This window comes from Flavobacterium beibuense F44-8, assembly GCF_000769915.1.
In the GTDB taxonomy this organism is placed as follows: Bacteria; Bacteroidota; Bacteroidia; order Flavobacteriales; family Flavobacteriaceae; genus Flavobacterium; species Flavobacterium beibuense.
Genome location: NZ_JRLV01000025.1, coordinates 1 through 57583 on the forward strand (window position 1 = coordinate 1; position 57583 = coordinate 57583).

At 36.6% G+C, this 57583-nt stretch carries 53 protein-coding genes; 24 read left to right on the plus strand and 29 right to left on the minus strand.

Annotation, left to right across the window (positions count from 1 at the left end):
- A partial coding sequence (locus tag Q763_RS15865) for a T9SS type A sorting domain-containing protein (protein WP_035136021.1) occupies positions 1–1862 on the plus strand: 1862 nt, incomplete at its 5' end.
- Between the two features lie 167 nt (positions 1863–2029).
- On the opposite strand, the gene Q763_RS15870 is transcribed toward Q763_RS15865, so the two are convergent.
- Together Q763_RS15870 and Q763_RS15875 are read right to left on the minus strand one after the other, a co-directional pair.
- Complete coding sequence (locus Q763_RS15870; RefSeq protein ID WP_035136022.1) at positions 2030–2761, minus strand: YqjF family protein; 732 nt, start codon at positions 2759–2761, stop codon at positions 2030–2032.
- Positions 2762–2933: 172 nt separating this feature from the next.
- On the minus strand, positions 2934–4112 hold the full coding sequence (locus Q763_RS15875) for an AIR synthase related protein (RefSeq protein ID WP_035136023.1): 1179 nt from the start codon (positions 4110–4112) through the stop codon (positions 2934–2936).
- A gap of 141 nt (positions 4113–4253) precedes the next feature.
- Here Q763_RS15875 and Q763_RS17595 point away from each other — a divergent pair, with 141 nt between their 5' ends.
- The gene (locus Q763_RS17595; protein WP_052123478.1) at positions 4254–6182 is read left to right on the plus strand and encodes a TIR domain-containing protein; all 1929 of its coding nucleotides are present in this window, start codon (positions 4254–4256) and stop codon (positions 6180–6182) included.
- Between the two features lie 228 nt (positions 6183–6410).
- Here Q763_RS17595 and Q763_RS15885 read toward each other — a convergent pair whose 3' ends face one another.
- The 3 genes from Q763_RS15885 to Q763_RS15895 form a co-directional block, all read right to left on the minus strand.
- On the minus strand, positions 6411–7307 hold the full coding sequence (locus Q763_RS15885; protein ID WP_035136024.1) for an OmpA family protein: 897 nt from the start codon (positions 7305–7307) through the stop codon (positions 6411–6413).
- A gap of 54 nt (positions 7308–7361) precedes the next feature.
- Positions 7362–8144: an OmpA family protein gene (locus Q763_RS17600; protein ID WP_052123479.1), complete on the minus strand. Its 783-nt coding sequence runs from the start codon at positions 8142–8144 to the stop codon at positions 7362–7364.
- 92 nt (positions 8145–8236) lie between these two features.
- On the minus strand, positions 8237–10426 hold the full coding sequence (locus tag Q763_RS15895; RefSeq protein WP_035136025.1) for a glutamine synthetase III family protein: 2190 nt from the start codon (positions 10424–10426) through the stop codon (positions 8237–8239).
- Positions 10427–10782: 356 nt separating this feature from the next.
- Here Q763_RS15895 and Q763_RS15900 point away from each other — a divergent pair, with 356 nt between their 5' ends.
- The gene (locus Q763_RS15900; RefSeq protein WP_035136026.1) at positions 10783–11043 is read left to right on the plus strand and encodes a hypothetical protein; all 261 of its coding nucleotides are present in this window, start codon (positions 10783–10785) and stop codon (positions 11041–11043) included.
- Between the two features lie 114 nt (positions 11044–11157).
- Entirely contained in the window at positions 11158–13509 is a 2352-nt protein-coding gene (locus Q763_RS15905; RefSeq protein WP_035136027.1) for a glycosyltransferase, read from the plus strand.
- Between the two features lie 69 nt (positions 13510–13578).
- On the opposite strand, the gene Q763_RS15910 is transcribed toward Q763_RS15905, so the two are convergent.
- Positions 13579–14106, minus strand: a complete 528-nt coding sequence (locus Q763_RS15910) for a hypothetical protein (protein WP_157499484.1) — start codon at positions 14104–14106, stop codon at positions 13579–13581.
- 105 nt (positions 14107–14211) lie between these two features.
- Here Q763_RS15910 and Q763_RS15915 point away from each other — a divergent pair, with 105 nt between their 5' ends.
- Positions 14212–14763, plus strand: coding sequence for a DUF1543 domain-containing protein (locus Q763_RS15915; RefSeq protein WP_035136028.1), 552 nt, complete (start codon positions 14212–14214; stop codon positions 14761–14763).
- 1 nt (position 14764) lies between these two features.
- On the opposite strand, the gene Q763_RS15920 is transcribed toward Q763_RS15915, so the two are convergent.
- The 9 genes from Q763_RS15920 to Q763_RS15960 form a co-directional block, all read right to left on the minus strand.
- On the minus strand, positions 14765–16558 hold the full coding sequence (locus Q763_RS15920) for a tetratricopeptide repeat-containing sensor histidine kinase (protein ID WP_035136029.1): 1794 nt from the start codon (positions 16556–16558) through the stop codon (positions 14765–14767).
- 519 nt (positions 16559–17077) lie between these two features.
- Positions 17078–17500: a hypothetical protein gene (locus tag Q763_RS17975; protein WP_035136030.1), complete on the minus strand. Its 423-nt coding sequence runs from the start codon at positions 17498–17500 to the stop codon at positions 17078–17080.
- Between the two features lie 453 nt (positions 17501–17953).
- Positions 17954–18256, minus strand: a complete 303-nt coding sequence (locus Q763_RS15930; RefSeq protein WP_035136031.1) for a hypothetical protein — start codon at positions 18254–18256, stop codon at positions 17954–17956.
- A 31-nt stretch (positions 18257–18287) separates the two neighbouring features.
- The gene (locus Q763_RS15935) at positions 18288–18749 is read right to left on the minus strand and encodes a hypothetical protein (RefSeq protein WP_035136032.1); all 462 of its coding nucleotides are present in this window, start codon (positions 18747–18749) and stop codon (positions 18288–18290) included.
- Between the two features lie 255 nt (positions 18750–19004).
- Positions 19005–19499, minus strand: coding sequence for a hypothetical protein (locus Q763_RS15940; protein WP_157499486.1), 495 nt, complete (start codon positions 19497–19499; stop codon positions 19005–19007).
- Between the two features lie 16 nt (positions 19500–19515).
- Complete coding sequence (locus tag Q763_RS15945) at positions 19516–19974, minus strand: hypothetical protein (protein WP_157499488.1); 459 nt, start codon at positions 19972–19974, stop codon at positions 19516–19518.
- Positions 19975–19983: 9 nt separating this feature from the next.
- The gene (locus Q763_RS15950; RefSeq protein ID WP_035136035.1) at positions 19984–20916 is read right to left on the minus strand and encodes a hypothetical protein; all 933 of its coding nucleotides are present in this window, start codon (positions 20914–20916) and stop codon (positions 19984–19986) included.
- A 125-nt stretch (positions 20917–21041) separates the two neighbouring features.
- Complete coding sequence (locus Q763_RS15955; protein WP_035136036.1) at positions 21042–24470, minus strand: methylmalonyl-CoA mutase family protein; 3429 nt, start codon at positions 24468–24470, stop codon at positions 21042–21044.
- A gap of 100 nt (positions 24471–24570) precedes the next feature.
- Positions 24571–25221: a hypothetical protein gene (locus tag Q763_RS15960; RefSeq protein WP_052123481.1), complete on the minus strand. Its 651-nt coding sequence runs from the start codon at positions 25219–25221 to the stop codon at positions 24571–24573.
- 242 nt (positions 25222–25463) lie between these two features.
- Here Q763_RS15960 and Q763_RS15965 point away from each other — a divergent pair, with 242 nt between their 5' ends.
- The 3 genes from Q763_RS15965 to Q763_RS15975 all read left to right on the plus strand — a co-directional run bounded on the left by Q763_RS15965 (position 25464) and on the right by Q763_RS15975 (position 27604).
- Positions 25464–26189 carry a DUF4197 domain-containing protein gene (locus Q763_RS15965; RefSeq protein ID WP_035136037.1) on the plus strand — a complete coding sequence of 242 codons (726 nt, stop codon included), beginning with the start codon at positions 25464–25466 and terminating at the stop codon, positions 26187–26189.
- A 15-nt stretch (positions 26190–26204) separates the two neighbouring features.
- Positions 26205–26921, plus strand: coding sequence for a DUF4197 domain-containing protein (locus Q763_RS15970; protein WP_035136038.1), 717 nt, complete (start codon positions 26205–26207; stop codon positions 26919–26921).
- Between the two features lie 242 nt (positions 26922–27163).
- Complete coding sequence (locus Q763_RS15975; protein WP_035136039.1) at positions 27164–27604, plus strand: thioredoxin family protein; 441 nt, start codon at positions 27164–27166, stop codon at positions 27602–27604.
- 4 nt (positions 27605–27608) lie between these two features.
- Here Q763_RS15975 and Q763_RS15980 read toward each other — a convergent pair whose 3' ends face one another.
- The 3 genes from Q763_RS15980 to pyrF all read right to left on the minus strand — a co-directional run bounded on the left by Q763_RS15980 (position 27609) and on the right by pyrF (position 30094).
- The gene (locus Q763_RS15980; RefSeq protein ID WP_157499490.1) at positions 27609–28130 is read right to left on the minus strand and encodes a hypothetical protein; all 522 of its coding nucleotides are present in this window, start codon (positions 28128–28130) and stop codon (positions 27609–27611) included.
- A gap of 314 nt (positions 28131–28444) precedes the next feature.
- A complete protein-coding gene (locus tag Q763_RS15985) occupies positions 28445–29200 on the minus strand; it encodes an ABC transporter substrate-binding protein (RefSeq protein WP_052123484.1) in 756 nt (251 codons plus the stop codon).
- An 84-nt stretch (positions 29201–29284) separates the two neighbouring features.
- Positions 29285–30094 (minus strand): orotidine-5'-phosphate decarboxylase, encoded by an 810-nt coding sequence (gene pyrF, locus Q763_RS15990; protein ID WP_035136042.1) that lies wholly within the window; start codon positions 30092–30094, stop codon positions 29285–29287.
- A 176-nt stretch (positions 30095–30270) separates the two neighbouring features.
- Between pyrF and Q763_RS15995 the strand changes: the two genes are divergently transcribed.
- The 3 genes from Q763_RS15995 (at position 30271) to Q763_RS16005 (ending at position 33032) form a co-directional block, all read left to right on the plus strand.
- On the plus strand, positions 30271–30699 hold the full coding sequence (locus tag Q763_RS15995) for a response regulator (RefSeq protein WP_035136043.1): 429 nt from the start codon (positions 30271–30273) through the stop codon (positions 30697–30699).
- 210 nt (positions 30700–30909) lie between these two features.
- Positions 30910–32421 carry a hypothetical protein gene (locus tag Q763_RS16000; RefSeq protein WP_035136044.1) on the plus strand — a complete coding sequence of 504 codons (1512 nt, stop codon included), beginning with the start codon at positions 30910–30912 and terminating at the stop codon, positions 32419–32421.
- A gap of 11 nt (positions 32422–32432) precedes the next feature.
- A complete protein-coding gene (locus Q763_RS16005; protein ID WP_035136045.1) occupies positions 32433–33032 on the plus strand; it encodes a hypothetical protein in 600 nt (199 codons plus the stop codon).
- Between the two features lie 154 nt (positions 33033–33186).
- Here the strand turns inward: Q763_RS16005 and prfA are convergent, their stop codons facing one another.
- Positions 33187–34260: a peptide chain release factor 1 gene (prfA, locus tag Q763_RS16010; RefSeq protein ID WP_035136046.1), complete on the minus strand. Its 1074-nt coding sequence runs from the start codon at positions 34258–34260 to the stop codon at positions 33187–33189.
- Between the two features lie 237 nt (positions 34261–34497).
- On the opposite strand from prfA, the gene Q763_RS16015 reads away from it, so the two are divergent.
- Both Q763_RS16015 and Q763_RS16020 read left to right on the plus strand, forming a co-directional pair.
- Entirely contained in the window at positions 34498–34941 is a 444-nt protein-coding gene (locus Q763_RS16015) for a hypothetical protein (RefSeq protein ID WP_157499492.1), read from the plus strand.
- A 248-nt stretch (positions 34942–35189) separates the two neighbouring features.
- Entirely contained in the window at positions 35190–35666 is a 477-nt protein-coding gene (locus Q763_RS16020) for a hypothetical protein (protein WP_035136048.1), read from the plus strand.
- An 85-nt stretch (positions 35667–35751) separates the two neighbouring features.
- On the opposite strand, the gene Q763_RS16025 is transcribed toward Q763_RS16020, so the two are convergent.
- Complete coding sequence (locus Q763_RS16025; protein WP_035136049.1) at positions 35752–36132, minus strand: Fur family transcriptional regulator; 381 nt, start codon at positions 36130–36132, stop codon at positions 35752–35754.
- 113 nt (positions 36133–36245) lie between these two features.
- On the opposite strand from Q763_RS16025, the gene Q763_RS16030 reads away from it, so the two are divergent.
- The 4 genes from Q763_RS16030 (at position 36246) to Q763_RS16045 (ending at position 38898) form a co-directional block, all read left to right on the plus strand.
- Entirely contained in the window at positions 36246–37148 is a 903-nt protein-coding gene (locus tag Q763_RS16030) for an NAD(P)/FAD-dependent oxidoreductase (protein WP_035136050.1), read from the plus strand.
- A gap of 43 nt (positions 37149–37191) precedes the next feature.
- Positions 37192–37686, plus strand: a complete 495-nt coding sequence (locus Q763_RS16035) for a DUF6265 family protein (RefSeq protein ID WP_035136051.1) — start codon at positions 37192–37194, stop codon at positions 37684–37686.
- 203 nt (positions 37687–37889) lie between these two features.
- Entirely contained in the window at positions 37890–38435 is a 546-nt protein-coding gene (locus Q763_RS16040) for a pentapeptide repeat-containing protein (protein WP_035136052.1), read from the plus strand.
- A gap of 4 nt (positions 38436–38439) precedes the next feature.
- On the plus strand, positions 38440–38898 hold the full coding sequence (locus Q763_RS16045) for a hypothetical protein (protein WP_198133479.1): 459 nt from the start codon (positions 38440–38442) through the stop codon (positions 38896–38898).
- 40 nt (positions 38899–38938) lie between these two features.
- On the opposite strand, the gene Q763_RS16050 is transcribed toward Q763_RS16045, so the two are convergent.
- The 6 genes from Q763_RS16050 to Q763_RS16075 form a co-directional block, all read right to left on the minus strand.
- Positions 38939–41185, minus strand: a complete 2247-nt coding sequence (locus Q763_RS16050; RefSeq protein WP_035136054.1) for a hypothetical protein — start codon at positions 41183–41185, stop codon at positions 38939–38941.
- Positions 41145–42170 (minus strand): hypothetical protein, encoded by a 1026-nt coding sequence (locus Q763_RS16055; RefSeq protein ID WP_035136055.1) that lies wholly within the window; start codon positions 42168–42170, stop codon positions 41145–41147. The genes Q763_RS16050 and Q763_RS16055 overlap by 41 nt, the downstream gene beginning before the upstream one ends.
- A gap of 123 nt (positions 42171–42293) precedes the next feature.
- Entirely contained in the window at positions 42294–43763 is a 1470-nt protein-coding gene (locus Q763_RS16060; protein ID WP_035136056.1) for an aminoacyl-histidine dipeptidase, read from the minus strand.
- A gap of 107 nt (positions 43764–43870) precedes the next feature.
- Positions 43871–44800 (minus strand): YeiH family protein, encoded by a 930-nt coding sequence (locus Q763_RS16065; protein ID WP_035136057.1) that lies wholly within the window; start codon positions 44798–44800, stop codon positions 43871–43873.
- 74 nt (positions 44801–44874) lie between these two features.
- Entirely contained in the window at positions 44875–45768 is an 894-nt protein-coding gene (locus Q763_RS16070) for a LysR family transcriptional regulator (RefSeq protein WP_035136058.1), read from the minus strand.
- Positions 45768–46034, minus strand: coding sequence for a (2Fe-2S) ferredoxin domain-containing protein (locus Q763_RS16075; RefSeq protein WP_035136059.1), 267 nt, complete (start codon positions 46032–46034; stop codon positions 45768–45770). Before Q763_RS16075 ends, Q763_RS16070 begins: the two co-directional genes overlap by 1 nt.
- 72 nt (positions 46035–46106) lie before the next feature.
- On the opposite strand from Q763_RS16075, the gene Q763_RS16080 reads away from it, so the two are divergent.
- The 6 genes from Q763_RS16080 (at position 46107) to Q763_RS16105 (ending at position 52053) form a co-directional block, all read left to right on the plus strand.
- Positions 46107–47168: a DUF3810 domain-containing protein gene (locus tag Q763_RS16080; RefSeq protein WP_035136060.1), complete on the plus strand. Its 1062-nt coding sequence runs from the start codon at positions 46107–46109 to the stop codon at positions 47166–47168.
- A gap of 40 nt (positions 47169–47208) precedes the next feature.
- Positions 47209–47703 carry an RNA polymerase sigma factor gene (locus Q763_RS16085; protein ID WP_035136061.1) on the plus strand — a complete coding sequence of 165 codons (495 nt, stop codon included), beginning with the start codon at positions 47209–47211 and terminating at the stop codon, positions 47701–47703.
- 12 nt (positions 47704–47715) lie between these two features.
- Positions 47716–48357, plus strand: a complete 642-nt coding sequence (locus Q763_RS16090; protein WP_035136062.1) for a hypothetical protein — start codon at positions 47716–47718, stop codon at positions 48355–48357.
- A 7-nt stretch (positions 48358–48364) separates the two neighbouring features.
- Positions 48365–49219, plus strand: a complete 855-nt coding sequence (locus tag Q763_RS16095; RefSeq protein WP_035136063.1) for a TraB/GumN family protein — start codon at positions 48365–48367, stop codon at positions 49217–49219.
- Positions 49220–49404: 185 nt separating this feature from the next.
- Positions 49405–51513 carry an outer membrane beta-barrel family protein gene (locus Q763_RS16100; RefSeq protein WP_035136064.1) on the plus strand — a complete coding sequence of 703 codons (2109 nt, stop codon included), beginning with the start codon at positions 49405–49407 and terminating at the stop codon, positions 51511–51513.
- A gap of 12 nt (positions 51514–51525) precedes the next feature.
- A complete protein-coding gene (locus tag Q763_RS16105; RefSeq protein ID WP_035136065.1) occupies positions 51526–52053 on the plus strand; it encodes a hypothetical protein in 528 nt (175 codons plus the stop codon).
- A gap of 28 nt (positions 52054–52081) precedes the next feature.
- On the opposite strand, the gene Q763_RS16110 is transcribed toward Q763_RS16105, so the two are convergent.
- Positions 52082–52885 carry a lysophospholipid acyltransferase family protein gene (locus Q763_RS16110; protein ID WP_035136066.1) on the minus strand — a complete coding sequence of 268 codons (804 nt, stop codon included), beginning with the start codon at positions 52883–52885 and terminating at the stop codon, positions 52082–52084.
- Between the two features lie 46 nt (positions 52886–52931).
- The gene (locus tag Q763_RS16115; protein WP_035136067.1) at positions 52932–53570 is read right to left on the minus strand and encodes an NUDIX hydrolase; all 639 of its coding nucleotides are present in this window, start codon (positions 53568–53570) and stop codon (positions 52932–52934) included.
- Positions 53571–53636: 66 nt separating this feature from the next.
- Here Q763_RS16115 and Q763_RS16120 point away from each other — a divergent pair, with 66 nt between their 5' ends.
- Positions 53637–54080, plus strand: coding sequence for a DUF4268 domain-containing protein (locus Q763_RS16120; protein WP_035136068.1), 444 nt, complete (start codon positions 53637–53639; stop codon positions 54078–54080).
- 6 nt (positions 54081–54086) lie between these two features.
- Here Q763_RS16120 and Q763_RS17605 read toward each other — a convergent pair whose 3' ends face one another.
- Positions 54087–57329 (minus strand): T9SS type B sorting domain-containing protein, encoded by a 3243-nt coding sequence (locus tag Q763_RS17605; protein ID WP_198133480.1) that lies wholly within the window; start codon positions 57327–57329, stop codon positions 54087–54089.
- Positions 57330–57583 lie beyond the last annotated feature (254 nt).

A 57583-nucleotide genomic window follows, 5' to 3' on the forward strand; every position in this document is an offset into this window, starting at 1 on the left:
ACGGAACAGGAACAATGAACATTGACGGAACTGTTATTAGCGGAAATACTGCAAGTGGTGACGGTGCCGATCAAGGCGGTGGTGGTATTTACAACCTTAATGGTGGTACACTTGTTATTGCAAACGCTACAATTAGTGATAATACTGCCGATGGTACTCTTGGTAGTGGTGGTGGTATCCTTAACGATGTGGGTTCGCAGCTTAACGTTACCGATACCGAAATATCAGGCAATACAGCGGTAAGAGCCGGTGGTGGTATTGAAGACAATTCGGGTACAAGTACAATCGTACTTACAAATGTTATGCTAACCGGAAATTCGGTTTCAGGACCTCCGGGTAACGGTGGTGGTTTACACATTACAGGTTCGGGTAGCGCTACTATAACCGGTGGTATGGTAAGCGGTAACTATGCAGGACTACAAGGTGGCGGACTATGGAACGGAAGCGGTACCATGACCATTACCGATGTTACTATACAGAACAATGAAGCAGCAGGTAGCGCAGCTACCGATGGCGGAGGCGGTGTGTTTAACGTTAGCGGTATGGTAACCATATCTGGCAGTACCATTACAGGCAACACAGCTACAGGTACAAGCGGTAGCGGTGGGGGTATCTTTAGCTCAAACGGTACTGTGAACATTGATGACACTATGATTACCCTAAACAGTGCTAACCGCGCAGGTGGTGGTATTGAGATTGTTGACGGTACTTTAATGATAAGCGCATCTGCACTTAATGAAAACGATGTTAACGGTACAGCCGGGACTCCTAACCCCGGTAACGGAGGCGCACTACACATTAGCGGAGCTACTATGTTTGATATTAGCGAAAGTACTGTGAGTGCCAATATAGCAGCCCGTGAGGGTGGCGGACTTTGGAACCAAAACGGTAGTACCATGACGGTTACCAATGTAACAATTAGCGATAACATTGCTGCGGGAGTTGCTGCCGATGATGGTGGCGGGGGAATTTTTAACAATGGTGGTACGCTAAGCGTTAGTAACTCTACCATTTCGGGTAACAGTGCTACGGGGCTGCTTGGTCAGGGTGGTGGTATCCATATCAATGCAGGATCGGCTACAGTGGTTAAAACTACTATATCAGGAAACACAGCACTTACTAACGGTGGCGGTATTTATAACAATGCCGAACTTATGATAAACGCCAACACCATCACATTAAACGCAGCTACTATTAGCGGTGGTGGTATTTCAAACAATTCCATGATGTCACCTACTGTTACTAACACCATACTGGCAGGTAACCTTGCTGTTGTGGCAGGAGCCGATGTATATACCGAAGGCGAAATGATAAATTCTATGGGATATAACCTTATAGGTATTGCAGAAGCAGAAGCTTATGTAAGCGCCGAAACTGACATTACGGGATCAATAACTACTCCGCTTGAAGTAGAGCTACTGGCACTAGGAGATAATGGAGGAAGTACTTTTACCCACAAACTGGGGTGCCCAAGTGCAGCTGCCGATATGGGTGACCCTAACGATAACTCTCAGGATCAGGCGGGACAGGATGTATTTAACGGACGTCGTGATATAGGTGCATACGAATCTCAGGAGGCATGTTCTCTTGATACCGAAGATTTTGCAGCGAGTGCTGTAAGGAGTATAGTATACCCTAACCCTTCTAACAACGGAGTATTTAATATTGAACTGGCACAAAACCACGGTGATAATGCCGGTGTAGCAGTATACGATTTAGGAACGGGAAAACTTGTTATGGAAATGAAAGCCGATGCTATGGCAACTGCCCTGAATATGGAGGAGTTGGCATCGGGTACTTATGTGATGCAAATTGTAAGCGACTTTGCAACCGAAACACATAAAATTGTAATAAGGAGGTAATTTAGTGTAATATATCTTTATTGGATTGGCAGAAAAGGGCAGCTCATTAGCTGCCCTTTTCATTTATATGTTTTGACGTTAAGAAAAATCTCTTATTAAGTTCTTAGAGATTCCTCATTCTACTTCTTTACATTCAGAATGATAACTAACAGACGTTCCCTTTTTACTTATACTTCGGTAGTTTCTATTTTTAGCTTCTTTCCTTTTTTTACCACAATATCAGATCCCTCTGCAAGGTAAACCGATACCGGCTTCACATCCTTTAAAAAGGCAAACTGACTGCCGTATACTTTGGTAAAATCAACATCAATTTCATAATCCCTTACCGGATAAATCTGCCAGCGTGGGTGTGCCACCTCATATTCAGATGTTACCGTATCATTCACTTTGGTATAACCCCAAAAATGTTCGGTAATAAATTCCTCCTCACTATCAGGAACAATATCTACAGGCTGCTTATCGGCAGTAACACGTATACTGTTCCATTCGTCTTTTTTCCAGCCATACTCTACCATAAGCGAATCATCGCGTTCTATCCAGTTATGGCGTGTAGGCAGGGTTTCGTAGTTTTCCTTATACAGCATATTCGCTACAAGGGTAAGCGCAGGTCTCGGAACAATCTCCTTAATAAACACCACTCCCCTTTTATAGCCCTCGGTATCCTTATACTTCACATAAAAGCGAAGGTTGATTTCCTCAAAATTAATATGGAAAGGGATTTTAAGCTTCAGTACTTTAGTATCAACAAACATAAAACCAATAAGGCTTACATAGCAGGTGCCGTTCCACAGGTCGAGTTCGGTATTAAACGGCACATAAGGCTCCAGTACTTTTGGATCAACGGCATAGTTAATCATAACCAGTTTGCGCCATTGTGCATTAAGGAATGTTTTTTTCATAGGTTGGTAAGGTTTATTTACTTATAATACAGAGATTCCCTGATTCGCTATCGCTACACCCGGAATGGAATGCCATTTCGACCGAAACGAAGTGGGGTAGAAAAATCTCCAAAAATAATTAAGCCCTAATATAATAAATAAAAAAATCCGCCCAATGGGCGGATTCAGTATTTTAGTATTTAAACGTTCCGTATTCGCTGGTAATGGTAAGCTCTTTCTTATCAGAAGCCTCTACCCTTCCTACTATTTGCGCATCTACATTAAACGATTTTGAAATAGCAATGATATCTTCGGCAATTTCCTGCGGAACATAAAGCTCCATACGGTGACCGCAGTTAAACACCTGGTACATTTCTTTCCAGTCAGTACCGCTTTGCTCCTGTATCAGTTTGAATAACGGAGGTACAGGGAACAGGTTGTCTTTAATCACATGTACATTATCTACAAAGTGAAGCACTTTAGTTTGTGCACCACCACTACAGTGTACCATACCGTGAATATCCTGTGGAGTATATTTGTCTAATATGCTTTTAATGATTGGCGCATACGTACGTGTAGGCGACAGTACAAGCTTACCGGCATCTATAGGGCTGTTTTCAACCGCATCGGTAAGTTTTGTTTTTCCTGAGTAAACCAGTTCTGAAGGAACGGCAGCATCATAGCTTTCAGGGTATTTTTGAGCCAGGTAGTTATCAAACACATCATGACGTGCAGAGGTAAGTCCGTTACTACCCATACCGCCATTGTATTCTTTTTCGTAAGAAGCCTGACCGAAAGAAGCAAGCCCCACAATAACATCACCCGCCTGAATGTTTGCATTATCTACAACATCCTTACGTTTTATACGTGCAGTTACGGTAGAATCTACGATTATAGTACGCACAAGATCGCCCACATCGGCAGTTTCACCACCTGTAGAGTGGATGGTAACACCAAATTTTCCTAACTCCTCAATAAGTTCTTCGGTACCGTTTATGATAGCAGAGATTACCTCACCCGGAACAAGGTTTTTGTTACGGCCTATGGTTGATGACAGCATAATATTATCGGCAGCACCTACACAAAGCAGGTCGTCAATATTCATTATAAGAGCATCCTGAGCGATACCTTTCCATACCGAAATATCTCCCGTTTCTTTCCAGTACATATAAGCCAGTGACGATTTTGTACCGGCACCATCGGCATGCATTATAAGGCAGTAATCCTCATCGTTAGTAAGATAATCGGGTACGATTTTACAGAAAGCTTTTGGGAATAAGCCTTTATCTATGTTTTTAATAGCGTTATGAACATCTTCCTTAGAAGCCGAAACTCCCCTCAGGCTATAGCGTTTGCTGTTATCAGAACTCATGAAATAGGGTTTGTATTACTGTGTGCAAAGATAGTTTTAATGCGGGAATTATTCAATTAAATAATTAGTCAATTGATTTATAAAAGTTTTAATAGGATTTTTTGTTAAATTTACTTGTATAACCTTCCTTATCTGAAATTTATGAATTGGCTTAATGACTTTTATGAAATAACAAATAACTATATCAAGAGTTTACAATTTAAACAAAATAAAACAACAAGTAAATTCGAAAGAGATCAAAAAAAGTATAAAATTTTAATTTATTCATTTGGCCTTGAAGGAAAAATTTATGATAGAAATGAAATATCTATTTTATTAGGTATAACTGTAGAAAGAGTAAGACAAGTACTTAAAAAATGTATAAATGAAATTAATCAAAATATTTATCACCCTACTGACCTTGGTCTTTTTGGTAATACATATGAATCAATAATACAATTTAAGAACAATTTAGAGAAAGAAAAAGTCCTATCGTATTATAAACTTTCTCAAGAGTTTACAGAAATTAAAACGGGTTTTGCTAATTACGAAGCATACATTAACCTTCTTTTTGAAGTCTTAAATTTTAAATTGATAAAAATACACTTACATCATCTGAAAGACAATACTCTATTAATAACCTCTCAAAATTTTGACCATAAAAAATTTATAAACATATGCTATACAGTTTATTTAATAATTGAAAAAAATGTTATCCCTCTAGAAGAAAATGATTTAATAATTAAAGTAAGAAAAAGTATAAAGTCATCTCTATCTAAAGAAGAAATATTTCTAGCTTGTAACGTAATAAACTCAATCAGTAAAAGCAATAACTGTTACTTTATTTCTTTTGAAAAATTATCCACTTTAAGCGATATGGCTTTTCGAATTCTCTTTGAAAAAGGGGACCCCATGAAGGCTACTGAAATATTAAAAGAAATTAATCATAGACTTCTACCCTATAAAAAAAAGAGAGTTGATAGAGCAAGTCTGAATAGCCAAATGAATTCAGACAGTAGATTATCACCTATTGGTAAATCAGGATACTGGAGCTTAAAAGAATGGAATGAAACAAATAAAAGTATATATGAATTAATAACAGAAGGCTTAACTCTATTCAATACACCTTTAACAAAAAAAGAAATAACTAATTATATAGTTAAGGAGCGCCCTAATACTCCCACCAGATCAATTGACACAGTAATTTATGACAAGAGGTTTCTAAAAATAAAGGGAAATAAATTCATATTAGATGAATGGAAGGATATCTACAAAGATGATATAATAATTACACAAAGAAGAAATAAATTAATTAAAACAAATCCTATTTCTGAACAAATAAATGAACAAATAAAAAATCTTTTTATTGAGAGTAATTCTACAGAAATTCTTCTTTCAACTATTGTAAAAACACTCAATAAAAAATTCGATTACCCGAAAGCTTCAATTTATAAAATTATTAGTGAAAATTTAGAATATACAACAACACTTATAGGAAATACAAACACAAGAAAAATTGTAAAATTTAAAGCAAAAAAGAGTATTAAACCAGATAACAAAGCTATTAAACCTATCTCAGTATTTATCTCTTATAGCTGGGAAAATGAAGAACATAAAGCAAAAACTATTTCCTTTATTGATTTTTTGAGAAAAAAAGGATTTGAAGCTGATTTAGACATAAAACTAATGCAAGAAGAAACTTCAATTGACTTTAACAGATTAATGCATTCTGGCATATTAAAGTATGACAAAATCATAGTCATTTTATCTTCAGGTTACAAAAGAAAAGCAGAAAATTTTGAAGGCGGTGTAGGTAAAGAATATAAATATATACTAAGCAACATTGATAATCAACCAAAAAAATATATACTTGCCTCTTTTGAAACAATTAATATTGAGTTAATCAACAAAATAACACCAATCGGATTTAGCGGTAGAGAAATAGTTGATCTTGTCAAAGATGAAAAAAATAATTTCCAGACACTATTTTCCAAGCTAACTAATACTGGAGTATATAAATTTAGTGATGTTGCAAGTAACACTCCCTCAATAGAAACTAATAAAATAGAGCCTTTTACTTTAAAAAAATGAGTCTAATATAAGCATAATAAATACAAATAATTTATGCTAAGAAAAACTGATTCTTTATTTTTTCCATATCAGATAAAAACAAGATTCCTCACTACACTTCGTTACGTATCGGAATGACAACACGCTATGTCATTTCGACCAGAGGGAGAAATCTCAGAGATTGCTTCGTTCCTCGCAATGACAGTAAAAACCATTTAAAATTTAAAATTCATCATTTAAAATAGAGGTTTACTCGTTTTCCACAACCAAAATCTCCACACGGCGGTTAGCGGCGCGTTCTTCTTCGTTGTTTTCCGGTAACGGGTAAATAGGCTGTGAAGTACCAAGCCCTTCAAACGATAGTCGGCTTTTAGGTATACCATACTGTTGCAGGAACATAAATATCGCCTTTGCCCTTTTGGTACTCAAATCGCGCGGGTCGCCTTCCATACAGCAAATATGTCCCTGTAATTTGATTTTAAGTTTCGGGTGCAGTCGCATTACTTCCAGCAGTTCAAAAAGCCTTGGGCGCGACTCCTGTGTAATGGCAAAAGTATTTTCGTAAAAGTTAAGGTTCTTAATCGCCAGATGTTCGCCCGGTTTTGCCGTACCTACCTTTTTCATAAACACAGTATCGAGCACAATCTCATCCATAGTACCATTTGGATTGCGCAGTACGATTTTCTCGGTATATACAATTGGTTTTGGTTCGGGTTCTGGGGCAGGTTCTTCCTTTATACCCAGTATTTCGTTCTCTAAATGCAACTGGTCTTTACGGATGTAAAATATATCTACCCTACGGTTTTTAGACTTATCTGCCTCCTGCTTGTGAAGCTCTCCAAAACTGCGGGTTTTAAAATCGTCACGTATTTTTATATTCCCTTTTATCAGGTTGTACACATAGTCTACCCTGTTTTGTGCCAGTGTATCATTAAACTGGGTACTACCATCTTCATCGGTATAACCGTCTATCGCTACTACTTTAGACTCATTGTTTGCCGACATCCATGCCTTAAAGATTCGCATTTGGTCGGAAGCCGGGTCTATCTCATATTTATTAGAATCAAAATAAAGCGTGTATTGCTTTTGGGCAACAGCCGGTAAAGCAAGCAGTAAAAATATAATGAATAAAACGGGTCTTTTCATCCTTTTGTAATATGGTATTTTTACGAAAATAAGACTTTATTTATTATAAAATATTTAATTCTCAATAATCTCAATTTCCACACGCCTGTTGGCATTGCGTTCGTCTTCATTTTTTTCGGGTAACGGGTAAACCGGATTATTACTTGAAAAACCACGATACTTTAATCTCCCCGCGTCTATCCCATTGTAGAGTAAATATTCGTACACCGCTTTTGCCCTAAAGAATGAAATACGCCCCTCGTCTGTTGGCTGACAGCAAATATGCCCCTGTATCTCTATTTTCAGTTTAGGTCTTTTCTGCATAATAACAAGCAGTTCCCTTAATACCGGTTTTGACTTAGGCACTACAATATCGCTATTATTATAGAAGTAAAGATTAGGCAGTTTTAGCTTATCTCCTACTTTAGAGCGGTCTACTTTCTTGGCCAATTCGGTATCAAGAGGCTCTACGACTTCCTCAACCGTTTCGGGCAGTTCATAGTACACCTCTACCTTACGGTTTTTAGCCTGTTCGCTATCCTGCTCAAACTCCTCTCCAAAACCTTTAATCTCAAAACCTTCTGCTAAGGCTATATTATTTTGTTTTAATCGGCTTACAATTGCATTTGCCCTTCTAAGCGATAAATCCCTGTTGTAGGGCACGCTACCTACTTTATCGGTATAGCCGTAAACTTTAATTATAACTGCATTTTTATTTTGCTGTAACCACGTATCAAATTCATTTACAGATGAACTGTTTGGCTCATCAATATCTAAATCAAAATAAACGGTATGCCTTTGTTGGGCTTGTGTTAAGGTAAAAACTGTAAGTAATAAAAAGGTATAAAGGTGCTTCATTAGGTAAGGATTTATATTAAAAACGCAAACTCTTACTTTTTAGTACAAAAAAAGCCCCGCTATTGCGGGGCTTTAATCTATATAAGCTTGTATTATCTTGTAAATAATAACTCTCTGTATTTAGTAAGTGTCCAAAGCTCATCGTCAACAAGAAGCTCCAGTTTGTCACAGTGCTTTCTTATAACATCAAAAAATGGTTTTACTTTATTACAGTAAGCAGCAGCCTGCTCTTCAGCAGTTTCAAGTGCATTTGCTTTTTTACGCTCTTCAGTCATTTCTTCAACTTTAGAGTTGATGCCTGAAATGTGCTCAGAGATTTCTTTGATAAGGAAAATTTGCTCTTTACCTATTTCCTCAAACTTGCTACCGAATATCTCTTTAAGACCTTTTACGTTCTCAATAAGAATGTTTTGGTAACGGATAGCTGTTGGGATTACGTGGTTACGTGCAATATCTCCAAGTACGCGTCCTTCAATCTGGATTTTCTTAGCATACTCTTCAAGTTCAATTTCATAACGTGCTTCAACCTCAACATGGTTCATTACGTTAAGCTCTTCAAATAATGCAAGTGCCTCTTTAGATACTCTTGCTTTAAGCGCTTCCGGAGTAGTTTTGTTGTTACTTAGTCCGCGTTTTGCAGCTTCCACTTCCCACTCGTCGCTGTAACCGTCACCTTCAAAAAGAATGTTTTTAGTTTCTTTGATGTACTCTCTTAATACGTTAAAGATAGCATCATCTTTCTTCATTTTCTTAGAATCGATAAGCGCGTCAACTTCTTTTTTGAAGTCTTTAAGCTGCTTAGCAACGATTGCGTTAAGAACTGTCATTGAGTTAGCACAGTTAGAATTAGAACCTACTGCTCTAAACTCAAATTTATTACCTGTAAAGGCAAACGGAGAAGTTCTGTTTCTGTCAGTATTATCAAGTAATACATCCGGAATTTTACCTACTACGTTAAGTTTAAGATCTGTTTTCTCTTCAGGAGAAAGTTTACCGTTAGATACACCTTCAAGTTCCTCAAGAACTTTTGTAAGCTGCTGACCAATGAATACAGAGATAATTGCAGGAGGTGCCTCGTTAGCTCCAAGTCTGTGATCGTTTGACGCAGAAGCGATAGAAGCTCTTAGCAATTGCTCGTTTTGGTATACAGCCTTAATAGTATTGATGAAGAAAGTAAGGAACTGTAGGTTGCTCATTGGCGTTTTACCAGGACCTAAAAGGTTTATTCCTGTATCTGTAGCAAGCGACCAGTTGTTGTGCTTACCACTACCGTTAACTCCCTGGAACGGCTTTTCATGGAAAAGTACTTTAAAGTCATGGCGTTCTGCAACTTTCTGCATTACATCCATTAGTAATGAGTTGTGGTCTACAGCAAGGTTAGTTTCCTCAAATATAGGAGCAAGCTCAAACTGGTTTGGAGCTACCTCGTTGTGACGTGTTTTTACCGGTATACCTAAAAGCATACACTCGTTTTCAAGGTCTCTCATATAGTTAAGAACCCTTGTAGGGATAGAACCAAAATAGTGGTCTTCTAACTGCTGCCCTTTAGCAGAAGTATGTCCTAAAAGTGTACGTCCGGTAAGTGTAATATCCGGTCTTGATGCAGCAAGAGCTTTATCAATAAGGAAATATTCCTGCTCCCACCCTAGAGTTGGAGTTACTTTCTTTACGTTTTTATCAAAGTAACGGCACACATCTGTAGCAGCTTCGTCTACGGCGTTAAGTGCACGTAATAATGGTGCTTTGTAATCCAGCGCCTCACCTGTGTAAGATACAAACACAGTTGGGATACATAATGTAGTACCAAAAATGAATGCCGGAGATGTTGGGTCCCATGCAGTATAACCACGAGCCTCAAACGTGTTACGAATACCACCGTTAGGGAAACTTGATGCATCCGGCTCCTGTTGTACAAGCTGAGTACCTGCAAATTTTTCGATTGGGTCACTACCGTCAAAAGATGTTTCAAAGAAAGCATCGTGCTTCTCTGCAGTAGTACCTGTTAATGGCTGAAACCAGTGAGTATAGTGAGTTACACCTTTAGAAAGAGCCCACTCTTTCATACCCATAGCTACATAATCAGCCAGTTTTCTATCAATCTTTGTTCCATACTGTACAGCTCCTTTTACTGCCTGGTATGCTTCAGACGTTAAAAATTGACGCATTGCTTTGTCGTTAAACACATTGCTGCCGAAAATAGCAGACTTACGGTCCAGCTCTTCTACTTTAACCGGCTTTCTGCCCGCGGTTTCTTTTAAGGCCTGAAAACGAATTGTTGACATGAAACTAATTTTTTAAGTTATTAATGATATTAAAATCGATGCAAATATATGAATTTTTGAATTCAAATATTAAGGTACCCCTATTTTTTAGGGGGTATAATTCTTAAATTTTATCAACTACACAAAAATAACCCCTAAAATAAAAATACCAACTTCTAAATTTCGCATTTCCACAACATTTATTTAACTTTATATTGAATTTTTCTCAAAGAATTTCTTACATCCGTTAACTAAATTTTAAAATACTCAAAGTATTGTTAATTGTGTTAAATATTCTCTAAGCAAAACCCTACCTGAAACGAGAATGTGGTAATTTTAGGCTATTCAAGTTTTAATAACCTAAATATATAAAAAAAATGAACAGGAAAATTGTAGTAGGAGTTACAGCAGGTGCCGTAGCCTTAGCAGGAGCAGCTTTATATTTTGCAAAAAGAAGAAATGACAGGAAAAAATTTGAAGCAAACGCCGCAGAAGCTAAAGAACAGTTTAAAGGTAAACTAAACGAACTGCAGCGCAAAGCCGGTAAAGAACTTAAAAGTGCTGCAAACGATGCCAAAGAAGCTGTAAACAGCGCTAAAGAAAGAGCGAATGACTGGGTAAGCAATGCCCAGGCATAGAGTTAAGGAATCCCTTATAATTCATAAACACTCTAAAACCGGTTATAAATAATTTATAACCGGTTTTTAAATCTATTTAATTAATAAGCTAAACCCACATAAAAAGACCGTGTCATGAAAAACAGGAAAAATGCAGGAGATAAGTACAAACCCCTTATTGTAGAACAGTTGATAAAGGATAACGACATTAACCGTCCGTTACCCGAAATTACAGTAATTACCACTTACCCTCCAAGACAGTGCGGTATAGCAACCTATTCTGAAGATCTTATTAAAGCTCTTAACAACCAGTATGTAGATTCTTTTTCCATAAAGATATGTGCACTTGAAAACAAAAATGAAAAGCATACTTACACCAATCCGGATGTAAAATATACATTGGATACCTCCCAACCCGAATCGTACACCAAACTGGCAAAAACCCTTAATGAGGATGCCAATGTAAAAATAGTAATGATACAGCATGAGTTTGGGCTGTTTGCCGAAACCAGCGACACCTTCAACACATTTATAGATGAGCTTGAAAAACCGCTTACTGTTGTATTCCATACGGTATTACCAAATCCTGACGAGGCTTTTAAAGCCAACGTGCAGCATATACTTAACCGTGTGGATTCGCTTATTGTAATGACTAACAACGCTGCTGATATACTGGTGCGCGACTATATAATAGACCGTAACCTAATTACGGTTATCCCACACGGTACTCACCTGGTACCTCACAGGGAGAAAAACGAACTGAAAGAAAAATACGGCTTTAAAGGAAAAACCATACTTTCTACCTTCGGGCTGCTTAGCTCAGGGAAAAGTATAGAAACAACACTTGAAGCACTGCCCGAAGTGGTAGCTCAAAACCCTAATGTGCTTTTCCTTATTATAGGTAAAACCCACCCTACCGTATTTTTACACGAAGGCGAAAGCTACCGCAATAGTCTTATCAAAAAAATAAACGAACTGAACCTGCAGGATAACGTAACCTTTATTAATAAGTATGTTCCGTTAAACGAACTGCTAGAGTACCTGCAAATGACCGATGTGTACCTGTTTACTTCTAAAGACCCTAATCAGGCGGTAAGCGGTACTTTCTCTTATGCTTTAAGTTGCGGATGCGCCATTGTATCTACACCAATTCCACATGCACAGGAGGTGCTTGCCGGAGAAACAGGTATTACGTTTGACTTTGGAGATTCCGATCAGTTAGCCAAAGCGATTAACCGCTTACTGGGAGATGATACTCTTCGCCAAACTATGGTACTTAACGGACTGCATAAAATAATCCATACTGCCTGGGAAAACTCAGCTGAAGATCATGCCCGACTAATACAAAAAACAGTGGGAAACGGAATGAAACTCCAGTACAGGAATCCCCGGGTAAACCTGAATCATATTAAGAATATGACTACTGATTTCGGGATGCTACAGTTTTCCAAACTAAACAAACCCGATCCCGATTCGGGATATACGCTTGATGATAATGCTCGTGCCCTTATAGCCATGTGTCAGTATTACAAACAGTTTAAGGACGACAGTGTAATACCATATATTAATACATACCTTAATTTTATTGAGTATTGCCAAAGCAAGGACGGACGCTTTTTTAATTATGTAGACTTTAATAAAAATATTACCTCCCAAAATAACAATGAGAACCTGGAAGATTGTTCCGGCAGAGCCATGTGGGCTTTAGGCTACCTTATATCGATAGCCAACTTATTACCTGACGAATTAGGAGAACGTGCCGAAGCAGCTTTTCATCGTTCGTTATCGCTTACCAAAAACATTTATTCTACCAGAGCAATGGCTTTTGTAATTAAAGGTTTGTATTACTACAACAGGCGTGTAAAGGACGAAGACACCATTATATACATAAAACTGTTTGCCGACAGGTTGGTACAAATGTACAGGCATGAAAACGAAGAGAACTGGCAATGGTTTGAAAGCTACTTAACCTATGCCAACAGTGTACTCCCCGAAGCGCTGTTGCTTTGCTACACTATTACCGGCGACGAAACGTATCGTGATATAGCACGCGAAGCTTTTGACTTTTTACTGGATGTGATTTTTGACGAACATTCCATTAAAGTAATATCAAACGACGGCTGGCACTTTAAAGGCGAAGCAAAAAACCGCTACGGCGAACAACCTATCGATGTGGCTTATACCATACTTGCACTACGTAAGTTTCACGATATATTTAAAGACGAAAAATACCTATCCAAAATGGAAATGGCCTTTAACTGGTTTTTAGGTAACAACCATTTGCATCAAATTATTTACAACCCGTGTACGGGAGGGTGTTTTGACGGACTTGAACAACATAACGTAAACCTTAATCAGGGAGCAGAATCAAGCATTAGCTACCTCATGGCAAGGCTTACCATTACAAGATACTTTGGCAATCCTAACGAAGTGTATTTCAGAAGGAAACTAAAAAATATTATTACGCGCCATTTAGAGAAATTCTAATTCCGTTTTTTATAAACACTGAAGCAGGCCATTGGCCTGCTTCTTTTTTATATTGTTATGTACACCAAATTATTTTTTTGGCTGTAGGGTTTTAATATTACTTTCGTCAACATTAAACTCTTTAATTACGTTGTTATAATCTGTAAGGTCAATTCTTGCAGAGTTATCGTACCCCGGTATGATAACTACCCTGAAAACCTGATTTTGTAAAAAGTTTGGATCAGTACCTAAATCATAATTTGCTCCCATATAGAAAACAATATCGTTACGGGTAAAATCAAAGTCAAACTCTACATAATCACCATTATCATAGTAAAGTGTTTTAGGAATCATTTCCCATACATCGCTACCGTTAACTACATCTTTTAAACGGTATACCAAAATCATATCTGCAGGATATAAAGCAGGATTTAATTCGTAAAAAGAAGTATAGTAACCTGTATTGGCATCAAATGAGAATGTTGCCTGGTTTACTTCAAATACCTCAGCTTCAAAATAATTATCTGTATTGTTATATACCACATCCGGATCGTCATCAACACACGACGACAATGTAAAGAGGCTCACTACGCTTAAAAGTAAAAATATCTTTTTCATAATGTTAAAAGTTTTATTGTTTATAAAGATATTTCCAAAAACTGAACCAAAAAATATTTTCACAGGAAAATTCATGAAAAAAAAATTAAATACCTTTGTATCAGTATGGAACAAAAACTACGATTATTCAAGGTATTACTGGGCTGCACGCCTAACAGACGTTTAACAGAACAACATGATATTTTTTTTGGAATAGGCACTTCAATCGAGTCCCTTATTCCAGATATGTATACTTTTTGGCCCGATGGCGGAAGGCTTCATGTTGACTCTTGGAGAGAGGTTACACACGTAGGGGAATATGAGATTTCCATTACCAAAAAACAGAATAACAGCAATGCCAAAAAACTGTTTTTTATAAACCTTGGCGGATACAAACCGGGCGATTTTGAAGAGTATCATTACAAAACCCTAATAGTAGCACAAACTATGGGAGAAGCTGTAAAAGCAGTTAAACAAACTACCTTTTACAAACACTGTGGCTTTAAAGGAGCCGAATCGCACGTGGATGACAAATATGCTCTTGATATTGACGATGCTTATAACGTAGCCGATATACTTTTACCCAAGTATAAAGAGCAATACAGTTTTAACATTACAAAAACAGCCCATCCTGTAGAAGATGAGCTGCATATAGGGTATTTGAAGTTAAATGTATAACCTACACTTTCTTCATTGATTTCCTGATTTGTTTGTTGATTGGGATAATCATTTTCACCATAGTACCCCAACCCTGTTCGGCATCTACTTTCATAATGCCGCCAATGCTTACAATGTGGTTTTCCATTGTTTTCTTGCTAGCCTCGTTACGATCGGTACCGGCACCGTTATCTTTAATAGATACCATTAGCCTTGTACCCGAGAACGACATACCAAAAAATACTTTTGATGCCTGCGGATCTTCGGCAATAGCCTCAAGGCTTTCCTTAATTGCAGCAGTTAACTCACGCTGACTCTCCTTCACGATAGTATTTGTAGAAGGCTTATCGGGCATTGAGAACAATACCTCAACAGGACTATCCTTAAAGTAATCGGTTACATATTCCTGAGTATTTGTAATATAGTTAGAAAGCGTAGTAGACCTCGGAGTTAATAACCAAACAAGATCCCTAATATTCTCTTCCAGTTTTTTGGTAGTATCCTGCATGGCTTCTCCACTACTCTTAATAGTAGGCATACCATGAGTTTTCTCTACGATAGATTCACTAAGGTAATTGATTTTAGAAAGTTTAGAGTCAAGATCAGAGTGTATATCCTGAACCATACGAAGGCGCTCCTGCCTTTCGGTTTCATGATTCATTCTTTCCTCTCTCAGTTTCTCTTTAAGCTGTTGTTTTCTTTTCCAAAACCAGCCTATAACTAACAATACTATTATAGAGCATACACCTATAATTATAATACGTGTACGTTTTGTAGCTTCATATTCTGCTCGGCTAATACTATCACCCGAAGAAACACCTTCCTGCTCCCCGCCGTCAGTACCAAGCAGCCTTGACTCGTTTTCATCACGCTGTTTTTTGTACTTTGACTGTAGTGTTTGTAATGCTTGTGCATGTTTTGCGGTTACTAAACTATCTTTTTTCTGTTCGTACAATTTATGATAACGAATAGACTCAGGGTACTGCTTAAGCTTCTCGTAAGCAATTGCCATACCCAGGCATGATGAAATGATAACCTCATTATCTTTAATAGACGAAGCATCAAGGTATGCCTGTTCATAAAGGCGTAACGACTCACTGTAATCGTCATTGAGTGCATGTACCTTCCCTAAGTCACTTAGTGTAGCAGCCACATTTTTTCTGTCGTCAAGTCCGGCAAAATAGCCCAGTGCCTCCTTGTAGTTTAATATTGACTGTACATAATCGGTTTTCTTTCTGTAAGCATTACCCATTTTGCTAAGGGTATGCCCTGCCTCACTGTTTTTACCTCTTGCACGATAAATGGCAAGAGCCCTGCTGTAAGCATCAAGAGCCGGTTCCGGCTTATCCTGAAGCTCATATACTTCGCCAAGCTCCACAAGAACCTCGGCTTCAAGCACCTCATTATTTAATTGCTTTGCTTCCTTAATAGCATAGGTGTAGTACTGAACCGAAAGACCATAGTCTTCCTCACCGGCATACAGTTCTCCAAGTTCTTTTGATGCTTTTATAATAGCGTTTCCGTCCTTAAGTGTCTTTGCATGGCTTAAGGATAGTAAGTAGTTCTTTGTAGCCAGTTTGGGTTGATCGGCTTTATGATAAGCTTCTCCTAAACCTGCATATGCTTTAATAAGCGTTACTTTATCTTCAGATTCTGCTGCTAAAGAAACACTTTGTTTCAGAGACTCAACCGCCTCCACATATTGGTTTTGGGAATTTTGTTTCATTCCCTGATTTAGGAAATAGTCGGCATTCTCTTCCTGTGCGTGGCATAGGAGTCCGAACAATAGCACTAAAATCGGTAGGGTTTTCTTCATTAAAATTTTTGATTGGGCTTAGCAAAAATAGAAAATATCTTAGTGCAATATAAACAAAATGTTAATTTATAACGTATTCTTAAAATACTTTTATTTTGAAGGCAAATCATTTTTTTAAGAAATTTCTCCCAGATAATTATATTCAGGTAGAATTATTCCTACATTTATTTTACGGATTCCCGTAAAAACACTTACTATTCAACGATTTCCAATTTACAGGAAAATCAACTTATTTTTTTTTGTAGAATTATTCGTAAGAATAAAATCAAAATATTTGATTAGCTTAAATTGCAAATCCTCAAAAAACAGAATGATTTTAAATTAGGAAATAACAAATGCGATTGCTTATAAAATCTAAATACATGTTGAGATATTTGAAGTATTCACAGACAAAAAAGTAACAACACTATAGCAGTTATTAAGCTGTTACAATAATTCCATAGCCTATTAAGCTATTAATAGGTCATAAATCAAAATATCAATGCTGCGGGGAGACATTGTTAGATGCAACAAATTAAACTATGAAAACCAGTTACCCCAAAAAGGCGGTGGATTATTTAATTCACCTAATATTATCACAAAAATTAAAAATCCGAATATTGAAATAATTATATAAAGCAAAGAAAGGACTATCAACCTTTTCTTTTTGCTTCTATCATGATTTAAAGCATCCCCTATTTGGATAACATTAACAAATTTATTGTATCTAATAAAATTAATTAATAAGATGGGGATCAAAACAAACAATCCGTTCCATTTACTTTCAAAAATAGAAATCTTATAAATTTCCTGTATTGAAATTAAAATTACAATTATGTTACAGGAAACACACAATGATGTTAAAACCTGTGCCGAAAATTCGTTCAAATCTTTCTCATATCTATTATAGATTTTATAACAAGTATAGTAGACTATATCTATAAAATATACTTTCTTATCCATTTATTGCTTCTTGAATATTTGGTGCTATACTACAAATAATTATCGCTTTGATAAATTCGAATTTATAAACTATACAATCTACTTTTTTCTTATCATTATGAAAATCTCCATATTCAATATATCCCATTTTATACTGAGATTCTTTAAAAAAAGAAATTTCAAATTATCTCTTTCAATTCCAAGTTTTATATTTTTTTCTTCTAAATCAAATTCTTGATAATTTTTACTATCATGAAGATTACTCCGCTATTACAGCTAAACATTATAAATGCACATAAATATACTTTTAAAACCATACATACCTATTGGATTGTTGATTAAAATAATTTCAACATAACAAAAAAGCCTCCCTTATCGGGAGGCTTTTATCTAATTCATACTATCAATTATAAACTTATATACATCTTCGGTAAGTTGCTTAAATATCATCTTTATACAACTATTTAAGTATGATTATTCTTCTCCAACATTTAAGAATACTATACCAATAATTAGAAATAGAAAACATATATAAAACGCTACTACTTTCTTATTGTGCTTACGTATAATCTTATTCAATTTTTCATCTTTAGCCTCTTCAATAGTAAGAAATGGCTGAGAATAAAAAGTACTCCCATGAAATCCGCCTAAATATTCTTTTTTTTGAGATAGATTATTTAATTTTTCTCTATCAATAAAAATAAGAATGATTAATACCAAAGCCAAAAAAGCGAATATTGCAATCGATATTACACCCAATTGAAAATAAATATCCATGTTGTATTATAAAAATTATCTAACCCTATATTTAAATACCTTCATATAGCACATCTCCTTTTTCTGTGAAATCAATATGATAAGTAAACTCCCTTATTACATAAATACTTGTACGCTTATAAATAGCGGCTTTCTGATCCAACAAAAACTCTTTAGCCGTTTCTGTATTAGCAAAGTCCCTATCAAAATCAAATATCAAAGGATATAGTTTCCCGTTTACAGAAACATATCTATTAGTGTGATCAATCCATGTTTTTAAACTGCTTTCCGATGAAATTTTACTTAAATAAATTCTAAAGTCAGATGTATTTAATCTTTTTAATACAAAATAAATATTTTCTTCTTCATCCAATAATTTAGATTTGAGAACAAACTCAACTTTTCCAGGTAAAACATAAACTATACCTTTTGAATAGTCCCTTGCAGTAATAGTATCTTTTGATGCAGAGCAGCCTACAATAAATATTAATAATAAATAAATACTATATTTCATTACCTATAACTAATTGCCTTAAAAAGTTAGAAAAACATATTTCCAACACTCCAGCTACATTTAAACAAAAATGTACGTAAATATGCTTTTAAAACCATATACTTCTATTGGATTGTTGATTAAAATAATTTCAACATATCAAAAAAAACCTCCCTTATCGGGAGACTTTTATCTAATTCATACTATTGATTATAAATTATCAAACTGACTAAAACCAAGAACCTGTTTCTATTACCACAAGCCTAATCCAGTATATTATCTTCCAACCCTTAGTACAATATAACCGTTTTCATCTATTAAAGATTCCACATAACGATTTTCTTTTTGGGAGGAAAAGTAAAAACTATTTTTTGCAGTTATTTTTGATATAATATCTCTATACTTTTTCTCATTACTACTTGATGCGGCTTCATTATATAGACTATTTATTAAAAAGTACGGGTTATTGGCATTTTCAAGCTTATCACCTGTGTATTTTTTATACAGAGAGTTTTCTTTAAGATAGTTACTAATATTGCGTTTATCAATTTTTAGCACAAACATATCCTGAGCGCCACCATCGGTTAAAAAATCTCTGTAAGCAGTACAAAACAACAACTCTTTAGTGTAACTCTCGTCTATTTTAAGTTCTTGCTCCAAAAGATAGTAATCACATTCGTTTTCACTATTACAACAAAACAAACCTATGAAACATAAAGTAATTAAGACAGTTGTAATGGCTGTTTTTGTTTTTTTAATGCTATTTATCAAAACTTCGACGTGTCTTTTAATTTACATATACTAATGTAAAGGTCATCTCATCAAATCTCCCGGAATAATAATCAAAAACTCTATTTAAAATTAATTGTCCTGATGAAATATCTCCTCTAAAACGAGGTATATCTAATAAAGCATCAAACTCAGGGTTGTCCTTTTGCGAACACTCTACTCTTTGATAAGGAGTAGAATCATTATCGCAAAACATAAAATTATTTAATTTGAATGATAAAAAATTATCTTTTGTATCCTCATTAAATTCTATATCAGCAACAAAATGAATATTATTTTCATTACCATAATATTTACCTCCCGTAACCGAATCTTTTTCAAAAACTAACCGAATGTAATCAACTTGCCCTTTGTTTCCGTTTGATGCATGTTCAAATTTATAAATACGTTTAGTATGTGTATTAAAAGCCTGACCTGTACACATTAAAGACAACAAAAAGTAAAGTAAGAGTTTCAATATAATTTATTATTCGTAGGTTATTATAATTTCTGTGTTATAAACACCATCATAATACTTTTTCACTTTTACAGGATATCCATATTCATCAAACTCATATATATAATTGTAATGGTACTCATAATCATAATAATTATCAGGACCGTTTTCATAGATATATGATACTGGATAACTTGTTAATACAAGATAATCCATGTTAAAACTTTCAGCCCTTAAAATATTATTATTAAAACCGCCATATAAGTTGTTTCTCCCTAAATAACCACCTTTTACTTCCTTATTATAATTGTAGTTATAATTTACTATACTGGTTACACCATAGTCGCTTATCGTACTAACCGTAATAATATTATCACCCTGATTGTTATATTGTGCATCATACCTCTCATTATTATCATTATCGGTTTCATCTTTTATACTATAAATCTTTCCGTTTTCATTTGCAAAAAATGTAGTAACATAAACAAACGTATCATATGATCTGGTACAGGTTATGGTATTATCATCGTTATATGTATAATACTTAGTTTGTGAAAAACCATAAGTTTCCTCTCCATCCTGTATATATCCTGTTAACCTTCCCTGTTCATCATATTGATACTCGGTAGTATTATCAATAGTACCATCGGCCTTAAGGGCTTCAATATTGGTAAGATAACCACTACTGTTATAAGTGTAAGTTCCTGTTACCATAATATTGTCATTCTCATCATAAGTAACATCAAAAACAGGCTTATCATCTTCATATTGTGTAACTATACGCTTAACTTGAGTATAATCATGATAAATGATTTCAACCTGTGTCATTACCTTATCTACAGGTTCTGATGGTTGTTCAGGCAGTTCCGGGTTTGGATTTTCATTTACGGGGTCTGTACTATCGTCTGATGAGCATGACATTAAAACAATAAAAAATGAAAGGGCTAATAATCGTAGTTTCATTAGGTAAGGTTAAAAGGTTAGAACTACTAAATAAACAAATAATTTTAACATAACAAAAAAGCCTCCCTTATCGGGAGGCTTCTCTTTAAATATTTTAATCTTAAATTTTTAAATCTAAGTGATAATTACATATTCCTGCGGTACTGACCACCTACCTCAAACAGGGCAGCAGTAATTTGTCCCAGCGAACAAACCTTGGCAGCTTCCATAAGGCATTCAAATATGTTTTGGTTTTGTATGGCGGCTTCCTGTACAATGGCAAGCTGTTCCTTAACCTTTTGCGCATTACCCTCGTGTAGGTTTTCAAGAGTCTTGATTTGGAACTGTTTCTCCTCCTCTGTTGCACGTATAACCTCAGCAGGAACAACAGTAGGCGAACCTTTAGAGCTCAGGAAGGTATTCACCCCAATAATAGGAAACTCTCCTGTATGTTTAAGCGTTTCATAGTAAAGGCTTTCTTCCTGAATTTTAGAACGCTGGTACATGGTTTCCATAGCACCAAGCACACCACCCCTTTCGGTAATACGGTCAAACTCAGTAAGTACCGCTTCCTCCACAAGGTCGGTAAGCTCTTCAATAATAAACGATCCCTGTATAGGGTTTTCGTTTTTAGCCAGTCCAAGCTCTTTATTGATAATAAGCTGAATTGCCATTGCACGGCGCACACTTTCTTCGGTAGGCGTTGTAATAGCCTCGTCATAAGCATTTGTATGCAGTGAGTTACAGTTATCGTAAATAGCATACAGCGCCTGTAGCGTTGTACGGATATCGTTAAAGTCGATTTCCTGCGCGTGCAGTGAACGACCCGATGTCTGAATGTGATACTTAAGCATTTGCGCACGCTCGTTTGCACCATATTTATTTTTAAGTGCCTTAGCCCAAATTCTTCTTGCAACACGGCCAATAACAGCATACTCAGGATCAATACCGTTAGAGAAGAAGAACGACAGGTTAGGACCAAAATCGTTAATATTCATACCACGGCTCAGGTAGTACTCCACATACGTGAATCCGTTAGCAAGAGTAAACGCTAACTGAGTAATTGGGTTAGCACCAGCCTCGGCAATGTGGTATCCTGAAATAGAAACCGAATAGAAGTTCCTTACGTTTTTCTGAATAAAGTACTCCTGTACGTCACCCATTAAACGAAGAGCAAATTCGGTAGAGAAGATACAGGTATTTTGCGCCTGATCTTCCTTAAGGATATCGGCCTGTACCGTACCACGCACTTGCGACAGGGTACGTACTTTAATATCGTTATACACATCGGCAGGAAGTACCTGGTCTCCGGTTACACCCAGAAGCATCAATCCAAGTCCGTCGTTACCTTCCGGTAGTTTACCGTTGTAACGTGGTCTATCCACACCTTTCTCTTTGTATATCTTGTTTATCTTATCGTCAACCTCTTTTTCAAGTCCGTTTTCCTTAATATAAAGCTCACACTGTTGGTCGATAGCCGCATTCATAAAGAAACCTAACAGCATTGGTGCCGGACCGTTAATGGTCATACTTACCGATGTCATTGGGTGGGCAAGGTTAAAGCCCGAATACAGTTTCTTAGCATCGTCAAGACAGCAGATAGACACACCCGCGTTACCAATTTTACCGTAAATATCCGGACGGTGATCAGGGTCATTACCATAAAGGGTAACACTGTCAAACGCTGTAGATAAACGTTTTGCAGGCATACCAAGACTCACATAGTGAAAACGTCTGTTGGTACGTTCCGGTCCGCCCTCTCCGGCAAACATACGGGTTGGGTCTTCGCCTTCCCTCTTAAACGGATACAGTCCCGAAGTATACGGGAATTCTCCCGGTACATTTTCCTGAAGGCACCATCTTAAAATATCACCCCAAGCCTGGTATTTAGGCAGGGCAACCTTTGGTATCTGCGAATGCGAAAGTGACTCGGTATGTGTTTGTATTTTTATTTCCTTATCTCTTACCTTAAAGGTATAAACAGGATTTTTGTATTTGTTTACTTTTTCGTCCCATGTAAGTATAACCTCCCAGTTGTATGGGTCAAGGTTCATTTTTACACGGTCAAACTCTTTTACAAGTAAGTCAAGAAATTGTTTTTTCTCGGCATCATTTGTGTCTACAGAAGTTTCTTCAATACCTGCCTTGTTTATCTCAGGAGTTTTACCGCTAACGGTTTCAATGGTTTTGAAAATACCGTATAGCTTTTGAGCTACATCCTGCTGTGTAGCTGCTGTTTCATCATAACCACGGTTGTTTTCTGCAATCTCGCTAAGATAACGTGTTCTGTTTGGCGGAATTACAAAAATCTTCTCGCTCATTTCGCGGGTAATCTCAAAGGTCGATTGTAGTTCAGATTCTGTTTTCTCCACAATCTTATCCATAATTGACTTATAAAGTGTATTCATACCCGGGTCGTTAAACTGCGACGCAATAGTACCATACACCGGAAGATCGTCTGGGTTAGCATCCCACAGGTTGTGGTTACGCTGGTATTGCTTTTTCACATCACGAAGCGCATCAAGCGAACCGCGTTTGTCAAACTTGTTAATCGCAACAAGATCGGCAAAGTCAAGCATATCAATTTTTTCCAGCTGAGTAGCAGCACCAAATTCAGGTGTCATTACATAGAGCGAAACATCAGAGTGGTCTAATATCTCAGTATCACTTTGCCCGATACCCGATGTTTCAAGAATAATTAAATCATATTTTGCAGCCTTAAGTACCTGTATAGCCTCTGCCACATATTTAGAAAGGGCGAGGTTAGACTGGCGTGTAGCAAGCGAACGCATATAAACCCTTGGGTTATTAATGGCATTCATCCTGATACGGTCTCCCAGTAATGCACCACCTGTTTTACGCTTAGACGGGTCTACCGATATAAGTCCGATGGTTTTTTCAGGGAAATCAATAAGGAAACGGCGTACCAGCTCATCTACTAACGATGATTTACCGGCACCACCCGTACCTGTAATACCCAGTACAGGGATTTTAGACGTTTCATTTTTCTTATGTATAACATCAAGTGTTTCTTTTGCCACTTCAGGGAAGTTCTCTGCCGATGATATTACCCTTGCAATAGCAGTTGGGTTTTTCTCTTCCAGCGTATTTACTTCTCCGTTTAGCTTATCGCCTACAGGAAAATCAGCTCTTTGTACTAAATCGTTAATCATACCCTGTAATCCAAGCTCACGTCCGTCGTCCGGAGAGTAGATTCGGGTAATACCATATTCATGCAGCTCTTTTATCTCTTCCGGAAGGATAACTCCTCCTCCGCCACCAAATATTTTAATGTGTCCTGCCCCTTTTTCATTAAGCAGGTCGTACATGTATTTAAAATATTCATTATGACCTCCCTGGTAAGAAGTCATGGCAATAGCATTGGCATCTTCCTGTATGGCAGTGTTTACCACTTCTTCCACACTACGGTCATGCCCCAGGTGAATTACCTCAACACCCGTTGCCTGTATAATACGGCGCATGATGTTTATAGCTGCATCGTGCCCGTCAAACAGGGATGCGGCTGTTACTATTCTAACTTTATGTTTAGGAATATAAGGCTGTACTTGCTCCATCTTTATAATAATCTCAATTTTGAGTCCGCAATTTACGGATTTATTGAAGATTTCAAAACAAACTAAGCCCAGAAAAAACGTTATAGTAATTTTTAAAGAACTACCTTACAATATGATACAAATTACCCTTATTCATGAATAAAACCCTTGTAAGGAAAGAAGCCGCTTTAACCTTAGTAGGATACCAGTTTCTGCCCTTTGCTCCTATTATAAACAAACCGTGGTCGTCGCCCGATACCGTAAACTTACTGCTGCGGGGTTGCCTGTGGAATATAGGTACTCCAAACCACTTTTTCAGTTTATTGGCAAGAAGCGGAACATCGTTAGTAACAAATCCTATTTCACTAATGGAAATATAGGACTGCGAAGTAAAGTCTTTATCAGATGTTTCTTTATTAGGATAACGGGTTATAAACTCCAGTATGTTACCGTTATTGTCATAAAGGTAAAACGACTGAGCCTCCCAGTTCTTAAAATCGGCAATATCATTTTCAGTATCCACGGGAATAAGTTCGGTTTTAGACTTCATAATAGAATACGCCTGATCAAATCGGTTATTAGGGATATCTATGGCAAAATGATAAACAGGGTTTAAATCATCCGTATGCCTGAATATAAGTTTAGTGTACCCTATGGAAAAGGTTAAAGAAAACCTATCAGACAAATCTGCCTTTAGTCCTAATACTTCTTTATAAAAACTCTCGGTCGCTGCTAAATTGTTACTAAGCAGTTCAAGCTCGATAATTTGCATTCCCTTAAATTTTACAAAAATACCTATGCAAGGTACGGATAATAAACAGCCTGAAAGAAATTAAATAGTTAAATAGTGACTAAAAAAGTTAAAATATAAAACAGTCAAAAAGCAGGCTTTAAAGCTAATTCACCTTTTTTTAACAACATAACAACCTGAAATAAAACACATTAAAAATCCACAAAATAAGTTTTATTCCTCATGGAACAGTTTTTGTTTATTTTTGGAAAAACATTACTTACATGAAAAAATTAGTATTCGCCCTTTTGTTATTACCACTGGCATCTCATGCACAGCTGGGAGGCCTTCTGGATAAGGCAAAATCTAAAGTATCTGAAGTTACCGGAAGTAGTACAGGTATAAGTAATACCGATATTGCTTCTGCACTTAAAGAAGCCCTTAACCAGGGAGTTAAAGAGCAGGTAACCAAACTTACTGCCGAAGATGGTTTTTATAAAAACGAAATGGTAAAAATACTTTTGCCGGAAGAACTTCAAAAGGTAGACAAAACCCTGCGTAGTGTAGGTATGGGTGACCTTGCAGATAAGGGTCTTGTAGTACTTAACCGTGCTGCAGAAGATGCTGTGAAGGAAGCTACCCCTATTTTTGTAAATGCTATTACAAGTATGAGTTTTACCGATGCTAAAAATATACTTATGGGCGACGACAGATCGGCTACAACCTATCTGGAGAACACTACCTCAACACAACTGTATCAAAAATTCAGTCCGGTTGTAAAAACATCGTTAGACAAAGTAGGTGCCGATGAAGTATGGGCAACCATCATTGAAAAATACAACTCACTGCCATTAACTAAAGATGTTAACCCTAATCTAACCGATTATGTTACCTCTAAGGCGATGGACGGTGTATTTACAATGATTGCTGTAGAGGAGAAAGACATTAGAACCGATTTATCTTCACGTACGTCTGATCTCCTTAAAAAAGTTTTTGCTTTACAGGACTAAAACCAAACCCTATACATGAAAAAAATACTGATACCTGTTTTTGCCGTTATACTGTCGGTTTCCTTTTCAGGATGTGCCGAACTACAACAAATGGCACAACAGTTTCCGCAAAACGGAATTATAACTAATGCCGATATCGCTGCCGGACTTAAAGAAGCGCTGGATAAAGGCATTGATAAGCAGGTAAGCAAACTTACTGGTACCGATGGTTTTTATAAAAACGAAATGGTAAAGATACTTTTGCCCGACGAACTTAAAAAAGTAGATGAAGGCCTGCGCAAAGTAGGACTAGGCTCACTGGCAGACGAAGGTTTGAAAATGATGAACCGCGCTGCCGAAGATGCCGTTAAGGAGGCCACCCCTATTTTTGTTTCGGCAGTGAAGGATATGACCTTTACTGATGCCAAAAACATATTAATGGGCGACGACAGGTCGGCAACTACCTATTTGGAAAAAACCACCACAACTCAGCTGTACTCAAAATTTAACCCTGTTATTAAGTCGTCTTTTGGTAAAGTGGGAGCCGATAAAGTTTGGGAAAACATTATAAACAAGTACAACAAACTTCCGTTTGTAGACAAGGTAAACCCTGATCTTACCGACTATGTAACATCACAGGCCTTAAAAGGGGTATTCACCATGATATCTGTAGAAGAAAAAGAGATTAGAAACAACATAAGCGAGAGAACATCCCCGCTATTAAAAAAGGTATTTGTTTTGCAGGACAACTAAAAGCTAATGCTTTAATTTACAATGATATACATATAACATTACCTTAACATTGGAAACTATTTTTTTTGAGTAATTTGCACGCTGAAACTAAAATAGTTTTCTCACATTTAGTTAGGGTTAGTTAAAGAAAAGTGCCGGTAGTAAATGCTATTGGCATTTTTGTTTTTATACCCCATAAAATATTTTTAACCCACTGTTTTTTAAATCGTTTTGTTTTCTACATTTGCGCAAATTGTGGAGACGTGAAAAAGTGCGTATTACTTGTATGCCTTATGCTGAATGCTGCGGGCTTTTGCCAGGAGTGGAATGTGGATTTGGAAACTGCAAAGAGCAAAGCCATTGCCCAAAACAAAAATATACTATTGGTCTTTTCGGGGTCAGACTGGTGTTCCCGCTGTATTGAACTGGAGCGCAAAGTATGGCAAAGCGAAGAGTTTAAAACCGAAGCCGATAAGAACTGGATACTGTTAAGAGCCGATTTCCTGCAGAAAAAAGGGGAATCAGAACCTGTTGATATTAACGACCCAAAAATAATACTAACCGAACGTTATAACCGTAACGGCTTTTTCCCATATATCGTACTACTGGACAAATACGGCCGTGTTATAGAACGCGATGGCTACGAACAGTTTAATACCGCTAAGGAATACATTGAATATTTTAAAAAACTGGGGAAGAAGTAAACTATTAACTTACAGGTTCGGTTACCTGACTATTGATAAATCTACCGGTTTCTATAAATCTAATAATTCTTTTATTAAACAGGCAAAGAACTCCAAACATGAATAGTACAACACTATGAGTTATTAGTTTGGCTTCAAAATGATGAAATAATCTTGCCGGAAAATAAAATACGCTGTTTATAAAGAGCCATTCTATAATATCAAACTTATAAAACAAAGATGATATTAAAAGGACTACAATACTATTTCCTTTAAACCATTTATATTTTTTACATAATAGTAAAGAAGCTATGGTTCCTACAACTACCCCTATATAACCTGACACACTGATAAACAATGTAGCATAAGCAATTCTTACAGGAGATATAATATGCTCCATGCTGTCTAAAGTTTTATCTAAAGTCATTCTTACCATTTCAATATCGTAAAAATAGGATAATGAATGAGCGGAATAGACAAAAAAACAGGCTGCTAGTACATGAACTAAAATAAGGCGCCAGTTTAGTTTTGATATAAAGTTTTTCATCCGGTAAGGTTTAAAAGCTAATATACAACCTTTCTTTATTACATAAGCCTTACAACACCCTGCTTGTCATTCTAACGACAGGAAGAATCTCTAAACTTTAAAGATCTTTCACTTCATTGCATTACGTTCAAGATGACAATCCTGCTTGCCATTCTGACGATAGGAAGAATCTCTAAACTTTAAAGATATTTCACTCCATTGCATTGCATTCAAGATGACACAACACTGCTTGTCATTCTGACGATAGGAAGAATCTAAATTATAACAGATTGCCGCGTCGTAACTCCTCGCAATGACAAATACTTACCGGTATCCTAAACCGGTTCTTCTATACGTAGTTGTAACTGCTTAAAGTAATCAAAAGCTTTTACAATCCTGCTACCATACCATGAAAACATTTCACCGTCAACAAAAATGGTTTGTGCGTGGTGCGTATGCCTTCCCAGTTCAAAAGCATCTTCATCCTTAAACGGATAAGGTTCTGACGAAAGGAATATCACCTCAGGGTCACCCTGTATTCTCATTTTCTGAACGATAATTTCGGGGTAACGTCCTTCCCTGTCTTCATAAATATTGGTAAAATGATTCAGTTTAAGCATCTCGTTGATAAAGTTATTACCCCCGGCAACCATATACGGATTTTTCCAGATAAAGTAAGCCGACCTTTTAAACGGCCTGCCTTCCATAAACTTCTTAAAATCAGTATATCCGTGGTTTATTTTATCAACCCAGTGCTGTGCCTTGGTACGAACCGAGAATATTTTCCCCAGTTCCTCTATCATTTTGATATTATCTTCAATCGTAATAATATCACTAACCCATACAGGGGCTATTTCGCTAAGCCTTTCAACAATCTCGGGCGTATTCTCCTCTTTATTGGCGATGATAATATCAGGCTCCAGTGCCTTTATTTTTTCATAGTGCACCCTTTTAGTACCGCCAATAATCCTTTTGGTTTGCTTTAGGTGATACGGGTGAACACAAAACTTAGTTATCCCTACAATTTTATCCTCAAGACCAAGATCATAAAGAAGCTCGGTTTGTGAAGGTACTATAGATACAATACGCATTGGCGCTTTAGTAAGCGTAATGGTATTCCCCAGCTGATCTGTATATGTTTTTGTTTGTTCCAAAATTTCAGTTTATAGTATTAACTATAAAATTGCAGCCATTTCCTGCTGAATCTTTAAAGCCTCTTCTCTTGCTTTTTCGGCAAAATCCTCACCGTTTGAAGCATAAATAATACCTCGTGAAGAGTTGATTAAAAGCCCTACATTATCACTCATACCATACTTGCATACATCCTGAAGGTTACCGCCCTGTGCACCTACACCCGGCACAAGTAAAAAGCTGTTAGGTACAATTTTTCTGATTTCGGTAAAATACTCGGCTTTAGTAGCCCCAACCACGTACATAAGGTTTTCACTGTTTTCCCAACCCTTAGAGGTTTTAAGTACGGTTTTATACAGCTCCTCGCCCTCTACGGTTTTGGTTTGGAAATCAAAAGCTCCCATATTAGAGGTAAGCGCCAGCATAATGGTAAACTTATTTTTAAAAGCCAAAAACGGCTCTACGCTATCTTTCCCCATATAAGGTGCTACGGTAACCGAATCAAAATTCAGGTCTTCAAAAAAAGCCTTGGCATACATCGCCGACGTATTTCCTATATCTCCCCTTTTAGCATCGGCTATGGTAAAAATTTCAGGATGCTTTTGGTTAATGTAGTTTATGGTTTTTTCCAGCGACAACCAGCCTTTAAGTCCGTATGCCTCATAAAAGGCAGTGTTAGGCTTATAAGCCACAGCCAAATCGTGAGTAGCATCAATAATGGCTTTGTTGAATTCAAAGATAGGATCTTCTGTAGCCAGTAAGTGTTGCGGGATTTTATTTAGGTCCACGTCAAGGCCTATGCATAAAAAAGATTTCTTATCAATAATGTTTTGGTGTAGCTGCTGTGTCGTCATGTTTATGTTTGAGTTTTACCTGTAAAAGCTATTGTGGTGCAAAAGTACGAATTGCTTTTTATTTCAGGAAATAAACCATTCAACGACAGATTAAAGTATTTTGTCGAAAATATATAAAACTGTAGGACTAATAGTATAGTTTTATATCTATAATTTAAATCCCCAAAAACTATTTAATGAATAAAGACGGCGACATAATAATAATTGAAGACGATTCTGACGACAGAGAGCTGCTTATACACATTTTCGAAGAGCTGGGTAAAGAACACGGCTATGAGAACAGGCTTGTGCTTATTGAAGAGGCCGAAGACCTTATTGATTTCCTGAAGTCAGACGAGGCTAACCCGTTTATTATTATTTCAGATATTAATATGCCTAAAGTGAATGGGTTTGATTTGCGAAACCTTATTTTCAGTGATGCTGAATTAAGACGAAAAGCAATTCCATTTATTTTCCTTACTACCGCACGTAACAATGAGAAGTTTCTGCAAAGGGCATACGAACTATCCATACAGGGATATTTTGTAAAACCTATAAACTATACGGCTTATAAAAAACTGATAAACGATATTATTGCCTACTGGAAAAACGCACAAATACTATAACTACTACTAATCCTGATCTACTACTTGGAAGCTCCTGCCTATAATGGCGGGAGTTTTTTTAATCAACAAAACTGTTAATTTCATATTTATATTATTTTTTTTTCAAATTAAAACTATCTACTTCATAATTATTAAGAGAATATCTATGAACCTATTGGATGTTTGAAACATCTACCTTTATTTTACAACCATAATCCTTAATATTTTTTTATGAAAAACCGCACCAATTTAAAATCTGCTATGTTAATTACTGCAGTATTTTTAATTAGTGTTATATCTTGTCAAAAAGATGACACTATTACTCAGGAAGAAAAAAGCTTTTCTATGAAAGCTGAAACTATCAGTTTAATGTCTGAGGAAGAAACAAGTTACGCTGTTGACCTTTATCACAATCAGATGGCTAAAGTTTCAAGAAAAGAACCCATTAACTTTGATAATCGTGATTTAGCCGAAGTTCGTGATTATACTGGTAAAATTCATTATACTTATAAAGTTACTACCAATGAAGATAATGAAAGGACTTTTCATAATGTTGTAATTACCAACTGGGATGGTTATTTCAAAACTATACTTGTAAAGTATGAAATGACTGATGAGTATTATCAAAAATTTACCGAAACTGGTGATTTCACAACGTTTACCGGTACAATAACAGCATCACTACTAACAGCAGATGGTGGCTACCCTTGTGGTGAAATGCCATCACTGGGTATACCTACAACCGGAGGAAATGGTCCCGGCGGTGGCGGTGGCGGTGGTGACTATGGCGATGGAGAACCGTGGAATCCTAACGGAAATGGTAATCCTCACAACCAAACATTGGTAGATTATATGTATCTTAGTATATCAATCAGATCTATATCTTCGGGTTCAGGTTCAGGCTCTAAATGGAGATACGGACACAGGACTCCAAGAGATTTCACTGTTTCAGGTGTATCAGAAGCTTTAAATATAGAACCTATAGATGAGACTAGAAATCCTTGTGGAGATGGAGGTGAATATGGAGTATTAGTACCATTAGACTTCTCAAAAATAATTGTAGATAATATAACTGAAGATTCAAATTTAGACCCATGTATTTCATCAGTAATAAGCGATCTTAAAAACTTGACTGAGAAAAATATGGCTGAAGTAATTCGTAAATTAGATGCTTTTCCATCACCTTATACAACTAATATAAAAAATGGCACATTACCAGATAATGCTGCTGGTAGTCCAGCAAGAACAATCAGAACTCCTGGCAACCCAGAATATAACTATACTATAATAATTGATCCTGAATACACCCCAAATACAAATAAACTTGGTTATGCGACAATTATTTTACATGAAATGATACATGCTTATTTATTAACCCTAATAGATGATGGCCCTGAAGGGAGTGGAAGTGAAAATTTCCCTGATTTATTTGAAAAACTTGTTGAAAAACAATTTGGCCCTAATCCTCAAAATTTTCATCATCAAATTATGGCTGAAAAATATGTTGATGCTTTGGCAAGAGCTCTGCAAGAATTCCAAACTGGAAATCCTGTCCCAGATAATACATCACCTAGTCAAAACTATACCGATTTAGCATGGGGAGGCTTAAAGGACGCACCTATTTACCAAACTACATCATCTCTTACTAATGAAGATCGCGAGAGAATAAACAAAAGGTATGCTTCAGAAATAATGAATATTACAATTGGGACAACTGTACCTCTTGGTGATACCTGTGAGTAATAATTATAAATATGACAAAATATACCATCCTATTCATCTGTCTTATTTTATGTTCAGCCTGTTCAATAAACAAAAACCAGCCTGTAAACGATTATATGATACAGTATGTATTAAACGATACTGTAAATGATTCCTTTTACAATAATAAGGTTAGGGATTCCTTTATTTGGATTGGGCAAAATAAACTGTCAAAAAAAGATGCATTAAAAGCATTGAATAATACATCACACTACAATAAGAATAATGGTAAATGGGATTTAAAATTTAACCAAACAGCGCTTTATAATGAAAAGGCATGGAAGAAACTGGTTAATAACAATATAAACGACACCCTTAATGATTACTGGAATAGTAACAACTTTTCTTTTAAAAATAGGGTATTCTCTAAGCAGGAAATAGATTCTGTAAGAAAGCTGGCAGATTATTCATTACGGGAAAAAGTGTACTTTTTTACCGATGTAATGTACTATGACAAAGATATTGCTGTTTTTCGATTAGAAGAAGTTACAAACCAGTTTAATGGCGGATTATTTAAAGACCGTATACTATTTATGAAAAAAGAGAACGGCAAATGGATTGTTATTGATGAAGGAATAATAAATCGTAATTAATAATTAAGTAAAGCTCCTGCCTTTTAAGGCAGGAGTTTTTTTATTTTAGCGTTTTAATTTCACCAAGATGAAAAAACACCTTTTAATAATTGAACTATTTTACTTGTCTCCCTGAGATATAAAAAAATCCCGCCTGTTGGCGGGATTTGTATTTTTAGAAAACTTCACTCTCTTTAAGTTTCTCTGTATTGTTTACAAGCTGTATCTCATCAATAAGCTTTTGTATGCTTCCGTTCATTACACCGTCAAGGTCATAAAGCGTAAGTCCTATTCTGTGGTCTGTAACACGTCCCTGTGGGTAGTTGTACGTACGGATTTTTGCCGAACGGTCACCACTACTTACCTGTGAGCTACGTTTTGCAGCATCGGCTTCCTGTTTCTTGGCAAGTTCCATTTCATATAAACGTGAACGAAGTACCTGTAAAGCCTTATCTTTATTTTTATGCTGTGATTTCTCATCCTGACACTGCGCCACAAGTCCTGTTGGGATGTGTGTCATACGCACTGCTGATTTTGTAGTGTTTACCGACTGTCCTCCAGGCCCTGATGAACAGAATAAATCTATACGAACGTCGTTCATATCAATTTGTACATCAAACTCCTCTGCTTCCGGTAATACCATTACAGTAGCTGCCGATGTATGGATACGTCCCTGAGTTTCAGTTTGCGGTACACGCTGTACACGGTGTACACCCGCTTCAAATTTAAGCGTACCGTATACATCTTCTCCGGTAACTTCAAAGATAACCTCTTTAAATCCACCCGATGTACCTTCGTTAATATCTACAACACTGGTTCTCCAGCCTCTGCTTTCACAATATTTGGTATACATCCTGAAAAGGTCTCCGGCAAAAATACTCGCCTCATCACCACCTGTACCGGCACGAATTTCTACCATTACATTTTTGGCATCTTCAGGATCTTTAGGTATAAGCATGAATTTTATTTCTTCTTCAAGCTGTGGCAAGCGTGCTTTATTCTCATCAAGTTCCATTTTAGCCATCTCCACCATCTCAGCATCACTTCCGTCGGCTATAATTTCCTGAGCTTCTTTAATACCTCCTGTTACTTTAATGTACTCTTCACGCTTTTCTACAAGTCCTTTAAGGTCTTTGTATTCTTTATTAAGCTGTACATAGCGTTTTTGATCGGCAATTACATCCGGCTGAATAATAAGGTCAGAAACCTCATCAAAACGCTGTTTTATTATCTGTAACCTGTCTAACATGTTTTTATCTCCTTATTTCGAGGTGCAAAATTACGAATTTTTCCTGTATTATCAGCTTTACTCCATAAAACAAGTTTAGCCTGCATAAATCCCGCAAATAACTTCCCGAAAGAAAATCATTAAACTATATTTTTTGTAAGTATTTTCAGTTTGGCATCACTTTTGGAAAAGAGTTGTCCAAATTAAAATAACAAAACAATAAACAATTATTAATAACCATTTTAAATTTAAAATTCTATGAAAAAACTAAACCACACTCTACTAAAAACTTTTGCTGTTTTTACAGTCCTTTTTATGGTAGCCTGCTCAAATGATGACGATACTACTGCAAACAATGATACTAATGTTATTGTTGATCCTGAAGAAGAAATCCCTGTTGACCCTTTTATTGGAAACTGGAAATCATTAGGTTATTATGTGAATGATGAATATTTTGAGAATGAAGACTGCGAAAATGTAGAATTAAATATAAATGATGAGAATACAGGCACAATGACTTATCATGATTGTGGCTGGGAAGATGAATCGGAAAATCTAACCTGGGAAAAACTGGAAGAAAATAAATATAAAATTACTATACCCGATGATACTGCAACTTTAAATACGGTTTTTGAAAATGATTTAATGAAGGTTACCGTAGAAGGAGAAGAAGATTATATAGAAGTATTCCAGAAACAGTAATACTCCTTCTTAAAATAATAAACAAAGCCCGATACCACAAGTTATCGGGCTTTGTTACTTTTAATCGTTTTTTATACCTCGTTGGTTTATAGAATTTTACCCATATCGTTACAAAGTGTATGGTTTTTAAGTTTTTTCTTATAAAACACACTGATTAACAAGTAATTACAAATTAAAAAAACTATACTTTTAGATATTTCGTATTATATTTGCACACCCCCTTACGAATACACATCTATTAATTTATTATGAACAAAACAAAAAGAGGATTTTTAAAGCTTGTTCCGCTTGTCCTGCTAATGAGTCTGATTGCATGCAACGGAGAAAATGATGAAACAGCATCTTTGAGCGACTCAGCCACAACCCCACCTACTATCTTTGCAACCTGGAAAGCAACAGGTTTTATTTATGATGGTGTTTACTCACCTATTACAAATGAATGCCAACAGGAAATAATGACCATAAATTCTGACGGCACTGCCCTATCGGCAAAAAACTGTCCGGAGGGTACTTTTTATACCGAGTACACCTGGAATCAGGTAGAAGGTGATGTTTATGCCTTTGACTCTGAATCCACTTATTGGCCGGTAAACTATAAGTTGACTTTCCCTATAGGAAACGACAAAATGTATTTTACCTATGCCAAACCTCAACCACACGAGTTTTCTAAAATATATGAAAAGGTGGAGGTTACCGAAGAACAAAGCAGGGAATCATCTCTGTAATTTAAACACAAATTATTTATTAACAAACGAGGGGGGCATCTTGACCAATAAATAAAAAACGGAGACTGTATGCCTCCGTTTTTTATTATGAACAGTTATTACAGTAACCGGTTACCCAGCTGCTTATAGTTTGTTTTACATAGCCCTGAGGCAGGGTTAAGGTAACCTCCTCATCAAGGCACTCAACCTTTTCACATTTGGTACACCTAAAATGAAAGTGATCGTGGTTATGATTGTGCTTTTCCTCTCCGCAATTAAGGCACAGTGCAAAATAATATTTGCCGTTATCGGCAAGTATGCGGTGCGTAATACCGTCTTCACAAAAACTGTTAAGTACCCTGTAAATGGTAACCCTGTCCATTTCTCCTTTTACCTTATCTTCTATCATGTCCTGACTAAGTGCCGTTCCGGCATCTTTAAGCAGGGTTAAAATAGTACTCTTTGCCGGTGTGTTTCTTCTTCTCATCTCATTAACGCAATTTTGTTGCAATTATTTAATGCAATACCGTTGCAATAATACAAAATTTATATACATTTGCCAAACTACTAAGTTCAATCATCAATCAAAAAATCATACACATGCAAACAAATTACGAAGTTATAATTATTGGCGGAAGCTACTCTGGGCTTTCCGCAGCTATGGCACTGGGGCGTTCCCGCAGAAAAATTTTAATAATAGACAGCGGTAAACCCTGTAACAGGCATACCCCTCACTCCCATAACTTTATAACTAACGATGGTAAAACTCCTGCCGATATTGCACAACGCGCAAAACAGGAAGTTCTTGCCTACTCTACCGTAAACTTTGTGAATGATAAGGTTACCAATGTTATAAAAACAGAAAACAGTTTTAGTATAACTACACAAAACAATGTGGTATGCAGTGCTAAACGATTACTTTTTGCTACCGGTATTACCGATATTATGCCCGCTATAGACAACTTTGAAGACTGTTGGGGTATATCAGCCGTACACTGCCCTTACTGTCATGGTTATGAAGCAAGAGATAAAAAAACGGGAATACTAGGTAATGGTGAAGCCGCCTATCATTATGCAGGATTGTTACTACAGTTAACTAATGATATTACTATATACACTAACGGTAAAGCCGAATTTACCGAAGAGCAATTGGAAAAATTTGCCAAACATAATATACCCGTTATTGAGGATAGCATCATTAAACTAAAACAAAGTAAAGGTCAGGCAGAGGCACTTATCTCCCGTAACGGTAAGGCTTATCCACTGGAGGCTGTATATCATAGGGCAGCTTTTGTGCAACACACTTTACTCCCTCAGGATTTGGGCTGCGAACTGGATGAAAACGGATTCCTTAAAACCGACCCAATGCAAAAAACAAATATACCGGGTATTTATGCCTGTGGCGACTGCACCACTCCTATGCGATCGGTGGCAACAGCTGTGGCTACCGGAAACAAAGCAGGGGCTGTAATAAACAGCGATTTGGCTTTTGAGGTTTTCTAATCCAAAAAAAGAGTAAATTGCAGGTAAACTAAATCAATCGATTATGAAACAACAGTTTATACTTATTACAGCTGTAGGTTGCCTGCTTTTTACTGCCTGTAAAGAAAACAGGGAAACTAAAACTAAAACATATACTGAGCTTGAAAAAGCCGAATGGGTTTTAGGACAATGGGTAAACAAAAGCCATGATGCTGAGTTTTCTGAAACCTGGATGAAGGAAAACGACTCGGTTTACGCAGGTGAATCTTATTTTATAAGGAATAGCAGTGATACCTTGTTTGCAGAAACTATGAAGCTTGCCGAAACCAACGGTAAGCTTAACATGATTATTACCGTACCTAACCAAAATGATGAAAAACCGGTTGGTTTTGAAATGACATCGGCTAATGATACCTTACTTGTTTTTGAAAATCCGGCTCACGATTTTCCTACTAAAATCACTTATAGAAAAGTCAATAAGGATTCCCTTTTGGCAGAAATATCAGGCTTGAAAGAAGGAGAAACTGTTTCACAAAAATTCCCGTTTAAAAGAAGATAATTGATTTTTTAGTAATATAATTAGTCTGTCATTCTGAACGTAGTATAGCGAAGTGAAGAATCTCTAGTATTTAGGTTAAGTATAATTAGAGATTTTTCGACTCCATTTCATTACGCTCAAAATGACAGACATTACTTTTATACCTAAAATGAAAAAATAAAATAATAGTATCTTTTCTTATTTTAGCCGTAAAACCTCAGCTAATGGACTATACCGAAGGAACCGACTTTAAAGGTGTGGATTACACTGTTTCCAATATACCGAAAGGCGAATATGACAACTGCAGCTTTACAGGCTGTAATTTCTCTGCCTGCGACCTAAGTGGTGTTGTGCTTACCGATTGTGAGTTTACCGACTGTAACTTTAGTAATACTAAAGTGCGCGGTACGGGTTTTAAAGAAGTGTTTTTTAAAGATTGTAAAATGACCGGACTCAACTTTAGTGTAGCCGATCCGTTTTTGATTGCCATGCATTTTACCGATTGCCAGTTAAGCCTTACCTCTTTCTATCAGTTAAAGCTTAAAAAAGCCCGTTTTACCAACTGTAACCTGCAGGAAGCCGACCTTACCGAAACCGATTTTACCGAGGCAGCATTTACCAACTGCGACTTTAAGCATGCCATATTTGAAAACACGGTACTGGAAAAAGCCGATTTGCGTTCGTCCATAAACTACTCCATAGACCCGCAGCAAAACCGAATTAAAAAAGCGAAATTCTCACTACCTGCCGTAACAGGTTTAATATTGTAATATCATGAAATATCCATTACTCCCCTTGATAATTTCAATTTGCTTAATATCTTGTAATAATACTGAATTAGAAAAACTTAATCGTAAAATATCTTCTTTGGAGAAACAGAATGATTCACTTATCAATATTATTTCTAAAAGTGAACTTGAAAAAGCCAAAAACACCCAGTTATACCTAATTCCTAAAACTTTCGAATTAAAATCAAATAAAGCAAATATCATAGAGGGCATACTATCTGAAATACAGGAATATCCGGAGTTTGAACTTCATTATTATAATGAAGCAAACATCTATGATGACAGCAACAAAATTGAATATGAGAAGACCGGAGATAATAAATTTGAATTTGAATATATTCCTAAAGAAAACTCAGCTAATCAAGAAATAAAAGTGGTTGTAATATATAAGGTCAATAATTCAAAAATAAATCTTTTTGGTATTACTAATGCTCCTGTTAAATAGTTTAATACAGAACTCCCCGCTATCGCGGGGAGTTTTGTTTTTATCTTCTTGCTTTAAAATAATCAGAAAAACGGGTACAGTTTGAGGTTAGGTCATCATACATTTCCTTACTTGTTGCAAACTCCAACAACTCTTTATCATCTTTATTCTGATTACAGGAAGCTATCAATCTTAAACATAATGCCTTAAACTTATCTGTCTTAGCATGTTCAAAGGCTTTGTGATAGTATTTTTTAGCTAAAACACAATCGTAATACTCCTCATCATCTTGAAATCCCTTTATGTTGTCATAACTCTTATAATAACGCCTCATCATCCATGAGTTACCGTAATCGGTCATATTATAATAACAGTTAGCCACAAGAAAATAATAATAATCCCTGTCCTTTTCATTTTTATCTTCCGCTTTAGCCAAATAATTAATAAGCTGCTTTGTTACCGTATACTTGTTCACTTTAATAGTATCACGCATCGGGATAAACTCAGGAGTATATTTAAGCGTATAGAAAGGATTTGCATCAAACTGATTACCGCTATTAAAAAACGATTTCCTTTCCCAAAAGCCATAGTTATCTTCCCAATACTTATTTCCTGCCTTTTCATAAGCGGCGGCAGCCTCTTCGAGCTTATTTGAGCGTATGTATTTTGTTCCCAATAAGTCATAAAGAACACTCTGCTTAGTTGTTATCCACGAGTACTTCCAGTTTGAAAATTCATCGGTAGCCTTATTGTTCTGTATGTTTTCTATAAGTTGCTCTATTTGCGGTGGAGTATAATTAAAATCAATATAAGTAAACCAGTCGTTGAAGTAGTCATAATAATTACCAATCTTTTTTCCGTCCTTCCAATACACATCACTCCATCGGTTTCCTTCTTTATAAAATTCACTTACAAGATTACAATACATTAAAGCCGCATCGGTAGTGTTACCTTTATACTCCAACTCCCTGCCAATGGCAAAAACAAACCTTTGATCATCCTTAAACTTCAGTAGCAGTATTTTTACCTTTTCAGGTATCACTGCTTTCCCTTTTTCCTGAAAAGCTGTTAATGCCAAAGCATATATTTTTTCAATCTGATTTTTAGCCTCAACTTTATTAATATCCTTTTTATCAAGTTTGCTTATTGTCTGTACACACTCTTTATACTGCTGGGCAAGCAGTTCTAAATTGGCCTTTACCTGTAGCCAATACACATCCTCAGTCTTCTTCATCGACTTTACAAACGAAAGCACCTCGCGGGCATACTGCCTGTCTTCCTCTACCCTTTTCATCATAACTTCCTCAGTACTATCGGGATAACTTTCTGTTGTTACTGTTGGAGTAAAAAGTGTATAATAAGGTGTATGTATCCAATCTTCCAGTTTATTTACCTCCCTTAGCATTAAAAGCTCCATTACCTCGCTATTAGGATCAAGTTTATATGCTTTTTTAATATAGTCTAAAGCCCTGCCAGGCTTTCTGATAGCCGCTAAAACATAAATATTAGCTTTTTCCTTATCATTTTGGGCAAAGTGTAAAATCTCATCTATAGGCAGATTCTTATCAAATGATCTGTAAACTGCAAAGCTTTTGTCGGGCGCATTGGCAAATACCTGTGCTGCATAATAGGCCGCTTCGACTTTGTCTTCAATTGTTAATGTATAAAAATGAGTTGCCCAGTAATATATAATATCTTTGTTTTCCGATTGTGAGAACACTTCCTTATACAAACTGCGCAGGATATCATAATTACCATTATAGTAATCCAAACGTATTGCTAAAAAAGCATAACGTCGCTTAAACTCCTCTTTACCCGATGCCTTACTGTACTCAATAGCCTTTGTTATAAGTGTTCCCCTTTGCTTTACCAAATTCTCTACATCCCTTTCCCAGGGATCATCATACCACCCGTTAGCAGGCTCACATTGTTTGGCAAACCTTAAATAATTGAGCGCAACGGTATCATTGGTTGTAATAAGATACTGAACCATACCGTTAAATGAAGCCTTATCTAAATCATTGGCAGGTAGAGAATAAACACATTCTGTTACAGCCGGCATAGGTACTTTACCATTACAGTAGTTATACCAAAAAATATCGTTAGACCCGTCACCAGCATCAATTTTTGCTTCAACATCATTGTAATACTGTGAGGTATAAAAAAACGGAGAATAATAATTGTAATCCTGATATTCAGGTTTAAAAAAGCACATACGTACTTGTTCGCCATAAGGATAATACCCACAAGGATAACCTATAATAGAACTACTTAGTAAAACCAGTATAAAAAGCTGAAATCTCTTCATTAGTATAAGGGCTTAATTGTGTTTCATCAAGATGGAAAAAGCTTACCGTAATATTTTTATCTAAAGGCACCTTTTCAGCTATAACAGCTATCGCTTTATTAATATAATCAGCGCTCATTTCTTCAATTTTTACTTTATCACCTTTCCTTAAGTAAAAATCGTTTACCTCTATATCTTCGGTAACTTCATACCACAAGTTTTTTTGTGGTTTAAGAGACTTTTTAAGCTCCTTAATATCAGCATACAAAACCTGTACAAACTGATTGTTTTGATACACATGTGCCCATGAATACAGAGGTAAAGCCACATCAAGGTGGAGCGGATAATTATAATCTCCCAAATAAGATGACATCTCATCAATATCTAATATTGAGTTCTTGTCGTGGTTTTTCATTGGGTTAATAAGGTTGTAGCACATAAGCATGGCGCTGTCTACAGGGGGAACTCCCATCTTATCTTTATATTTATAGGGATAAAGTCTTAGCGTACAGCTTATTTTTTTACCCGAAAGCTCTTTTATCTTTTTAAGGAAGTAAAAATAATTGTCTTTTGTAGATGGTGTCCAGTCGCAATCCATTTGATACTCTGTAACCAAATTAGGTTCCATTTTATCATTAACATACTTGTCTATTAGATAGTTTACATTATTAGCCAGGGTATCAAGTCCGCCATTATCTATTTTAGAAAAAACACTATTATTTAAATATACCGTAGGGACATAAGTAAAGGAATCCTGTATGTTGTAAAAACGCAATGACGTTTTTGAAATGGGAATATTACCCATAACATCATTCTTTTCCACTTCAAAAAACTTGACATAAAGTTTAGTAACCTGAGCTGAGTCAAGTACTTTTCTTTCAATCTCATTAATATGCCATTCATCACTTTTCCAATAATAAAAGGCGCGCTCAACATTTTCAGTTTTATTCTGCTTACAGGAAAATAGCATACAGGCAAACACTGCTGTAAAAAAGATTTTTTTCATTAAATAAGGTGGTTTATTAAGTAACGCTAAAAAGCCCCTTAAAGTTAAATAATTTAGGGGACTTTTTTCACAAAAAAAGTCCTGCAAAATGCAGGACTTCAATCTTATAGCGAACTAAACTTTTTACTTATTTTTAAGCGGAATATTCTCTACAATCTCCAGTACGAATTTCCAGTACTTTTGAGCCGATTTGATACTTGCTCTTTCATCAGGAGAGTGAGCTCCCTTAATGGTAGGACCAAATGAAATCATATCCATATCAGGATAATTAGTACCTAATATACCACACTCTAAACCTGCGTGGCAAGCCACAACATTTGGTTTCTCGTTGTTCTGTTTTTCGTATATCTCTTTTAATACTTCAAGTATAGGAGAGTTTACGTTTGGTGTCCATCCTGGGTAAGAACCCGAGAAGTTTACTTCACAACCAAACAGTTCAAACGCCGAGCGCAGTGCATTAGCTAAATCAAATTTAGAACTCTCTACAGACGAACGTGTTAAACACCCTATGTGTATTTTACCATCCTTAACAATTACCCTTGCAATGTTGTTTGAAGTCTCAACAAGGTCGTCCATATCGGCGCTCATGCGGTACACTCCGTTATGAGCAGCATAAATTGCACGGATTAAACCTTCCTGTACGCCAAGCTCCATTACTTTAGCAGGAGTATCGTCCGATTTTACAATCTTTATTTCAAGGTTAGGTTCGGTAGTTTTGTATTCTGTTTTGATGTCATTGATAACCTCCTGCATATCGAATACAAAAGCCTCATCAAAAATCTCAGAGATAATCACCTTAGCAAAACTCTCACGCGGAATTGCATTACGAAGGCTACCTCCGTTTATTTCAGCCACCTGAAGCCCGAAGTTCTCAAAGCTGTCAAATAACAGGCGGTTCATAATTTTATTGGCGTTACCAAGTCCTTTATCGATGTCCATACCACTGTGACCACCGTTAAGTCCTTTTACGGTAATAGTGTATCCTACAGAGTTTTCGGGAGCTTCCTCCTCGTTATAACCTCTTTCGGCAGTAACATCAATACCTCCGGCACATCCTATATCAATTTCGTCATCCTCTTCGGTATCAAGGTTAAGCAGTATCTCACCATCCAGTAGTCCGCCTTTAAGTCCCATTGCACCTGTCATACCTGTTTCCTCATCAATAGTAAACAGCGCTTCGATAGCAGGGTGCTTAATATCAGTACTTTCTAAAATTGCCATTATGGTAGCAACACCTAAACCGTTGTCGGCACCAAGGGTTGTTCCTTTAGCTCTAACCCAGTCACCATCTACATACATCTCGATACCCTGAGTATCAAAATCAAAATCAGTATCGGCATTTTTTTGGTGAACCATATCAAGGTGCGACTGCATCACTATGGTTTTGCGGTTTTCCATTCCCGGAGTAGCCGGTTTTTTAATAATAACGTTACCTACTTCGTCTTCAATGGTTTCCAGCCCAAGTTTAGCACCAAAATCTTTCATAAAGGCAATTACCCTTTCTTCTTTTTTAGAAGGCCTTGGTACGGCATTCAGGTCGGCAAATTTGTTCCAGAGCGCTTTAGGCTCAAGGTTTCTTACTTCCTGGCTCATTAATCGTGATATTTATCTTCTTAATAATTCGTTTTTCTGCACCGATTCTTCATCGGTGCCACAAAGGTAAACAAATTACAACGATGTAGAGGCAGGCTATACACCTATTAACCAAAAGATATTACCGCCAGCAACGCTGCCACACTTGTAGCTACCCACAACAGCACACCCTGTACAAAAGGTTTTACCCCCACAGCCAGTAATACCTCCCTGCTTAACGAACTTCCTATTAAAAACAGGGTAAGTGTTAACCCTGCCTTTGCAGCTGTTACTATATAAGGCGCTGCCAACTGTATTACAGGTAAATAAGTATTGGCAAGCATAACCAGTACAAACAACCCAATGAAATACGGAATTTTAACCTTGGCATCTTTAGTTTTAAATGCCATAGCCGAAAGAAAAGCGACAGGTATTATCCAAAGGGCTCGAGCCAGTTTTACCGTAGTGGCTACCTCCAGTGCTTTTGTTCCATAACTACCTGCTGCACCAACTACCGAACTGGTATCGTGTATGGCTATGGCACTCCACAGTCCAAACTGCTGCTGACTCAAACCAAGCAAATGCCCTATTACCGGAAATAAAAACAGTGCAGCCGAATTAAGGATGAATACCACACCAAGTGCTACAGATATTTGTTTTTTCCCGGCCTTTATAACCGGAGATACCGCCGCAATGGCACTACCCCCACAAATAGCTGTACCCGATGCTATAAGGTAAGATGTTTTTCTGTCGGTTTTAAAAACCTTACCCAGTACATAGCCTAAAAGTAAAGTACCCGCTATGGAGCAAACAGCAAACAGAATCCCTTCACTACCGGCTTTAAGCGCACTACCGGCATTCATACCAAACCCCAGCCCCACTACTGATGCCTGCAATAAATAATGGGTAGCCTTTGCGCTCTGCTTTTTAAACGGATTCCCAGCTGTCCATGCCAGTACTATACCTAACAATAATGCTGCTGGAGGACTACCCCACGGACTAAGGCAAAACAGTATGGCAATTACAAACAGTGGCTTATTTATATTTTGGAATATCATAACCTTTAATTATTTAACAAAACAAAGTTCTGCTTAAATAAAAGGCTAAAGAAATTGTTTTTAGTAATGAGTTATTACCTAAAGTTATAATGAAGTGCAAAATCCATAAAAACCGACTGTAGTTGTTTTTCGGTGCCGTGCTTCTGGATAAAGAACAAATCTCTGTTTATATTGAGTCCTTTTATGTCCATTATAGAAAAGCGTCCCTGCTTAAGTTCATTATAAACCGAATAGACCGATAGGAAAGCCCCTGTATCACTATTGGCAATGTACTGTTTCATAGCCTCGGTACTTTCCATTCGCATTTCAATAGTAAGGTCAGCGAGTTTCATTTTATGTTTTGCCAGTGCATTAGCAATAACATCCAGTGTGCCCGATCCGGGTTCGCGCATTAATAAGGGTAACTGTGTTAGTTCGGTTAATGAAATGCTTTGTTTTTTAAGTAACCCATGTTTCTCCCTTACTACAAGCACCAGTTCATCCTTAAGGAAAGGAATATATTTAAACGATGTGTTTTTAAACGAACCTTCGGTAACGCCAAGGTCAATCTCATCGTGCTCCATGGAAGCCTCTATGCGCTCGGTATTATGAATATGGAGTTCGGGTTGTATATTAGGATATCGCTTTTTAAAAGCAGCCAAAACAGGCGGTAATATATACTGTGCAATAGTCGTACTGGCACCTACTCTTAGTATACCTTCCTGCTTATTGCCAAAACCTTTCATGTCAAGCTCCAAATCATGGTGCAGGGTAAAAAGTTTTTCGGTGTGTTGCAAAAGCAGTTCTCCCGCCGGGGTAAGTTTAATTTTAGTACCGTTGCGTTCAAAAAGCATTACATTAAAATGCTTTTCTATTTCGTTTATATGTTTGGTTACAGCGGGTTGGGTTATATACAGTTCGGCAGCGGCTTTGGTAAAGCTTAGCCTTTTTGCCGTTGTATTAAAAACCTTTAGCCTAAAATCAAACATTATTCTTTTATAAAGTATTGGTTAACTATCTCCTTAACGCCTTTTTCATTTACTTCTGCCAGCCATACATTTTGGGGTTGCAGGCATATTACAGGAGCCTGTTTGCAGTTATCGGTACATTCCATTCGTACAATATCCACATCTTTTTTTAGTCCGGCCTCCTTAAGTTCCTCCTTAAAACATTTGCGTAACGATTTGTTGTAGCGGCCGCATTTTTTTCCGTCACACATAAAAATAACCTTTTCAGGAGCATCAATCTTTTTCATCGGGTTAACATTGTAACAGTTTATCAGTACAAAAATACTACTTATATTTACATCAAACAGATAATACAACCAATGAAAAAAAAGATAATACTGAGTATACTCCTTTTAGTCCAAATACTGATAGTTAACCTGTTATCTTTTTTTCCTGATTTTGTAGAACGTTATTACAGTAACGGGCTCTACCAGTACATCTCTAAAGGTTCACGTGTATTTTTCGGGCTTTTTGGCTTTTCAATAGGCGATATTATTTATGGTATTGTTATTTTTTTCATTATCAGATGGATTTGGAAAACCCGAAAAACATGGCGACAGCAATACAAAAACAATATACTTACCGTGCTTAGTTTCTGTTCGGTTTTCTATTTTTTGTTCTACCTGCTTTGGGCGACCAACTATCACAGAGTTCCGCTGAATGAAAAAATGGGCTTTGAAAAAAAATACACTGAAGAAGAACTTGTATCGTTTACCGAACGCCTTATAACCAAGGCTAACCAAATGCACCTTCAAATTGTGAAAAACGACAGTACCAAAGTGGTTAACCCTTATACAGTAAAACAAATATATGGTAAGGCCCTTAACGGATATAATAAACTGGCACAAATCTATCCTGACTTTACCTACAAAAAGGAAAGTGTAAAATCGTCTTTAATAAGTACGCCCCTATCCTATATGGGCTTTGGCGGATACCTTAACCCTTTTACTAACGAGGCTCAGGTAAACTACAATCTGCCGTTATACAACTACCCTACAACTACCTGCCACGAAATGTCGCATCAGTTGGGTTATGCCAGTGAGAGTGAGGCTAATTTCATAGGCTATATGGCTTCAATACATAATACCGACCTTTATTTTAAATATTCGGGTTACGTATTTGCTTTAAAATACTGCATGAGGAATATAGAAAAACTGGATGAGGAAAAAGCCGAAAGCATGCTGCCGTTAATCAATAAGGGCATACTGCTTAATTTTGAAGAAAGCCATCAGTTTAACGATCGTTACTCCTCATTTATAGAGGTTATTTTTAAAGGTTTTTATGATAACTACCTGAAATTAAACCATCAAAAGGACGGACTTGAAACCTACAGCAAGTTTGTAGGCTACCTTGTTAACTACTACAAAGAAAAAGATTTGTAACAAAGTGTAACAATTTTACATTTTGGTATACCAATGCATTATGGGATCAGATTTAGAAAGGTCATTTGTCGAACAGTTACAGGAAAATCAAAACCTGATACACAAAATTTGTAGGCTCTACACAGATAGTGAAGATGCCCACAAAGACCTTTTCCAGGAGATTACCATACAACTCTGGAAAGCCTTTCCGCAATTTAGAGGCGATTCTAAATTCACTACCTGGGCTTATCGCGTGGGGCTTAATACTGCCATTACCCTATACAGGAAAAAGTCTAAAACCATAAATACTATTGAGTTTAACAGTACCATACACAAGGTAAACCAGGAAGAATACAATTATGAAGAGGAAGAACACATTAAGCTGCTTTACCAGGCGGTGCATCAGCTTAACGATATAGAAAAAGCCCTTGTATTTATGTACCTCGAAGACAAAGATTATGGAGAGATTGCCGAAACGCTGGGTATTAGCGAGGTAAATGCAAGGGTGAAAATGAACAGAATTAAAGGGAAACTGAAAAAAATATTAAATCCGTAATAAGGATATAAAATGGACGTATTAGATAAATTAAAAAACGACTGGAATAAAAACGGCGACCGTTATCCGAAGATTTCTGAGAATGAGATCTATGCCATGCTGCACAGAAGGTCTTCTTCCATAGTAAAATGGATATTGCTTATCAGTATCATTGAATTTGCGTTTTTCTTAACGCTTACATTTATGCTGAATGATACTCCAAGCGCAAAATCAATAGTAGAGTTTATAGGCACTTCATTAAATACGGTTTTTGGTGCTATAGATATGGGTATAAACCTTGTTTTTATGTATCTGTTTTATGTTAATTACAAAAAAATAACGAATACAGACACAGTGAAAAACCTGATGTCTAATATTTTAAAAACAAGAAAAATTGTATCACGATATATTTTTATTAAATTGGCATACACAGTCGTAATGTCTTTAGTAGTACTATTGATACTGTATTATAACGACCCAGAATGGCTGGCTACTTTCCATAACTATGAAGAACATGGTAAAAGTGTACAGGCAACACTGGTTTACTTTATAGGTGGTATTATTGGAGTATCACTTATAGTTACCGTATTATGGCTGTTCTATAAACTTATATATGGTATCCTGCTTAAACGACTTAACAAAAACTATCAGGAGCTTAAAAAAATAGAGATATAACAATACAATGAAGAAGATTTTATTTGCCATTATTGCCTTATTTACCATTGGAGCCAGTGCCCAAAAACTGGACAAATCATTACTTTGGAAAATAACCGGTAACGGCATTAAACAACCTTCTTACCTGTTTGGCACCATGCATATTACCTGTGATGCCACACTAGACGAAAATGTACTTACCGCTCTGGATAGTACCCGTCAGCTTTATCTTGAAATGGATATGGATGATCCTGCTCTAAAATCAGAAATGATGAAGGGTATGATGATGAAAGACGGCAAAAAAATCAGTACCATGGTAAAGGAAGAAGACTTTGCCGTGCTGGACACCTTCTTTAAAAAAGAACTGGGCGTTTCCGTTAAACTAATGGATAACCTAAAGCCTGCCCTTATAAGCATGTCCCTTATCGCTAAAATGATTGACTGCCCTTTGCAATCTTACGAAGAAGAGCTTATGAAAATTACCCATGAGCAGAAAGAGGAAGTTTACGGACTGGAAACCATAGAAGAACAAATGGCTGTTTTTGACCAGGTACCTTATGAGGTTCAGGTGGAAGAACTGGTAAAAACCGCAAAAGATAACATGGAACACGATAAGGTTGAATTCCAAAAGGTAATGGAGGTATATAATTCCAAAGACCTTAATGAGATTATGAAGGCCATGAACGAATCTGAGAATAAGATATATGGCGATAATGATGATATCTTATTAACCAACCGCAACAAAAACTGGATTCCTAAAATAGAAGAAATTGCTAAAACAACTCCTACCTTTTTTGCCGTTGGTGCTGCCCACCTTGGCGGAAAAGAAGGTGTTATTATGCTTTTACGCAAAAAAGGCTATACTGTAGAGGCTGTAAAATAACCTGTATTTCAAATCACTTATTAAAGGTTTTCAGTAACATAACAGCTGTAAAAGTTGTAATGGCATTTTTTTTGATATTAATGCCAAAAAATTGCTCAAATAAACCAAACCAAACTTCGTAACCTTATTGTTTAGGGATTGCCCTCCCTCTCAATTATTTTACGATACCAAAAAACCAACACCTTATGAAACCAATTTTAACCTCAATCCTTTTAACTTTCTCGGTATTTCTCTATGCTCAGGATAAAACTGCTAACGACTCTATAAAAAAAATGGAAACCGAACTGGATGAAGTAGTACTGGAGAAAAAGAAAAAAGCAGTTGAACGACAGGCCGATCGTGTAATATTTGACTTTTCCGAACAATCACACCTTAACTCAGGGATGTTGCTTGACGGACTTAAAAAATTACCGGGACTTATCGTTTCAGACGTTGCGGGAATGATGTACCAAGGTAAAGGGCTACAGGTATACATGGACGGACGCCCGCTTAATATTTACAGTCAGGATCTAACAACTTACCTTGAAGGGATACCGGGAAACACCATTGAAAAAGTAGAGATCATTACGCATCCGGGAGCCGAGTTCCCTGCCACATCGGGCGGTGCAATTATTAATATTGTATCTTCAAAAAAATCTCAAAAATACCTTAGTGCCACCTACTCTAACGGATACGGATACACTAAATATGATAATTCAAGACACCGGTTTAACAACAGCCTTACGCTAAACTCGGGCAACAGCCTGTTTAACTGGCAAATAAATGCGGGTCAAAGCTATACTGAAAGCTATCAGTCCAGCGAATTTTTTAGTCCTGATTATTTAATTTCCCGAAATACAAACGACAGAAACAATCGCTACTACTACCTTAAAACAGGCTTGAAGTTTGATTTTAAAATGGACAGGCTACTTGTTAACTACGATATAACTACCAATAATTCTTCCTCTTATATCAATGCAGTAGGAGATGGTTTTATATCGGACGATAAAGGGAAAACCAAAAACTTTTATAATGATGTAATGCTTACCTATCAAAAGCGTTTTGAAGACCCTTTTAAAAAGCTTGATTTCCGTGTAAACTACAATAACAATAACGGTAATTTTGATCAGGATTCAAGGTTAAACGATAATATTGTTTTGAATAACGATAGTGATCAGGACTTCTATCAGTTTAAAACCGATTACTCCCAACAGTTGGAGTTTCTAGATAAAACAAAAATAAGTGCAGGTGCCCTTGCCGACAGATTGGATTTTGAGGCTAAAAGTTTTGGCAATACAAATCTTGACTATTCGCGTACCACATTAGGTTTTTATGCCGAAGGTCATGCCAACTATAAAAACTTTGAGTTTATTGTAGGGAGCAGGCTGGAATCTTACGATATTCATGGTACTTCCGGTAGCGATGACCTGATACCATTTAAACAAACCCGATTTTTCCCAAATGCACTTGTACAGTATAATGTAATGCCACAAATACATGTAAATGCCAGTTATAACAAAAAGATAAGGCTGCCTAATACATCGGCATTAAACCCTAACAATACAAGCTACCAAAACCCTAATCTTGGTTCGTTTGGTAACCCGTTCCTGCAACCTACTATTTACAACAACTACGAGCTGGAACTTAACGCATTTGAGTACTTTTTTATAAACTACTCTATAACCGATGCCAATAACCAAATTATAAGCAGAGTCGTTACTACTGATAATGGTGCTGCCATTACAAATGAAAACGTGGATAATGCTACCATATATAACTTTAACTTTGGTATCCCTATACCTTATATGCTTTTTACAAAAGGTTTAAAGAAAACACTGGAGTTTGATTTTAACCCCGATGAGATTAACTTCCTTTTCATATATGTAGGAAATCAGAAAAACATAATACCGGGGCTTGATACCAAAAGTGTTTGGAACCTTAACCTTACTTCACAAATTATACTTCCTGCTAAGGTTAAGTTTACGGCTTCTTACGGAACAACAAACACAGGGGGGTACTATAACTATTATGTAGTTGATAAGCCTCTTAACCAAAGGGTTGATTTAACTTTCTCCAAAAAGTTCCTGTCAGACAACCTTTCGGTATCGCTATATGTAAACGATTTATTTAATACCGTTCACCAAAACCTTAGTATTGCTCAAACCGACCTGATATATAACAGCCGATATGACTCACGAAGAGTGGGGTTTTCGCTTAGTTATAAAATACCAAGTAAAAACAAACAGGCTAAGGAAGAAGGTAACATATTGAATAGTGTGCCTACTAATGATGAGCAAAATACAATAGGTAATTAATTAGTACAGAAAATGGCCAACTTATTAAACGAAGATGAGTTTGAAGTTAATCTAAAATGGCAGGATTTTAAAAAGTATTATGTTGCTATATTTTTACTTATTATGGCCTTAACACCTTTAATCTTTTTAATAAGGTGGCTTACAGGTGTATCTGAAACGCTAAGAGACCTGCTTATTTATATTACAGTTTTTATACCTTTTGCTACCCTTGTAACATTTCCTGTTTTTATGTTCAGACGCTCTAAACGGGCTCCTTTACTAAACAGTAAGCTAATTGCTAAAAGTCTTGCAATACTTGTTACCTGTTGGTTTTTGGCTGGAGTATTTTTAATAAGGCTATTTAATTTTATTATGCGTATTGAATATTATGGGTCGGCAAATATAGATTTATATGACCTCCCCCGTGATTTGTTAGGGTTTGCTATACTATTATTAGTAATACAGGCTATCGCTTTTTTAGTACTGTTCCCAATATCATTTCTACTCAACAAATACTTCCCTTGGGAGTTACCCAATAAAAACAAAAAAGAGGCTAAATAGCCTCTTTTTTGTTTATGTAAGTAAGTGGTTAATAATCCCACTGTCGTTTTTTATTCAGTTCTTCCTGTGCTTCCAGCTCTTCGGCTGGTATTACCTTAAGGAAAGACGGATGCTGCTCTATGGCAAATTCAATTTTCTCAACAATTTCATCTATTGTTTCGTTTTCATAATCAATATCAAGCGGCTCTTTAATGATAAACGACTGCAGTATACCTTTCTTTTTCATTCTAAGTCCCTTTTTATCAAACGAACGTCTAAATCCGTCAATAACAATAGGTACTACAATAGGCTTGTGTTGTTTAATAATATGGGCCGTACCCTTACGGATAGGCTTAAACGGTTTTGTAGTTCCCTGCGGGAAGGTAATAACCCAACCATCATCTAAGGCTATCTTGATATTCTCTGTATCGTTTGGATTTACATCACGCTTAATCTCCTCCCCTTTTGCTCTCCAGGTACGCTCTACCGTAATAGCGCCGGCATAGGCAAGTATTCTTGGCAACAGGCCTGACTTCATGGTTTCCTTAGCTGCTACATAATAAATATTAAGCTTAGGATGCCACAGGTATCCTACATTCTTAATGCTGTCTACCCTACCCTTAAGGCTGGCATTAAACACATGGAACATAGCTACCACATCGGCAAAATAAGTTTGGTGATTAGATATAAAAAGAACATTGGTTTCCGGTAATGCTTTTATAATTTCCGATCCTTCTATCTGCAGCTCGTTAAAACCTCTGTAGCGTCTGTGAGTCATTACGCCAAAAAGTCTTATAAGCCATCTTTTTAAAAATAATATATGTCCAAACGGATTTGTTTTAAATAAACCCATAGTTTTTTTCTAAAGTACGAACTGCAAAATTACAAAATCGTCGGCATTATAGTACTCTTTTTATAGTTTCTTTCAATTCGCTTAATATCATGGCAGTAGCTCCCCAAACAATATATTCTTCAAACTTAAACGCCGGAACCATTATTTTTTTAGAATAAGATGTTTCCATTTCGGTCGTAATTACTATCGAATCGTCCAGAAAAACACTCAACGGTAGTTCTATAAGCGCAGTAACTTCATCTGGATTAGGGATAAAATGCGGTGTTTCTGCCGTAAGGCCTAAAAACGGTTTTACCAAAAAATTACTGGGTGGTATATAAATCTCGGTAAACGGCATTACTACATCAATAGCCGAAGGTATAACCCCTACTTCCTCATAGGTTTCACGCAGGGCTGTTGCTTTAAGGTCTGTATCCACAGGATCTACCTGACCTCCCGGAAACGATATTTGAGCCGAATGTACACCCGGATATTCATTTCGACGTATTAATATTAAGTGTGCATCCTCCTGTTTTGGGTAAAACAGCATCATAACGGCACTTTGCTTCGGATTGTTATCTTTATAGTAATCAGGATTTAGCGAACTAATACGTTCTATAGGAGCCATTTTTGCGTGCGCATTAAAGGCTGGTAACTCCTGATTTATTATTTTTGGCACATAATTTAAAAAGTCTTTAAACTTCATCAGGCAATAATCTAATTTTATTTAATAAAGATACTCCAAAAGGAGCACAATTAAAACTTATAAGCCATGTTTAGCAAAGCCGAATCACAACAAATGAAAAAAGAGTTTTGGACCGCATTTGCCGATGCCTATCCGCGTAAATGGCTTTTGTACAACACCAAAATTAAAGATGTAACCTTTAAGTTTTTTGTAGATAATAAAAAGGCCCAGGTTATGCTGGATATAGAGCCTAAAGATGAAGAGAAACGCAAAATATACTTTGAGAAAATAGAGTCGTTAAAAAACATATTACTTGAAGAACATTTACCCGATGCTATTTTCGATAGGCATCATCATCTGGAGAATGGTAAGATAATAAGCCGCATTTGGGTAGAGAAAACCGGAATAAGCCTGCATAACAGAAACTCATGGAACGATATATTTGATTTCTTTAATGAAAAAATGGGGGCGTTTGAGCTGTTTTTCTATGAGTATGAAGACTATATAAAGGATCTTGAAATTAACACCTAATTAGATTTATCTAATTAATGAAAAGTGTCCTCTATGCTGCCTTCCGTCCTGTCTGGTTACAACAAACCAATAATCTGTAGATGGTAACGGACGTCCGTTAAAAGTACCGTCCCACCCCTCATAATTAGGTCCGAATGTTACCAGTAGCTTACCAAAACGGTCGTAAATATCAATGCGTAAATCAGGCTCTTTAAACGAGAACTGTATTCTCCATCGTTCATGATGTCCGTCTCCGTTTGGGGTAAAATAATTTGGATAATGTAGTAAGGTAACTTCATCGGTTTTAGAGCCACAGCCATTTTTATCCCTAACGTATATTTGGTAAATACCCGTTTCTAAATCATAAAAATGATTATCATCCTGATACGTCACTCCGTCTATTGAATACTCATAATCACCTGTTCCCTGTGCCAGTACGGTAATTACGTTTTCATCATCGGTCCAGTCATCAATAGAAACTTCCAGCACAGATGGTGCTTCAGACGGAATCACATCTACCGATGTAGTGCCCTCACAAAACCTATCACCATATGATCGTTCTACTGTAACACTATAAGTACCCGGTTGTGAAACCGTAATTGTTCTTGTGGTCTCTCCCGTATTCCACAGATATGAAGCGTAACCGTTTTCTGCAACCAACTGTAATGTACTACCGTTACAAATTACACCTGTGGTATTAATAACAGGTACAGGTATCTCCCCTACAAATAATTTAAAGGAAGTGATATCAAAGCATATATCTATTTGATTGTGTTCTACTCTGGCGTAAATAGTTTGCCCATTAATGATATTAGTATACAATGACGGTAGCGCATTTGTTCCTGCCTCGGCATTTTGGAGTGTAGTATAATAAGTTATAGTATACAGGGAAGCCGACTGCTCTCCTAATAATCCTGCATTTTGCTGAGACAAATCGAATTCAAAGGTATTACCCGAACCTTGAGGTACACAAACAATCATATCACTTACATCGTTTGCCGTAGCGATTGAGGGCAATGACTGTACGTTAAACGAACGGATAACAATATTACCACAGTTATCTTCTACCCTAAACGTATACTCTCCTTCCGCAAGATTTATAAACACAGGATCGGTTCCGTTATCGATCACAAAAGGAGTACCATTCATGTGGGTAATTCTTATTGAAGTTGGATATCCTGCTATATCAAGAAAAACATCATTAGGGCTACCTGCACATGCCAGTGTATAAGCCCCTGCTATCGTTAAAGTTTCCGTATAATTAAATTCACCTAAAAGCTCCAGGCAGCTTATGTTTTCCTGAGTTCCGTTACCAAACCCTTCGTGGTATTTAATGATTCTGAAATCTCCCGAATAATTTAAGTTATTTACTGGTGTATTATTTTGAACCTGTAACGAATTGGAACTATCGGGTATTGAACCTTCTGTATAAGCTACTCCCGTTTGCGGATGCCCCCAGGTTTGCGTTGCCGTATCAAATCGTTGTAACCAATACTGAGCACCCTGAGTACCGTTACTATCATCGGTAACTTTTACACTAAAACTACCACAAAGAGGAGTAAACTCAAACGCATCTGTTGGCGGATGATAGCCTTCAATTGTAATAGTAAGTGTTTTAGTAAGATCACAAACATCAGTACCCTGAAAAACATATTCACCTTCAGGTAAGTTAGCCATAAACAAATCCCCTACTGTCGTATCTATAAACTGAGTAACATCATAAGGCAGTGGTTCATCAAAGCCCGCAGGTGCAGAGATAATTTGCATAGAAGTAAGCGAACCGTTACCACTGCTAACAGATACACTACCTATTCCTTCCTCGCAGGACGGGATAGTAGTACCCCCAAAATCCTGTTCAACAAACTCTGGTACTTCTACTTCTTCCTCATACTCATAACCACATTCATCAATAAGATGGAGCGTATAAAAACCAATAGGCATATTATTTAATGCCAAAACTCCCTGACTGGTAATATGGTCACTTACATCTTCCGGTAAAATAGCTTCATAAGTATCGGGAGCCGATATTATCTCGGCAAAAACAATCTCTAAATCTTCTATGCTGGCTCTAATTCTTCCAAAAAGGGAGAAACATCCATTATTACGTCCTGTTACAGAAGGTATGTAAGGCTCAAACTCTACATTTAACTGAGCCGTAGCAGTACGACCACACTCGTCTTCTACCAATACCTCATAAATACCAAACGGAACAGGGTTATCCTCATCGCCATAAGCTACAGACGGTTCTGTATATGGTCCATTTGGATTAGGTACAAAATCAGCAGGATCAAAACCATCAGGCGCATCTAAAAAAGTAACCGTATACGATTCCATGAACTTGGAAACATTAAGTACCAAAAATTTGTTACCACATATCCCCTTATAGCTTGATAATACAGCCTCAATATTAGGTTCTACAAAATTGGGTTGAGAGGTAACCGAATCGCCACATCCATTGGTAATGGTAATTTCATAGCTCACACCATCTACAAGCGGTAAAACTTCGGATACTTCTATAGAACTCGGCGCACCGCTATTATAAACCTGTGTGGTAGTTGTATCGGGTTCCCCCGGAACATGGATATTGTATTCAATAGTAACAGGATAAGATATAGAACCGGTTTCCAGTGATACCGTATTGCTAACAGTTATGGAGTCACAGGAATTGATAACAACATCTGGATAAAATGAAGCCGATATTTCAGGATCCAAATCAAGTACTTCCAGTACATATGTTTTTACCTTACCAATACCACAGGCATCAAAAGCCCTTACATTGTATGTACCGGCAGGTAAATTATTGAATTCATTTTCGGGTTGTAAAGGTCGGGTTACCGGTCCTGATATAATTTCACACTCGGCCAACTCTCCCGAAAGTGCATTAACCACTATGGTCGCTCCGTTAGAACAAGCCTCATCTGCCGATGTTACTTCAATGGCAAAATCTACTATAAGGTCATCAATGGTTATATCCTGTTGTTGCGTATTAGATTCGTCATCAAGTGTTTGGGTAGCTATAACACGATACTCCCCTGAGGTAAGACTACCAAGGGTGTTTTCTGTAATAACTGCTATAGGATTGTCTGTATCCGGAAGTAAATAAATGGCATAGGATACAGTTGCATCGGGGGGAAGGTTAGAAACTTCGAAAGTAAGGCTACCATTCCCGAAACAGGTTTCATCTGTTTTTGTAACATTCAGATCAAAATCAGATAACTGGGCATTTACACTACCTGTAAATAACACCAGGGCGATTAATAAAAACTTCATCAACTTCATCTTCTGTTCAGCGTATATACTTATCTCTTAAGAGTAATTATTATGCATAATGTGAAATGGTTGATTTTCAGTTTGGTTACACAATAATATAATTATTTTTTAAATAACTGGCTCTTAAATCGTTATAAAGCTACAATTCATCGATAAACTGTTCTGATTATAGCTAGTAAATAAATAACAGCTAAAAAATAGTTTTCCCTACCTAAACCACTATAAAACAAAAAACCCTATCCATAATAGGATAG

Coding starts and splice junctions, on each gene's coding strand:
- Q763_RS16055 (WP_035136055.1), bottom strand. CDS start 42,170: ATGAAAAAAATCTTTTTTACAGCAGTGTTTGCCTGTATGCTATTTTCC.
- Q763_RS16045 (WP_198133479.1), top strand. CDS start 38,440: ATGAAATATCCATTACTCCCCTTGATAATTTCAATTTGCTTAATATCT.
- Q763_RS15920 (WP_035136029.1), bottom strand. CDS start 16,558: ATGAAGAAAACCCTACCGATTTTAGTGCTATTGTTCGGACTCCTATGC.
- Q763_RS16035 (WP_035136051.1), top strand. CDS start 37,192: ATGAAACAACAGTTTATACTTATTACAGCTGTAGGTTGCCTGCTTTTT.
- Q763_RS16025 (WP_035136049.1), bottom strand. CDS start 36,132: ATGAGAAGAAGAAACACACCGGCAAAGAGTACTATTTTAACCCTGCTT.
- Q763_RS16020 (WP_035136048.1), top strand. CDS start 35,190: ATGAACAAAACAAAAAGAGGATTTTTAAAGCTTGTTCCGCTTGTCCTG.
- Q763_RS16015 (WP_157499492.1), top strand. CDS start 34,498: ATGAAAAAACTAAACCACACTCTACTAAAAACTTTTGCTGTTTTTACA.
- Q763_RS16080 (WP_035136060.1), top strand. CDS start 46,107: ATGAAAAAAAAGATAATACTGAGTATACTCCTTTTAGTCCAAATACTG.
- Q763_RS16070 (WP_035136058.1), bottom strand. CDS start 45,768: ATGTTTGATTTTAGGCTAAAGGTTTTTAATACAACGGCAAAAAGGCTA.
- Q763_RS16110 (WP_035136066.1), bottom strand. CDS start 52,885: ATGGGTTTATTTAAAACAAATCCGTTTGGACATATATTATTTTTAAAA.
- Q763_RS15960 (WP_052123481.1), bottom strand. CDS start 25,221: ATGCAAATTATCGAGCTTGAACTGCTTAGTAACAATTTAGCAGCGACC.
- Q763_RS15900 (WP_035136026.1), top strand. CDS start 10,783: ATGAACAGGAAAATTGTAGTAGGAGTTACAGCAGGTGCCGTAGCCTTA.
- Q763_RS16095 (WP_035136063.1), top strand. CDS start 48,365: ATGAAGAAGATTTTATTTGCCATTATTGCCTTATTTACCATTGGAGCC.
- Q763_RS15980 (WP_157499490.1), bottom strand. CDS start 28,130: ATGAAAAACTTTATATCAAAACTAAACTGGCGCCTTATTTTAGTTCAT.
- Q763_RS15910 (WP_157499484.1), bottom strand. CDS start 14,106: ATGAAAAAGATATTTTTACTTTTAAGCGTAGTGAGCCTCTTTACATTG.
- Q763_RS15995 (WP_035136043.1), top strand. CDS start 30,271: ATGAATAAAGACGGCGACATAATAATAATTGAAGACGATTCTGACGAC.
- Q763_RS15950 (WP_035136035.1), bottom strand. CDS start 20,916: ATGAAACTACGATTATTAGCCCTTTCATTTTTTATTGTTTTAATGTCA.
- pyrF (WP_035136042.1), bottom strand. CDS start 30,094: ATGACGACACAGCAGCTACACCAAAACATTATTGATAAGAAATCTTTT.
- Q763_RS17975 (WP_035136030.1), bottom strand. CDS start 17,500: ATGGATAAGAAAGTATATTTTATAGATATAGTCTACTATACTTGTTAT.
- Q763_RS15965 (WP_035136037.1), top strand. CDS start 25,464: ATGAAAAAATTAGTATTCGCCCTTTTGTTATTACCACTGGCATCTCAT.
- Q763_RS15870 (WP_035136022.1), bottom strand. CDS start 2,761: ATGAAAAAAACATTCCTTAATGCACAATGGCGCAAACTGGTTATGATT.
- Q763_RS16000 (WP_035136044.1), top strand. CDS start 30,910: ATGAAAAACCGCACCAATTTAAAATCTGCTATGTTAATTACTGCAGTA.
- Q763_RS16085 (WP_035136061.1), top strand. CDS start 47,209: ATGGGATCAGATTTAGAAAGGTCATTTGTCGAACAGTTACAGGAAAAT.
- Q763_RS15895 (WP_035136025.1), bottom strand. CDS start 10,426: ATGTCAACAATTCGTTTTCAGGCCTTAAAAGAAACCGCGGGCAGAAAG.
- Q763_RS16060 (WP_035136056.1), bottom strand. CDS start 43,763: ATGAGCCAGGAAGTAAGAAACCTTGAGCCTAAAGCGCTCTGGAACAAA.
- Q763_RS15905 (WP_035136027.1), top strand. CDS start 11,158: ATGAAAAACAGGAAAAATGCAGGAGATAAGTACAAACCCCTTATTGTA.
- Q763_RS16040 (WP_035136052.1), top strand. CDS start 37,890: ATGGACTATACCGAAGGAACCGACTTTAAAGGTGTGGATTACACTGTT.
- Q763_RS16030 (WP_035136050.1), top strand. CDS start 36,246: ATGCAAACAAATTACGAAGTTATAATTATTGGCGGAAGCTACTCTGGG.
- Q763_RS16065 (WP_035136057.1), bottom strand. CDS start 44,800: ATGATATTCCAAAATATAAATAAGCCACTGTTTGTAATTGCCATACTG.
- Q763_RS15970 (WP_035136038.1), top strand. CDS start 26,205: ATGAAAAAAATACTGATACCTGTTTTTGCCGTTATACTGTCGGTTTCC.
- Q763_RS16090 (WP_035136062.1), top strand. CDS start 47,716: ATGGACGTATTAGATAAATTAAAAAACGACTGGAATAAAAACGGCGAC.
- Q763_RS16100 (WP_035136064.1), top strand. CDS start 49,405: ATGAAACCAATTTTAACCTCAATCCTTTTAACTTTCTCGGTATTTCTC.
- Q763_RS16120 (WP_035136068.1), top strand. CDS start 53,637: ATGTTTAGCAAAGCCGAATCACAACAAATGAAAAAAGAGTTTTGGACC.
- Q763_RS16105 (WP_035136065.1), top strand. CDS start 51,526: ATGGCCAACTTATTAAACGAAGATGAGTTTGAAGTTAATCTAAAATGG.
- Q763_RS17600 (WP_052123479.1), bottom strand. CDS start 8,144: ATGAAGCACCTTTATACCTTTTTATTACTTACAGTTTTTACCTTAACA.
- Q763_RS15915 (WP_035136028.1), top strand. CDS start 14,212: ATGGAACAAAAACTACGATTATTCAAGGTATTACTGGGCTGCACGCCT.
- Q763_RS16075 (WP_035136059.1), bottom strand. CDS start 46,034: ATGAAAAAGATTGATGCTCCTGAAAAGGTTATTTTTATGTGTGACGGA.
- Q763_RS16050 (WP_035136054.1), bottom strand. CDS start 41,185: ATGAAGAGATTTCAGCTTTTTATACTGGTTTTACTAAGTAGTTCTATT.
- Q763_RS15935 (WP_035136032.1), bottom strand. CDS start 18,749: ATGAAATATAGTATTTATTTATTATTAATATTTATTGTAGGCTGCTCT.
- Q763_RS15885 (WP_035136024.1), bottom strand. CDS start 7,307: ATGAAAAGACCCGTTTTATTCATTATATTTTTACTGCTTGCTTTACCG.
- Q763_RS17605 (WP_198133480.1), bottom strand. CDS start 57,329: ATGAAGTTTTTATTAATCGCCCTGGTGTTATTTACAGGTAGTGTAAAT.
- Q763_RS15955 (WP_035136036.1), bottom strand. CDS start 24,470: ATGGAGCAAGTACAGCCTTATATTCCTAAACATAAAGTTAGAATAGTA.
- Q763_RS15985 (WP_052123484.1), bottom strand. CDS start 29,200: ATGCGTATTGTATCTATAGTACCTTCACAAACCGAGCTTCTTTATGAT.
- Q763_RS15875 (WP_035136023.1), bottom strand. CDS start 4,112: ATGAGTTCTGATAACAGCAAACGCTATAGCCTGAGGGGAGTTTCGGCT.
- Q763_RS15930 (WP_035136031.1), bottom strand. CDS start 18,256: ATGGATATTTATTTTCAATTGGGTGTAATATCGATTGCAATATTCGCT.
- prfA (WP_035136046.1), bottom strand. CDS start 34,260: ATGTTAGACAGGTTACAGATAATAAAACAGCGTTTTGATGAGGTTTCT.
- Q763_RS16115 (WP_035136067.1), bottom strand. CDS start 53,570: ATGAAGTTTAAAGACTTTTTAAATTATGTGCCAAAAATAATAAATCAG.
- Q763_RS17595 (WP_052123478.1), top strand. CDS start 4,254: ATGAATTGGCTTAATGACTTTTATGAAATAACAAATAACTATATCAAG.
- Q763_RS16005 (WP_035136045.1), top strand. CDS start 32,433: ATGACAAAATATACCATCCTATTCATCTGTCTTATTTTATGTTCAGCC.